We start from the raw sequence: 57,128 nt of genomic DNA on the forward strand, positions 1-57,128 counted from the left end.
ATCCCCCCGGCCTCGCCCTTCAGCGTCTTGATGCGCTGCGGCAGGCTCGCGTCGAGCAGCGCGGCGTCCGAGCTGGAGGCGTTGATGCCGTCGAGCAGCGCGGAGGCGGCCCGGTCGGTGGCCTTGCGGACATCGGCGGGCACGGACCGGTGCCCCATGACGGCGGTCCGCTCGGCCTGCAGTGCGGTGACGAACTCGCTGACGGGGGTGAGCAGTTCGACGTTGACGTCCTTGGCCCGCTCGGTGTCACCGATGCTGGACGCGGTCGTCACTGCGGCGAATCCCCACAGGGCCATGAGGGACACGATGGGCAGCATGAGCAGGGAGACGATCTTGGCCCGGACGGATCTTGGCCGGAGCCTGCCGGTGGCGGTACGGAGAGTGCGCATGAGGGGACCTCAGTCTGGTGGTTCGGGTGCGTATGGCGCCCCTCAAGGGGCGCGGGGCTGTGCCGATTTGCGGCTCCGCCGCGTGGGCGCGACCAGCCACAACGAACCCGCACACGCCAAACCTCATGGCGGGGCAGGCCCGTTGGCGCTCAAGCAGTCGCCAGCTCGACCTCGCGAAGAATCTCCGCAGCAACAGCCGACTCATGCCGCTTCCCGGTCGGCGACAACGCGACATACGCAGCGGCGAGGAACAGGAACGACCCCAGCACCACCGCCAACGGAAAGATGAATTCGGTCGGCGTAGCGCCGGCCAGCCCTGCGCTGCTGGGCCTCAGTTGAATGCTCACCGCGTACATCGCCGTGTAGTGCATGCTGCTCACCGCGAGCCCCATGACCAGCGCGGCCAGAGCGGCAAGCACCCCGCCCCGCACCACCAGCGTCAGCGTGAGCGCCGCCGTCGCGGCGACGACCGCGATCGCGACGGACGCGATGACGAGTGCGGGGTCGTAGTCGACCTCGCCGTGCAGATTGAGCGCGGCCATGCCGGTGTAGTGCATGGCGGCGACACCGACGCCGGTGCCGAGTCCGCCGAACGCGACCGAGGTGACGCGGGACTTGCCGTATCCGGCGGTGAAGACGCCGGCGGCGACCACGCCGATGGACATCAGCAGGCTGAGGACGGTGAGCGGGATGTCGTAGCGGATCGGGGTGCCCTCGACGCTGAAGCCCAGCATGGCGACGAAGTGCATCGTCCAGATGCCCGAGCCGATGGCGACGGAGGCGAGCGTCAGCCAGTTCCGTTTCGAGGCGCCTTCCGCTTCGAGCGCCCTGACGGTGCAGCGCAGCCCGAGCGCCGAGCCGACGCACGCCATGACATAGGAAAGGACGGGGGTGACCCAGCCGGCACTGAAGTGATCCATGTGGCCCATGGGGGATTTCCTCTCGCCCGTGGCGCGGACGGGGGGTGCCGCGCACACGAAGTACCACCGGTAGGGGGGACCGGAGTTGGCCGAATCATGTCAGCCGTTTTCAACGGTCAGAGGGTGCGAAAAGGGGCCATGGAGCGCATTATTGAACATTAAACCATTGTGGCGTACCTAACACCTGGCCTGCATGTTTATGCAGTCAACCACGAGATGGTGAAGGGCCTGAGGAGGTTAGGGGGATCCTCGGGAGGCTTTGACCGGAGGTCAGTTTCCGGCCACCACGGTGGCGCCCGGCGCGGGTCCCGACGCCACCCACACAGAACGGCACGTACCGGACGTGCGCAGCGCCTCGGCCACCTTCGCCGCGGACCCCGGATCGCGCGCGAGGAACGCCGTCGTCGGCCCCGACCCCGACACCAGCGCGGCGAGCGCACCGGCGGTGCGGCCCGCGGCGAGGGTGTCGGCGAGCTCCGGGAAGAGGGAAAGGGCCGCGGGCTGAAGGTCGTTGGAGACGGCCGCGGCGAGCGCGTCCGGGTCACCCCCGGCGAGCGCGTCGAGCAGCGGCTCGGAGGCGATGGGCTCGGGCACGTCCGCGTGCTCCGTGAGCCGGTCGAACTCGCGGAAGACCGCCGGGGTGGACAGCCCGCGCTCGGCCATCGCAAACACCCAGTGGAAGGTCCCGCCGACGTCGAGCGCGGTGAGCTTCTCGCCCCGCCCGGTCCCGAGCGCCGCCCCGCCGACCAGGCTGAACGGCACGTCACTGCCCAACTCGGCGCAGATGTCGAGGAGTTCCTCACGGGAGGCGTGGGTGCCCCACAGTGCGTCGCAGGCCAGCAGCGCACCGGCGCCGTCCGCGCTGCCGCCCGCCATGCCGCCCGCGACGGGGATGTCCTTGGCGATGTGGACATGAACCGCGGGCTCGATGCCCCGGCGCTCGGCGAGGAGCAGCGCGGCGCGCGCCGCGAGGTTCGTGCGGTCGAGTGGGACGAGGGCGGCGTCAGGGCCCTCGCAGGTGACGCTCAGCTCGTCGGCGGGCGTGACCGTCACCTCGTCGTACAGCCCGACGGCGAGGAAGACGTTGGCCAGGTCGTGGAACCCGTCGGGACGGGCGGCCCCGACGGCGAGCTGGACGTTGACCTTGGCGGGAACGCGGACGGTGACGCTCACTTCTGACCGGGCTCCTTGTTCGCAGTGGTCTCGGCGTGCTCGGCGATCCGCGCGAACTCCTCGACCGTGAGGGCCTCCCCGCGCGCCTGCGGCGACACCCCGGCGGCCACGAGCGCCGCCTCCGCCGCCGCGGGCGACCCTGCCCAGCCGGCGAGCGCGGCCCGCAGCGTCTTGCGCCGCTGGGCGAACGCCGCGTCGACCACGGCGAACACCTCGCGCCGCGAGGCGGTGGTCTTGAGCGGCTCGGTGCGGCGGACCAGCGAGACGAGGCCGCTGTCGACGTTCGGCGCGGGCCAGAAGACGTTGCGTCCGATGGCGCCGGCCCGCTTGACCTCGGCGTACCAGTTGGCCTTCACGGACGGGACGCCGTACACCTTCGAGCCGGGTGCGGCGGCGAGGCGGTCGGCGACCTCCGACTGGACCATCACCAGGGTGCGTTCGATGCTCGGGAAGGTCTCGAGCATGTGCAGGAGGACGGGGACGGCGACGTTGTAGGGAAGGTTCGCGACGAGCGCGGTCGGGGCGGGGCCCGGCAGGTCGGTCACTTGCATCGCGTCCGAGTGGACGAGTGCGAAACGGTCGGCACGCTCGGGCAAGCGGGCCGCGATGGTGGCGGGCAGCGCCCCGGCCAGTACGTCGTCGATCTCGACGGCGGTGACGCGGTCGGCGACCTCCAGCAGCGCGAGGGTGAGGGAGCCGAGCCCCGGGCCGACCTCGACGACCACGTCGTCCGGGCGAACCCCGGCGGTGCGGACGATACGGCGGACCGTGTTGGCGTCGATCACGAAGTTCTGACCGCGCTGCTTGGTGGGGCGGACGCCGAGGGCTGCCGCCAGTTCGCGGACGTCGGCGGGGCCCAGGAGGGCGTCGGGGGCTGGGCTGCTGCTCACGGCGACAAGGGTACGGGGGTGTGGAGCCGGGGGGCGCCAGGTGCCCTGCGCTGCAGGTGGCCGGGAAAGTGGGTTTGCCTGCCCGCGCGTGCGGGGTGCCGCTCTCTTTGGGTCGGGAGCCGCCCCTGGCGGCACGACTGCCCGCAGCTCCGCGGCTTTAGGGGCGCGGGGCTGTATCGATATGCGGCTCCGCCGCGTGGGCGCGATCAGCCCCCACCGGTCCGCAGCCGAAAAACGGCCCTCACCCGTGCAGCCGCGCCCCGCAATGGGGCCAGGGGCTCGCCCCTCGCCGTACATACAACTTCTTCGCGCGGGCCGTCTGCTCCGCCGGGGACGCGTCCTGCGGGCGGCCGCTGCCGCCGAGGCTCTGCCAGGTGCGTTCCTCCAGCTGGTAGAGGCCGCCGTAGCTTCCCGAGGGGTCGACGGCGTGCGGGCGGCCGCCCGACTCGCAGGCCGCGAGGCCCTTCCAGTTGAGGTCGTCGGCGCCGCGCACGGACGTCGGGAGCGGCTTCGTGCCCACCTTCACGATCTGCGGCTGCGGCTCGCGCACCACCTCGGTGCCGGCCAGGCGGGGCTTCTGCCTGACCCCGTTGACGATGCGCAGGGCGTACGTGATCCGCCGCAGCCCCGGCTGTCCCACCCGGTCGACGACCTCCGTCCCCTTGAACAGCCCGGGGTCCTCCTCCCGCTGCACCTTGAACGGGATCTCCTCCTCACGGACCTCCTTGGTGCCGGTGACCCGCAGCACGGTGATGGTCTGCCCGTCGCGCGGGAAGCTGTCCGCCGGGACGGAGGTGGTGTCCTCGCCGTGCAGGGAGATCCCGGCCTCCCCGACGACCTCCTGCACGGTCGCCGCGTTCGTACGGACCGTGCGTGCGTGACCGTCGGCCATGACCGTCACGGAGCGCTCGGTCCGCACGTCGAGCGAGAGCCCGGCGCGTCCGATGTGCCGGGAGCGCGCAGCGGACAGATACGCGCCCTGCGCCCGCACCCCCATCTCCTCCAGTGCCTCCTGCACCGTGTGCGCCGTCGTCCACACCTCGCGCCGGTGCCCGTCGATGGTGAGCCGTACGGGGCGCCCGTACTGCACCACGATCTCGTCACCGCTGCTGATCGCCGTGCCGGGGGCGGGCGCGATCACGTCGTGCGCCCCCACGTCGACGCTCTCCTGTGCGAGCAGTTCGGTCACGTCGTCGGCGAAGGTGTGCAGGGTGCGCGGCTTGCCGTCGACGTTCAGCTCGATGGCCTTGTCCTTGGCGACGAAGGCGGTGGTGCCGCCGGCCAGGAAGGCGACGACCAGCGCCTGCGGCAGCAGCCGGCGCATCGAGCCGTCCGGGAGCTCGATGGGTCGCGCCCTGCGTCGGCGTGCGGCCCGGCGCCTGCGTCCCGTTCCGGCGCGCGCGGCGGGCGCGGGCACTTCCTCGCCCGCCGCGCTCCCCACCTGCCGCGGAAGCGGCGGCTCGGGTACCTGGGCCGCCTCATAGGCGGGCCGGTACGTGTCCTCGTACGCCCCGGGCACCCCGTAGGCCAGGGTCTGCGCGCTGTGCACGTCGTAGGCGTACGCCGGCGGATACGCCGGGTCGTACGCCTCATACGTGCCGTACTGCGAGTACTGCGAGTACTGCGAGTTGCTCACGCCGACACGCTCCAGGGGCCGTAGGGGTCCAGAGGGGTCCGGATCGGGCACCAGAACCTAGCGGAGCCCGTATCACTCTCCAAAGCGGCGTGATCACAGAAAGTCACGATCGACGCGAAGGTGATCCCGCGTCGGCGTTATCGGAGGGTTATGAACGACTACGCTCAGTAGTCGAAGGCGCGGGCCGTGTTCGCCGCGAGGGCCGTCGCCAGCGTGTCCTCGTCGATGCCGCGCACGGCGGCCATGGCGCGCACCGTGACCGGAATGAGATACGGGGCGTTGGGCCGTCCGCGGTACGGCGCCGGTGTCAGGAAGGGCGCGTCGGTCTCCACCAGGACCAGCTCCAGGGGTGCCACGGCGAGCGCGTCCCGCAGATGCTGGGCGTTCTTGAAGGTGACGTTGCCGGCGAAGGACATGAAGTACCCGGCGCGGGCGCACACCTGAGCCATGTCCGCGTCCCCGGAGTAGCAGTGGAACACCGTACGTTCGGGGGCGCCCTCCTCCTTGAGGATGCGCAGCACGTCGGCGTGGGCGTCGCGGTCGTGGATGACGAGGGCCCTGCCGTGCCGCTTGGCGATCTCGATGTGGGCGCGGAAGGAGGCCTCCTGCGCCTCCTTGCCCTCGGGGCCGGTGCGGAAGTAGTCGAGGCCCGTCTCGCCGACGCCCTTGACCTGGGGGAGCGCGGCCAGTCGGTCGATCTCGGCGAGCGCCTCGTCGAGCGCCGCGGTGCCCCCTGCCTCCCGCGTGCCCTGCCTCGACCAGCCATCCGGGTCGCCGTGGACGATGCGCGGCGCCTCGTTGGGGTGCAGGGCGACGGTCGCGTGGACGGCCTCGTACCGCCCCGCCGCCTTCGCGGCCCACTGCGAGCCGGCCACGTCGCAGCCGACCTGCACGACCGTCGTCACGCCCACCGAAGCGGCCTTCGCGAGGCCCTCCTCGACCGTGCCGGACTGCATGTCGAGGTGGGTGTGGGAGTCGGCGACGGCCACCCGGAGGGGTTCCGGGAGCGGCGGCGCCTGCTTCTCGGCGGTCTTCTCGCTGGAGCTGGAGGAGGGCATGCTCCGATCCTACGAAAGGGGCATGCCCGCCCCGCCGCCGGAGCTGTCAGCTTGCCTTGCGGTGGAAGGGGTGCAGGAGATCGGAGAGATGCCAGTGGTGGTCCCGATCGCCGGCCTCGGCACCTTCGGCACCTTCCGCTGCGGCCTCCTGGGCCTCGGTCTGCGGTGTCCGCCGCTGCTGCTTGTGCACCGCGTCGCGCACCGACGAGACCTGCCCGGGCCGCATGATCCGTACGACGTGACTGTCGCAGTTCTGGCAGGTGGGCTTGGACAGCGGAGACGGCACGACCTGCCCCTCGGCCACGTACATCACGAACTCGTGGCCCTCGGCGTCGTTGTGGTGCTCTATCTCGTACGACTGCTCCCAGCCGTGCCCGCAGCGCATGCAGGCGAAGGAGTACGACTCGTGGACGACTGCGGTGGCCGCGCCGCGGAGGCCGGACTGTCCTGCGATCTCGCTCATGCCAGCTCCTCTTGATCTGCTGGACCAAGGGACGGGTGCGTCCCTTCAACCAGTGGACGCTTCCGGCGGAGCGAATGCATCAGCCCTGTCGACTGTTGGAGCCGATTTGGATTTTCCTTGCCATGCGACCCCGGTCAGGGGGTCTGGGCTTTGCATTTCACGACCTTGCTTTGCCTGTTTGTGGGGCGCTTGCTCAGGCGAGATGCGCCCTGCTCACAGGGGGTGTGGCCCACTTCACGAAAATCTCACGAACCACTTGCCGAATTGGCATTCTTCGCGGCCACAACCGCGTCGAACACCTCCCTTTTGGGCAGCCCGGCCTCCGCCGCAACCGCCGCAATGGCTTCTTTTCGCCGCTCCCCCGCCTCCTCCCGCACACGCACCCTGCGCACCAGCTCGGCGGCGTCGAGTTCCTCAGGCCCCTTCTCCGGGGCGCCCTCGACGACCACGGTGATCTCACCGCGCACACCCTCGGCGGCCCAGGCGGCCAGCTCGGCGAGCCCGCCCCGCCTGACCTCCTCGTACGTCTTGGTCAGCTCCCGGCAGACCGCGGCGCGCCGCTCGGCCCCGAAGACCTCGGCCATGGCGGCGAGGGTGTCGTCGAGGCGGTGCGGGGCCTCGAAGTAGACGAGGGTCCGGCGCTCCTCGGCGACCTCCTTCAGACGCGTCAGCCGCTCGCCCGCCTTGCGCGGCAGGAACCCCTCGAAGCAGAACCGGTCCACGGGCAGCCCGGACAGCGCCAGCGCGGTGAGCACGGCGGAGGGGCCGGGCACGGCGGTGACCCGGATGTCCTTCTCGACGGCGGCGGCGACCAGCCGGTATCCGGGGTCGGACACGGACGGCATCCCGGCGTCCGTGACGAGCAGCACACGCGCACCGCCGACGAGTTCCTCGACGAGTTCGGGTGTACGGGCGGTCTCGTTGCCCTCGAAGTACGACACGATCCGCCCCTTGGGTGTGACGCCCAGCGCCTGTGTCAGCCGCCTGAGCCGCCGCGTGTCCTCGGCGGCGACGACATCGGCCCCCGCCAGCTCCTCGGCCAGCCGGGGCGGCGCGTCCGCGATGTCGCCGATGGGGGTGCCTGCGAGTACGAGGGTTCCGGTCACGCTCCCCATCCTCCCAGGGGCACACCGATGGGGACGCATCCGAGCCCTTACCGCCCATGCACGGGACTCACACAGAACGGTTCCCTACGATGGCGCGGTGACCAGTACCGCGTCCTCCCCGGACACCCGGCAAGGCCAGAGCCCGCAGGACCAGCGGCCGTCGTGGCAGCAGCGGCTGCGCCGTTTCGGCTACACGGCCGGGCCGAGAAGCGACGTCCGCGAGCGTCTGGTGCCGCCGTATGTGCAGGCCGGCCCGCGGGTGTGGCAGGTCTTCGGGGTGCCGCCGGCGCTCGCCGAGCGGATCACTCGCTGGTCGGCCTGGGGCGGCCCGCTGCTGGTCACGCTGATGGCGGGCGTGATGCGGTTCTGGCACCTGGGCAGCCCGAAGGCGGTGATATTCGACGAGACGTACTACGCCAAGGACGCCTGGGCGCTCGTCCACCGCGGCTTCGAGGTCAACTGGGACAAGAACGCCAACGACCAGATCCTGGCGCTGAACGGGCACGTCACGATCCCGACGGACGCGGCGTACGTCGTGCACCCGCCGGTCGGCAAGTACGTCATCGGGCTCGGGGAGCTGATCTTCGGGTTCAACCCGTTCGGCTGGCGCTTCATGACGGCACTGCTGGGCACGCTGTCGGTCCTGATGCTGTGCCGCATCGGCCGCCGTATCTTCCGCTCGACCTTCCTCGGCTGCCTCGCTGGCGGGCTGATGGCGGTCGACGGGCTGGCCTTCGTGATGGCCCGCACCTCGCTGCTCGACGGCGTGCTGATGTTCTTCGTGCTGGCCGCGTTCGGCTGCCTGGTCATCGACCGTGACAAGGCGCGCGAGAAACTCGCGGCCGCGCTCCAGCCCGACGCCGACGGCCGTGTCCGCCCGGACGCGCACATCGCCGAGACCACCCGTCTCGGCTGGCGTCCGTGGCGCTGGCTGGCGGGCCTGATGCTGGGCCTGGCCATCGGCACCAAGTGGAACGGCCTGTACATCATGGTCGCGTTCTTCCTGATGGCGGTCCTGTGGGACATCGGCTCCCGCAAGGTGGCGGGCGCCGGGAACCCGTACAAGGCCGTGCTGCCGGACGCGGCCGTCACGTTCGTGGCCACGGTCCCGGTCGCGCTCGTGACCTACCTGGTCTCCTGGACCGGCTGGATCCTCTCCCCCACCGACGGCAAGGGCGGCTACTTCCGCAACTGGGCCGCCACCGACGGCAAGGGCGGCAACTGGACCTGGCTGTTCCCCGACTGGTGGCGCAGCCTGTGGCACTACGAGCACGAGGTCTACGAGTTCCACAAGAACCTGCACTCGCCGCACACCTACATGTCCAACCCCTGGAGCTGGCTCGTCGACGGCCGCCCGGTCTCGTACTTCTACGAGTCCCCCTCGCCCGGCAAGGACGGCTGCCCCGTCGACGCGGGCCAGAAGTGCGCCCGCGAGGTCCTGGCGATCGGCACCCCGCTGCTGTGGTGGGTGGCCTGCTTCGCGGTCCTGTACATCCTGTGGCGCTGGCTGCTGCGCCGCGACTGGCGGGCGGGCGCCATCGCCTGCGGCATCGCGGCCGGTTATCTGCCCTGGTTCCTGTACCAGGAGCGGACGATCTTCTTCTTCTACGCCGTCGTCTTCGTGCCGTTCCTCTGTCTGGCGGTGGCGATGCTGCTGGGCGCGATCGTCGGGCCACCGGGGTCGAGCGACACCCGCCGGGTCGCGGGAGCGACGGGAGCGGGCGTCCTGGTCCTGTTGATCGCGTGGAACTTCATCTACTTCTGGCCGCTGTACACCGGGACGGCGATCCCGATCGACGACTGGCGTTCACGTATGTGGCTTGATACCTGGGTATAGCGGACCTTCTGAGTCCCTTCTGCCTCTCCGATCGGACAACATACGGAAACACCCCTCACAGCTCCCCCTCACGCCACATACAGTGCGAGCACCAACGGGGAACGGGGAGGGGACCCTTCATGGCCAAGGGGGTAAAGGTCGCCGTCATCAGCAGCGTCTTCGCTGTGATGGTGGGCGGCGCCGGATACGGCGCGTACAACATCGTGTCCGCGCTGAACGGCGACGGGGGGTCGGGAGCAGCATCCGTGAAGACCGGTCCGCCGAGCAGCGACGAGATCAAGGAGACTTCGGCGAAGTTCTTCGCGGCCTGGGAGAAGGGCCGGGCGGCCCAGGCGGCGACGTACACGAACAACGACGCGGCGGCCGAACCACTGCTGACCTCCTTCGGCGACGCCGCGCACATCACCGGCGTGAAGATCACGCCCGGTACGGCGAACGGCGCGACGGTCCCTTACACGGTCAGGGCCACGGTGTCCTACGAGGGCAAGTCCAAGTCCCTGACCTACAAGAGCGAGCTGACCGTCGTGCGCGGGAAGACCACCGGGCGCGCGCTGGTCGACTGGCAGCCGTCCGTCGTCCATCCGCAGCTGCAGAAGGGCGACACCCTCTTCACCGGCGAGGCGGCGAACCCGCCGATCGAGGCCGTGGACCGGAACGGTGCCGTACTGACGAAGGAGAAGTACCCCTCGCTCGGCCCGGTCCTGGACACCCTGCGCGAGCGGTACGGCGACAAGGCGGGCGGCACCCCCGGCATCGAGCTGGCGATCAAGCACCAGTCCCCGGACGCGGGCGACACCTCGCTGCTCACCCTCGCCAAGGGCAGGGCCGGCAAGCTGCAGACCACGATCAGCGCGAGCGCGCAGGCGGCGGCCGAGACCGCGGTGAAGAGGTTCGCGCAGTCGTCGGTGGTGGCCGTCAAGCCCAGCACCGGTGAGGTGCTGGCGGTGGCCAACCACCGCAGGGACCAGTTCAACGCGGCCTTCCAGGGCGAGGTGGCGCCCGGCTCCACCATGAAGATCATCACCGCCGCGATGCTCATCGACAACGGCGTGACCTCGATGAACGGCCCGGCCCCCTGCACGCCGGACGCCGTATGGCAGGGGCAGACCTTCAAGAACCTCAAGAACATGAAGCCCAACGAGAACGCCACCCTCGCCAACAGCTTCCTGCGCTCCTGCAACACGGCCTTCATCAAGCTCATCGACGAGAAGCCGCTCTCGGACTCCTCGCTGACGACCGAGGCCCAGGACCGGTTCGGGCTCGGCCAGGACAATTGGAAGACCGGCATCGTCTCCTTCGACGGCAAGGTCCCCGCGGTCAGCGGCCCGGACCGGGCGGCGAACGCCATCGGCCAGGGCCAGGTCCAGATGAGCCCGCTGAACATGGCGTCGGTCACCGCGACCGCCATCACCGGCGCGTTCCGGCAGCCGTATCTTGTCTCCCCGAAGCTCGACGACCGTCAACTGGCCACCGCGAAGGGCCTGCCCGCGAGCACCGCCGCGCAGCTGAAGCAGATGATGCATCTCACCGCGACCCAGGGCACCGCGATGGAGGCGATGGCCGGGCTGCACGGCGACATCGGCGCGAAGACCGGCTCCGCGGAGGTCGACGGACAGGCCGTGTCCAACAGCTGGTTCACGGGCTTCAGCGGTGACATCGCGGCGGCGGCCATGACCGAGGAGGGCGGCCACGGCGGCACGGCGGCCGGGCCGATTGTCGCAGCTGTGCTACGGACCGGCTCCTGAAGTCACCCGTTGAGGACGGGACTCTAGGCTGTTGCCGTCGTTGGTTGGGATGGATGTGGGCAACGGGGACCCTGGGGATCTCTCGGAGGAACGGGAACAGTGGGCAACAGAAGGCGCGTCGCCGAGCGACGGAAGACCAAACCCGCCGTGGTCGGCGGGATGATCGCCGTGGTGGTCGTCGGCGCCGGAGTCGGCGTCTACGCGCTGACCGGCGGCTCCGCGGCCGACGACCGGTCGACAGCGACGTCCTCGTCCACCGACGACAAGCCCAAGGTCAAGACCGGCCCGCTGTCCGCGACCGAGGTGCAGACCGCGGCCGAGCGGTTCCTCACGGGCTGGCAGCAGGGCAAGGTGACGCAGGCCGCCGCCGCCACGAACGACCCGGCGGCGGCCACCACCCTGCTGACCGGCTTCACCAAGGACGCCCACATCACGGGCGCCACCCTCACCGAGGGCACCCGCACCGGCGACAAGGTCCCCTTCACCGTCAAGGGCACGGTCTCCTACAAGGGCACGAAGATGCCGCTCTCGTACCGGAGTGCGCTGACGGTCGTACGCAAGAAGGAGGACGGCAAGCCGTACGTCGACTGGCACTCCTCCGTCGTCCACCCCGACCTGAAGGACGGCGACACCCTGGTCACCGGCGAGGCCGGGACGCCGCCGGTCAAGGCGTACGATCGGCACGGCGGCGAGCTGACGACCGCCAAGTACCCCTCGCTCGGCCCGGTCCTGGACGGTCTGCGGGAGAAGTACGGCAAGACCGCCGGCGGCAAGGCGGGCGTGGAGCTGGACGTCGTACGGGGCAAGGCGTCACAGAAGGCCAAGCTGTCCGACAAGACGCTGCTGACGCTGACCAAGGGCACGCCGGGCAAGGTGAACACGACCCTGAGCCCGGTCTTCCAGGCCGCGGCCGAGAAGCAGGTTGCCGCGAAGGACAGGTCCTCGGTCGTCGTCATGCGCCCGTCGACCGGCGAGATCCTCGCCGTCGCGAACCACAGCCCCAGCTTCAACGTGGCGTTCCAGGGATCCCTGGCCCCCGGCTCCACGATGAAGATCGTGACCTCGACGATGCTGTTCGAGAAGGACCTCGTCCACCCCGACCAGTCGCACCCCTGCCCCAAGACGTACAAGCTCGCGGGCTGGACGTTCCACAACGACGACAACTCCGAGATCAAGCAGGGCTCGTTCAAGCTGGCCTTCGGGGCCTCCTGCAACAACGCCTTCATCAACTTCGCGCCGAAGCTGTCCAACAGCGACCTGACGCAGGAGGCGCAACAGGTCTACGGCCTCGGTCTGAACAACTGGGCCATCGGCGTCCCGACCTTCGACGGCTCGGTCCCCGTGATGAGCGGCGCACAGATGGGCGCCTCGCTGATCGGGCAGGGCGGGGTGCGGATGAACCCGCTGAACATGGCGTCGGTGTCGTCGACGGTGGCGACCGGCTCCTTCCACCAGCCGTACCTGGTCGCCCCGTCGGTGGACCACCGCACACTGGCGAAGGCCTCGCGCACCATGTCGTCGAAGACGCAGGCCGAGCTGAAGGAGGTCATGTCCTACACGGCCTCCTACGGCACGGCGGCCAAGGCGATGGCGGGCATGTCGGGCTGCGGCGCCAAGACGGGCTCGGCCGAGGTCGACGGTCAGAAGAAGCCGAACGGCTGGTTCACCGCGTACTGCGGCGACCTGGCCGCGTCGGGTGTCGTCCAGGCGGGCGGCCACGGCGGCGACACAGCAGGGCCCATCGTGGCGGCACTGCTGAAGATGGGCGGCTGATCAGCGGCTTGAAGGGGCGTCCCGAAGGGGCGCCCTGAAGGGGCGCGGGGCTGTGTCGATTTGCGGCTCCGCCGCGCGGGCGCGATCAGCCGCAATGGCGCGGCGGACGAACACTCAGCGACCAACAGGCGCCGCAGCCATATACGTGCGACGCAAGAACCGCAGCAGGGTCTTCGACTCGAACTGCACGACCGAAACACCCTGCGCCGAGTGGAACTCGACAACGGCCTGAACCCGGCCGCAAGGCCACACCCGCACCTCTCCGCTGCCGGCAGGTGCGCGCAGCCCCTGTTCCAGCAGGGAACGCGAGAAGCTCCATTCGTCCACCCCGGGCAGCCCGACCCGCACCTCACGCGGGTCGACCTCTGGGTCGTAGCGCAGGACCACCGGGACGGTCTCGTCCTCCGGTACCGCCGCATCCGTGACTATGTGGGCTCGTGCGTACTGCTCGACTACAGACATCGTGACGGCCCTCTCACGCTGCGTGTCCTGTGTGGAACCTGTGCGTCCACCCCCTCCCAATGTCCCACATTTTCCCGAGCGCGCCCCTTGGCGTCGGACAACTCACATGCACGGGGAACTCATGCGCAGGGAACTGTGCACCACGGAGGAGCCCCTCGCTCTTGCAAGTCGTTCGCAACAAGGCATTATCATCGAAAGGTGCATGTGCCTGACGGATTCATCAACGCCCCCGTCTCCGCCGCGACCGGAGTCCTCGCCGCGGGCGCCATCGCGGTGAGCCTGCGCGGCGCCCGCCGCGAGCTGGACGAGCGGACGGCGCCACTGGCGGGACTGGTGGCGGCGTTCATCTTCGCGGTGCAGATGCTGAACTTCCCCGTCGCAGCGGGGACCAGCGGGCATCTGCTCGGCGGTGCGCTCGCCGCGATCCTCGTCGGCCCCTTCACCGGTGTCCTGTGCGTGTCCGTCGTCCTGCTGATGCAGGGCATCCTCTTCGCGGACGGCGGCCTGACCGCGCTCGGCGTGAACATCACGGACATGGCGATCGTCACGACGGTCGTCGGATACGCCGTCTTCCGCGGCCTGGTGAAGGTGCTCCCGCGGGGGCGGCGCTCGGTGACCGTCGCCTCCTTCGTCGCCGCGCTCCTCTCGGTGCCGGGCGCGGCGGTCGCCTTCACGCTGATCTACGCCGTCGGCGGCACCACGGACGTCTCCATCGGCAAGGTCGCCACCGCGATGATCGGCGTACACGTACTGATCGGGATCGGCGAGGCGGCGATCACGGGGCTGACGGTGGGCGCGGTGATCGCCGTACGCCCGGATCTCGTGTACGGCGCGCGCGGCCTGGAGCAGAAGCTCAAGCTGCGGGTGAACGGCGAACTCGTGGACGCCCCGGCGCGCCCGGCGCCCGTCGCAGCGCGCACGTCCCGCCGCGCGCTGTGGATCACCGGCCTGGTCACCTCCCTCGTCCTGGCGGGCTTCGTCAGCTTCTACGCCTCCTCGAACCCCGACGGCCTGGAGAAGGTCGCCCACGACAAGGGCATCGACAGCAGGGCCCGGAAGCACGCCTCCGACGGCTCCCCGCTCGCCGGTTACGGCGTCAAGGACGTGGCGGACGCCCGCCTCTCCGGCGGCCTCGCGGGCGTGATCGGCGTCGGCGTGACCGTCGTCGCGGGCAGCACGGTGTTCTGGGTGGTGCGCAGGCGCCGTACGAACGACGCCTCTCCTGTCGGCACGGGCGTCTGACATGGGCGCCGGGCACGCACACAGGCTCTACCGGCACGGGCACTCCCCCGTGCACGCCCTGCCGCCGCACACCAAGCTCGCCGCCGCCTTCGCGTTCGTGGTGGTCGTGGTGTCGACGCCGCGGGAGGCGGTGTGGGCGTTCGGCGTCTACGCCGTGCTGCTCGCAGTCGTCGCGCAGCTCGCGCGCGTGCCCGCCGCCTTCCTGCTCAAGCGGCTGCTGATCGAGGTGCCGTTCGTCGCGTTCGCGGTGCTGATGCCGTTCGTGGCGGAGGGCGAGCGGGTGGACGTCCTGGGCCTCTCGCTGAGCGTGAACGGCCTGTGGGGCGCCTGGAACGTGCTCGCGAAGGGCACGCTGGGTGTCGCCGCGTCCGTCCTGCTGGCCTCCACGACCGAACTGCGCGAACTCCTCCTCGGCCTGCAGCGGTTGAAGCTCCCGCCATTGCTGGTGCAGATCGCGTCCTTCATGATCCGCTACGGCGACGTCATCACGGACGAGATGCGGCGGATGCGGATCGCCCGGGAGTCCCGGGGCTTCGAGGCGCGGGGCGTGCGGCACTGGGGCGTGCTCGCGAAGTCGGCCGGCGCCCTGTTCATCCGCTCCTACGAGCGCGGGGAGCGCGTCCACCTGGCCATGGTCAGCCGCGGTTACGCCGGTTCGATGCCGGTGATCGACGAAGTGACCGCGTCCAGAGCCCAGTGGTCGTACGCCCTCACGCTCCCCCTCGCCGCCCTCGCCGTCTGCCTGCTGGGATGGACCCTGTGAGTACTCCTTCTCTTGAGGTCTCCGGCCTCGCCTTCGCCTACCCCGACGGCCACCAGGCCCTGTTCGGCGTCGACTTCTCCATCGGGCGCGGCGAGCGGGTCGCGCTGCTCGGTCCCAACGGTGCCGGCAAGACGACCCTCGTGCTGCACCTCAACGGCATCCTGACCGGCGGCGCCGGCACCGTCACGGTCGCCGGGCTGCCCGTCGGCAAGCAGCACATGGCGGAGATCCGCCGAAGGGTCGGCATCGTCTTCCAGGACCCCGACGACCAGCTGTTCATGCCGACGGTCCGCGAGGACGTGGCCTTCGGGCCTGCGGCGGCCGGAATGAAGGGGCCGGAGCTGGAGGAGCGCGTCGACCGGGCGCTCACACAGGTCGGCATGGCGGAGTTCAAGGACCGCCCCCCGCACCACCTCTCCTTCGGGCAGCGGCGCCGGGTGGCCGTGGCGACCGTCCTCGCCATGGAGCCGGAGATCCTCGTCCTGGACGAGCCGTCCTCCAACCTCGACCCGGCCTCCCGGCGCGAACTGGCCGACATCCTGCGTTCGTTGGACGTCACCGTCCTCATGGTCACGCACGACCTGCCGTACGCCCTGGAGCTGTGCCCGCGCTCCCTGATCCTCAGCGAGGGGGTGATCGCGGCGGACGGGAAGACGGCCGAGCTGCTCTCGGACGAGGACCTGATGCGCGCCCACCGGCTGGAGCTGCCCTTCGGTTTCGACCCGCGGTCCGTGAGAATGGGTGCGTGACGCACGAGGACGATACGGCGGCCGAGCCCTCCGCTGAAGGTGCCGCGACGGGCCGTGGTTTGTCTGCAGCGCCATCGGGGCTGGTCGCGCCCCGCGGCGGAGCCGCAGATGGATACAGCCCCGCGCCCCTTCGGGGCGCTGCCGATCCGGCGCGGACTTCGCCCGGCCCTCCTGGGACAGGCTCTGAGCCTTCCCTGCTGCTCGACGACCAGCTGTGTTTCGCGCTCTACGCGGCCCAGCGCGCGGTGACGTCCTCCTACCGCCCGCTCCTCGACGAACTCGGCCTCACCTACCCGCAGTACCTGGTCCTGCTCGTCCTGTGGGAGCGCGGCCAGGTCCCGGTCAAGGAGCTGGCGACGGCGCTGCGGCTCGACTACGGCACGGTCTCGCCCCTGCTGAAGCGGCTGGAGGCGGCGGGCCTGGTGCGCCGGGAGCGCGCGGCGCACGACGAGCGCTCGGTGCTGGTCGCATGCACGGGGCGCGGGGAGGAACTGCGGGAGCGCGCGGCGTGCGTACCGGGCGCGCTGCTCGCGGCCACGGGCCTCGACGCCCCGGAGGTGGCGCGGCTGCGCGAGGACTTGTGGCGCCTGGCGGCGAAGGCCGAAGCGGCCGCACAACGCTGATCTCGGGTTACCCCCGGTTGCTACCCCCTGGTAACGGCTGCTGACCTACCAGCCAGTACCTTGTGCACGATGTACTTGCGCGCACTCGTTCTGGGGGGCCAACCATGAGTGACGATGTCGATGATGTCTCCGTCGACACCCGACCGACGAAAATCATGTACGTCGCCGAAGCGACCGCACACGGCGGCCGGGACGGCTACGTCACCAGCCAGGACGGGCAGATCGAGGTCAAGGTCGCGATGCCGCCGGAGCTGGGCGGCGACGGCAACGGCACCAACCCCGAGCAGCTGTTCGCGGCCGGATACAGCTCCTGCTTCCACAACGCGCTGGTGCTGGTGGGCCGCCGTGCCGGCCTCGACCTCACCGGTTCCACGGTCGCCGCGAAGGTCGGCATCGGCCCCAACAAGCAGCGCGGTTACGGCCTCGCGGTCGCCCTCAGCGTCTCGCTCCCGGTACTGGACCAGGACGTCGCGGCGAAGCTCGTGGACGCGGCACACGAGGTCTGCCCTTACTCGAACGCGACCCGCGGGAACATCGACGTGTCGATTCTGCTTGGGTGAGTAGGAAGTACACACAGGCAGGAGGAGCACGGGCGTGGACGTGAACGGTGCGGTGGCCGAGGGCTTCGAGCCGGTCAGGGAAGCGTTCGTACGGAACTTCGAGGTGCTCGGGGACCGGGGCGCGGCCGTCACCGTCTACCGGGACGGGCACAAGGTCGTCGACCTGTGGGGCGGCACGAAGGACGTCGACGGCACAGCCCCCTGGGAGCACGGCACCGCCCAGATCGTGCGCTCGGCGACCAAGGGGGTCGCCGCCGCCGTACTCCTGCTGCTGCAGCAGCGCGGGGAGCTGGACCTGGACGCGCCGGTCGGCGAGTACTGGCCGGAGTTCAAGGCGGCGGGCAAGGAACGGACGCGGGTGTGGCACCTGCTCGCCCACCGCGCCGGAGTGCCCGTCCTCGACCGCCCGCTCACGCCCGCCCAGGCCGCGGACCCGGACCTCGGCGCCGAGGCGGTCGCGGCGCAGGCACCGGCCTGGGAGCCGGGCACCGACCACGGGTATCACGCGCAGACGTACAGCTGGCTGACCGGCGAGCTGGTGCGGCGGATCACGGGACGCACCGTCGGCGAGTGGATCGCGGACGAGATGGCCGGGCCGGTCGGGGCGGACCTGTGGCTCGGGCTGCCGTCGGGTGAGCAGGCGCGCGTGGGCCGGGTGGCCCAGGTCGACCCCCCGGCGGACCCGCACGGACTGCGGACGCGCCCCAAGCGCGCGGTCTCCGAGGCCTACGCCGACCCCGGCTCCCTCACCCGCCGCGCCTTCGCCGCGATCACCCCGCTGCCCGACGAGAACGACCCCGCCTACCGCGCCGCGGCCCTGCCCGCCTCCAACGGCATCGCGACGGCGGAGGGCCTGGCGCGCTTCTACGCGTCCCTGATAGGCGAAGTGGACGGCGGAACAAGGCTGTTCACACCGGAGACCGTGGAGCTGGCCCGCACCGAACGCAGCGCGGGGCCGGACCGCGTGCTGGTCGTGCACACCCGGTTCGGCCTCGGCTACATGCTCCACGGCGCGGCGTCCCCGCTCCTGTCCCCCACCTCCTTCGGCCACCCGGGCCGCGGCGGCGCCCTGGGCTTCGCCGACCCCGACTCGGGCATCGCCTTCGGCTATGTGACGAACGGCTTCCGCAAGTCCGTGACGGCGGACCCCCGGGCACAGGCCTTGGTAAGGGCGGTACAGAGCGCCGTATCGGCATGACGCGACGGTCCGGCAGCTCCCCGACAGGGGCGCGGGGCTGTGCCGGATTGCGGCTCCGCCGCGTGGGCGCGACAAGCCACGACGGCGCAGCAGACAACCGACGTCAGACGTTGATGGAGTGCGACGTCCGCCCGGACGCCGAGTCGATCTCCCCATGCGCCTTCGTCAGCAGCTGCATGGCGAGTTCGTTCAGCGCCCGCGCGCCGGCGATCTCCTCCCCCACCCGTGGCTGATTCGAGTCGGTGTGGTGTCGGCTCGCGTGGCCGTGGGCCTTTACCTCGCTCCCGTCGGACAGGCGCACCAGCGCGACCGCCCGCGTGTGTGTGTCGTCCTCCTGGAACTCCAGCTCGACGTGCCATCCCACTGCGGTGTGCATCATGACGATCACCTCCGGAAGACCTGCTTCCAGGGTGCTCCTACGGGCCCGCGGATGCACGCAGACCCCAGGCCGACACTGATGTCGGCCCGGGGTCTGTCGGCGCGAGGGGCTGCGTCAGCCGTCGTTCTCCGCCGACGGGAGGTAGGCGCCGGGTACGTCGTTCGGCGCGTAGACCTTCTTGTCGCCGGGGTACGGCTTGGTCCAGTTGTGGGTCTGGTACCAGGTGTAGCGGTTCATCTGCTCGTTGTTGGCGTAGTCGGGCACGGCGTGCGGGCCGGTCAGCCGCTGGTGCGAGGCCCAGGTCTTCCACTCGGCCGCGAGGTCCTGCTTGGCCTCGGGGACCGCGGCGGAGGTCGGAGCGGCCGCCGCGGTGCGGTCCTGCGGGGCCGGGGTGTCCGAGCCGCAGGTGGGCTGGGGGCTCACGCCGAGGGTCAGCGAGGTCCGGTTGGGCTCGGCCGTGAACGGCGTGTTGTCCGGCTTCAGGGAGAACGCCCCGTACATCGGGGTGGCCGCGCTGTCGAGCTGGTTCATCGGGTGGACGCCGAGGATCTGCTCGATGGTGCGGACCATCGTGATCTGTGAGTAGTAGTGGCTGTCGACGGTGTCGTGCTTGGCCCAGGGGCTGATGATCTGGACCGGGGCGCGGTGGCCGTCGACGTGGTCGAGGCCGTTCTGGGAGTCGTCCTCGACGACGAAGATCGCGGAGTCCTTCCAGTACTTGCTGTGGGAGATCTCGTCGACCATCCGGCCGACCGCGAGGTCGTTGTCCGCGACCTCGGCCGCCGCGTTGGCCGGGCCGCCGGTGTGGTCGTTGGAGAACCAGAACATGTTCAGGTTCGCCGGGCCGTTCTTCTCGAAGTCCTGCTTCCAGATCTGTTCCTTGTAGATGTCCGGGACGTCGAGGTCGAACATCGGGAAGCCCTGCACGGACACCTTGTTGAGCGAGGGGATCGCCGAACCCGTCTGGATCGGGTACTGGGTCTGCGCCCCGGTGGCTTCCATGTTCTTGCTGTCGCAGTACAGGTTCTGCCAGTTCGCACCGGCCGGCTTGGTCTCCAGCGACTGGAACTCGCCGAAGTCCTTGACCGACCTGCCGGCCGCCTGCGCACCGCTCCAGATGAAGCCGGTCTTCTGGTGGCCGAGGGCGTCGTTCTCGGTGTCGTAGCTGCGCTGGTACTCGCCGGCGGAGGACTCGGTGTACTCCGGGTTGTCCGACTGCATCAGCCAGTTGTGGCCCTCGGCGGAGTTCGTGCCGACGTCGTAGAAGTTGTCGTAGAGCCCGAACTGCTCGGCCAGGGCGTGCTGGTTCGGCGTGACGTTCTCGCCGAACGTGGTGAGCGCGGAGTTGCCGTCTCCCTGCGGCAGGTCACCGAAGACCTGGTCGTAGGTCCGGTTCTCCTTGACGAGCAGGAAGACGTGCTTGATCGTCGAGGGGTCGCCGAGCCGCAGCGGGACCGGCAGGGCCTTCCCGGAGGTCTTGCCGCCGGCCGTCAGGACCGAGCCGGGCGTCCAGCCGTTCTGCTTGAAGACCTTGGCGGTCTGAGCCTTGATGGCCTTGTCGTCCGGCAGCGTGAACTGGGTCAGGCTCGACGTCGTGTCGTGCGTGCCGTGACCGGAGGCGGCGGTGGGGCGGCGGGCGTCGATGCCGCGGGTGTTGGAGACGACGACGTTCTTGCCGACGGTGGCGATCCCGGAAGGGAAGTAGTCGGTCGGGAGCAGGCCGACGTAACGAGCCGGTTCCTGCGGGGACTTGTACCGGTAGACGGCGACCGCGTTGGCGCGGCCGAGCGTCACCAGCAGACGGCCGTCGTCGGCGAGCGTCACCGCGTTCGGCTCGTAGCCGACCTTCGCCTCCGGCCAGGGCTGGGTGGCGATGGTCTGGACGACCTTGTCCTTGGCCGTGCTGATGACCGAGACACTGTTGTCGGCGGTGTTGGTGACGAACACCGCGCCCTTGTTCGCGTACACCGCGGTCGGGTGCAGGCCGACGTCGATGCTGCCGACCGCGGCGGACGGGTCCGCCGTGTCGATGACGCTGACGGTGCCGGTGGTGGCGGCGCCGGTGTCCGGGTTGGCGGGCACCTGGGTGCCGTAGGAGTTGATCGTGGTGTCGCAGTCCTTGGCCGGACGGCCGCCCTCGTTGCTGACGTAGAGCTTGCCGCCGACCAGGGCGATGCCCCGGGGGGCGTTGCCGACGGCCCAGCTCTGCTTGACGGTTCCGGTCGCCGCGTCGATGGCGACGACCCGGTTCTGGCCGTTGACCGCGGAGTACACGGTCGAGCCGTCGGCCGAGAACACCGCAGCAGCCACGAGCGCGTGCTTGGTGCCGTCGGCCGGGATCGGGACGCTCACCGGGCTGGAGAGGGTGCCGTCGGCGCCCACGGTGAACTTCGTGTAGCCGTCGGTCTGGCCAAGCCACAGCTGCGTGCCGTCGGGCGAGTACGTCGGGCCTTCCTGGCCGACGGATCCGCTCTTGATGCGCAGGTCGTCCGCCACGTTGGTGCCGACCTTCTGGATCACGTGACCGCTCGCGAGGTCCATGACGACCAGCGAGGCGTCACCGTCGGCGACCGAGGCCGCGAGCCGGCTGCCGTCCGGGCTGACCGTCGACGACATGATCTTGCCGTCGTTGATGACGCTGCGGCTGCCGTACGGCTTGATGTACTGGTCGCTGGAGATGACCTGGCCGTTCGAGGTCTCGTCGGCGACCTGCTGGGTGCCGAACTGCCACGTGGACGCGACCGCGGTGCCCGTGACGCCGAGGGCGACCGCGATGCCCGCCGTGACCAGCAGGGCGCGGCGGCCGACGCGTCTGCCGAAGAGGTTGATCTGATTCTTCTCGTTGATCCGGCGCTGGCGTGTTACCTGCACGGAGGTGTTCCCTTCAGTGAACCCTTCAGCGGAACCTTCAGTGGGGGGTGAGGAGTTCGACGTTGCCGTCGAACTGCCACAGCGGATTCGGGGCGTCGCCGGTCGAAGTCCGCAGCAGGAAGTAGCCGTTGACTTCCTTCGGACCGTCGCCGTCGGCCACGAACCGCCCGTCCGAGGTGATGTCGAGCTGATAGATCGCCGTCCCCGCGACCGGGACCCCGGGCAGATGCCAGGTCACGACGCACCGCCAGTCGTTGCCCGCGCCCTCCTGGGCCGCCTGGCCGTCGCTCTTGGTGCACGCCGCCGAGGCCCGCAGCTGCGCCTCGGTGACGGCGGGACGGTGAAGCTGCTCGGTCTGCATGCGGTAGAGGTGGGCGAACGCCGTGGCCACCGACCGCTGGACCTTGTCCTGCTTGATGCCGGAGCCCATGGAGGGGGTCGCCACGGCGACCACGCCGACGGTGAGGGCGGTCAGTCCGACCAGCGGCAGCGCGCCGATGGTGAGCGCCCGGCGCCCGGAACCGTCGTAGGCGAGGTTGGTGAAGTCGCGCCGCAGGAAGAGGAGATACGCCAGCGCGGTCGCGAGGACGGCCCACGCCAGGCTGACCGCGACACCGATCAGGAGCGGGCCGAGCTGGGTGGGGCTGGTGAACAGGCCGTTCCAGGCGATGAAGGCGTAGCCGGGCAGGGCGAGGCGCACGGCGACGGGCAGCGGCAGCATCTGGGCGACCGACATCGCGAGCGCGACGACCGGGGGAAGCAGCAGCCCCGTCGGAGACCGCCCCAGCGCGACCGACCCGAGCAGTCCGATCGCGGCGAGGGCCAGGGTCGGCGCGAGGGCCGCGACCCAGGCGAGCAGGACCCGGACGGCGGCGTCGGAGGGTGCCAGCAGGTGGCCGTCGAGCCCGACCAGAGGCTGGTTGCCGACCGACACCAGCCCGCCGACCGCGCTGGACACGGCCAGCCCGGCCACCAGCAGCAGGATGACGGTGAGGCTGGCGAGCGACTTCGCCACGAAGATCCGTCGCGGCGACCGCACGGCGACCAGCAGATGCCGCCAGGTGCCGAGCCGGTCCTCGGCGGCGAACACGTCACCGGCGACCACCGAAGAAAGCAACGGCAGCGCATAGGTGCCCGCGAACCCGAGCATGACCAGCGGTCCGGCCCAGCCCGTGGCGTGCATCCAACGCCCGAAGAGGGTGTCGGAGGGCAGGGTGCTCTGCCGGCTCACACCCGCCACGAAGAGGGCGGGAGCAATCCAACAGGCAAGCACCAGCAGCCGGATCCGCCACTGCGAGACCAGCTTGACCAGTTCGAAGCGGTAGCCGCGCGAGACGGGGACCCGGCGGGCCCTGACAACCTTGTCGGCGGCGACGGTCGCGGTCATCGGCCGGCCTCCTGCTCCTGCTCGGTGAGGGCGAGGAACGCGGCCTCCAGCGGCGATACGACGGGCGCGAGTTCGCGCACCGCGACGCCCGACCGCACGAGGCTCGCCACCAGTCCGTCGAGGGCGGGCACCAGGGCGCGCACGACGAGGAGTTCGTCGTCCTGCCGTATCCCGGCGTCGTCGACGACCCGGATGCCGTCCGCGCCGTCGGCCAGCCGTCGCGCGGCCTGCGGGTCGGAGGTCCGCACCCGGTAGTCGAGTTCACGGTTCTCGGCGGCCAGCTTGCCCAGCGGGCCGGAGAACACGACCCGTCCGGTGGCGAGGATGGTGACCTCGGAGCACAGCGCCTCGAGGTCGTCCATACGGTGGCTCGACAGCACCACGCTGGTTCCGTCCGCGGCGAGCCGGGTGAGGACACGGTGCACGTGCCGTTTCCCTGCCGGGTCGAGGCCGTTGGAGGGTTCGTCGAGCACGAGCAGCCGGGGCTTGGTGAGCAGGGCGGCTGCGAGCCCGAGCCGCTGCCGCATGCCGAGCGAGAAGCCGCGGGCCTTGTCGTCGGCGACGGCGGTGAGCCCGACCTGGTCGAGCACGTCGTCGATCCCCGCGGCGCCCGCGTCGAGCCCGCGGAGCCGGGCCAGCGCGGCGAGGTTCTGCCGGGCGGTGAGCGAGGGGTAGAGGCCCGGCCCGTCCACGAAACCGGAGACACCTTCAGGAGCGTCGAACGCCCGCCCCACCGGCGTACCGAGGATCTCGAGGCGCCCGCTGTCGGCGACGGCCAGACCCAGCAGCAGACCGAGCAGCGTCGTCTTGCCGGCGCCGTTCGGACCGACCAGGCCATGGATCTGCCCCTGCGTCACATCCAGGTCGACACCGTCGAGTGCGACGACGTCGCCGAAGCACTTGGTGATCCCGCGAGCCGCAACTGCGTGGAGTGTCCCCATGAGCCCCCCTTCTCCCGATGTCCGCTGGGACCATAGGGACAACACACAACCCAGGCACAAACGCAGAGTTGAACTCCCGCGGAACGGATCGTCAAGGCGTAGGCAAGTTGCGCTCCGCGGGTAGGGCCGGTTTCAGGCCGTTGGTCGTCTGCAGGCTCGCTGTGGCTGATCGCGCAGTTCCCCGCGCCCCTATCGGGGCGCTGCTCAGCCGCGCGCCGAGGATGCGCCCTGAAGGGGCGCGGGGAACTGCGCGACAAGCCACAACGGACCCCGCAGACGACCGACGGCCCATCGCCGCGCAGCCACGGCGCTCAGCCGGCCCGCAGCATCAAGCCGATCCCCGCCACCAACAACACCGCCGCCGCGATCCGCGGCGCCCCGAACCGCTCCTTGAAGAACACCGCCCCGATGGCCGCCCCGACGATGATCGACGACTCGCGCAGGGCCGCGATGGGCGCCAGTTCGGCCTTGGTCTGGGCCCACAGGACCAGGCCGTACGCGGCGACGGACATGGCGCCGCCCAGGAGACCCACGCCCGCGAACGGCCCGAGAACGGCGAGGAACTCGCCCCGCCAGCGGGTCAGCGCGTACAGCGGGATCGCGAAACCCTCCACGGCCATCAGCCAGGCGATGTACCCGAGGGAAGAGCCCGACGCCCGCACCCCCAGCCCGTCCACGACCGTGTACGCAGCGATGGTCAGCCCGGTGGCGAGGGCCGCGCCGATCGCCGCCCAGTTGGGCCGGCTGCCGCGCAGCCCCCACAGCGCGACACCGGTCAGGCCCGCGCAGGACAGGGCGATACCGGCGGCCGCCCACCCGTTGGGCACCTCGTGCGCGAACATCGCGGCGAGCACCGTGACCACAAGGGGCGCGGTGCCGCGGGCGATCGGATACGCCTGCCCGAAGTCGCCGAGCCGGAAGGACCGCATGAGCAGTACGTAGTACGCGAGGTGGATGAAGGCGGAGGCGGCGAGGTACGGCCACGCGCCGGACGCCGGGAAGGGGACGAACGGCACCATCGCCAGCCCGATCAGCATCCCGCCGCCCGCGATCAGCGTGAACCCGACCAGCTTGTCCGTGATGCGGTGGGCGATCGCGTTCCAGCCGGCGTGGGTGACCGCGGCGCACAGGACGGCCGTGGCGACCAGCGGCGTCACGAGCTGCGCTCGCGCACGTCCACCAGGGTGGCTCCGGCGCGGGTGACGAGCTCCTTGGGCTCCATGGGGAACACGGCGTGCGGATTCCCGGCGGCCGCCCACACGACGTCGTGCTCCAGCAGCGAGCGGTCGGCCAGCACCCGGGTCCTCGTACGGTGCCCGAAGGGCGGCACACCCCCGATCGCGTACCCGGTCGTCTCCCGTACGACGTCCGCCTTGGCCCGCGTCACCTTCTCGGCGCCGAGTTCCTCCCGCACCCGCTCGACGTCCACCCGCGACGCCCCGTCCATCAGCACCAGCACCGGGACCCCGTCCGCCGCGAAGATCAGCGACTTGCAGATCTCGCTCAGCTCGCACCCGATCGCGGCGGCGGCCTCGGCGGCGGTGCGGGTGGCGTCCGGGAAGCGGCGGATACGGGTGTGCAGGTCGCCGAGTCCCAGTTCGCTCAGGGCGGCGGTGAAACGGGGGTTGGCTCCGGAGCTTTCGGTGGCATCGGCGGTCGTCATGCACGGCACGCTAGCGCTGTGTGCATACGGCACGCGACCGCGTAGTCCGAGTGCCCCCGGCGCGCCCTGCCGCTGCGCCGTCCCACGCCGTAATCATGGGGACCCTCCCGCCGCACGGCCGGGAGCAAGCGCGAGGAAGCACCATGTCCCGCTACTTGTTCGACAACGCAGACGCCCAGTCCCCCGGCCGTTTCTCCGCCCTGGAGACCTGCTACGACCCGGTCTCCCGCCGCGAGCTGGAGCTGACCGGCCTGGCACCGGGCTGGAGATGTCTCGAAGTGGGCGGAGGCGGCGGCTCGCTGGGCGACTGGCTCGGCGAGCGGGTCGGCCCGGACGGCGAGGTTACCATCACCGACATCGACCCGCGCTGGGCGCGGCAGGGGCCTCAACGCCCGCCGCATGTACGCCTGTTGCGGCACGACATCGTGGCCGACCCGCTGCCCACCGCGCACTACGACCTGATCCACGCCCGCCTGGTCCTGCTGCATCTGCCGGAACGGCTGCCCGTGCTCGATCGCCTGGTGACGGCCCTGCGCCCCGGCGGCTCGCTGCTGCTGGAGGAGTTCGACTGCGGCTGGACGCCGGTCCTTGCGGCCACCACCGAGGCGGCGGCCCTCTTCGAGCGCGTCGTGACGGCCCTGCACACACAGCTGGAGAAGGCGGGAGCCGACCCGTTGTGGGGCCGCCGGGTGCTGGGCGCCATGGCCCGCGCAGGGCTCACGGACCTCACGGCGACGACACACGCCGAGTCCTGGCCGGGCGGCAGTCCCGGCATCGACCTGCACCGCGTCAACATCGAACAGACCGCGGACCGGTTGCGTGCGGACGGCATCGCGGACCCCGAACTCACCGCATTCCGGGCTCTGTTGCAGGACCCGGCCTTCGTCGTCAACTCCTACCCGCTGATCAGCGCCCGCGGCCGCCGCCCGGGGACGGACCCGGAGTCGGCACGATGACGACCACCCACCTGCGCTACCGCGAGGTCCGCCTCCCCCGCGCCGCCGAGAACCCCCTCGCCCTGATCGTGCGGCTCGTCCGCAGCGGCCTGTTCAATCCGTACGTCGTGTACGAGCGCGACGGCGCCTTCTCCCTGGCGGGCGGGTCACTGGCCTCCGTCCGGCTGGGCCCCGGCGCCCGTGATCTGTCGGAGGTCGAGCAGCGGTTCGCGACGATGCCGGTGACGGGCTGGCGGGCATACGGCTGGGCCGCGTTCGAACTGGGCGCCGCGCTGGCGGGAGCGGACCCGGGCCCCGACGCCGGTCCGGACCTCCTCCATCTGATCGTCCCGGCCGACGAGATCAGGACGTACGGCGACGATGTGCTGGTGCGCTGCGTGGATCCGGCCCGTCTGGACCGCATCGTCGCGCTCATCGACGCACCCCCCGCAGAAACGATCCCTGAGCCCCGCGCCCCCATCGACCTCCCCCTTGCCGACACCGGCAACTACCGCGCCGCGGTCGCGGCCGCCCTCGTCGAACTGAACGGCCCCGGCCCGCTGGAGAAGGTCATCCTGTCCCGCCGGGTGCCGGTCCCCGGCCCGGTCGACCTGATCACCTCGTACGCCCTCGGCCGCCGCGTCAACACCCCGGCGCGCTCCTTCCTCCTCGACCTCGGCGGCATCCGGGCGGCCGGCTTCAGCCCGGAGACGGTGGTCGAGGTGACGGCGGACGGACATGTACGGACCCACCCCCTGGCCGGCACCCGCGCGCGTACGGGTTCCCCGACCGAGGACGCCCGCCTCCGAGCCGAGCTGCTGAGCGACCCGAAGGAGATCCACGAACACGCGGTGTCCGTACGCCTGTCGGTGGAGGAGATGACCTCCGTCTGCGACGACACCTACGTCAGCGAGTACATGACGGTGGAGGAGCGGGGCACGGTCCAGCACCTGGCGTCCCGGGTCGTCGGCCACCTGCGCCCGGACCTGGGCCCCTGGCACGCCTTCGCCGCACTGTTCCCCGCGGTGACGGCGACGGGGATCCCCAAGGCTCCCGCCTACCCCTTGATCCGCGCCCTCGAAGGCCGCCCTCGGGGCCTCTACGCCGGTTCCGTCCTGACTTGCGACGCCTCCGGCACCCTCGATGCGGCGCTGGTGCTCCGCAGCGTGTACGAGCGCGACGGCGAGTGCTGGCTCCAGGCGGGCGCGGGCGTGGTGCGGCAGTCCCGCCCAGAGCGGGAGCACGAGGAGACGTGCGAGAAGCTCCGCGGGGTCAGTGTGTGGAGAGGTGCGTGAGGAACGTCGTCCACGTGGTGGGCGCCACCGTGAGGTGGGGGTTCTCGGGGGTCTTGGAGTCGCGGATGTGGATGGTGGCGGGGGTCGTGGCCACTTCGACGCAGTCGCCGGGTTCGCTGCTACTGCTGTAGCTGCTCTTGAACCAGTGGAGTTCGGTGGCGCTCATAGTCTCCCCAGCGCTTGCTCGATGAAGGCCTGCGACTCCCTCGGCGTGAGAGCCTGCGCCCGGATCATGCCATAGCGGAGTTCAAGGATACGAAGATCCATTGGACTTGAGACCGGGCGACCGTTGAACGCTCCGTCGGAACGCCCGACCGCCGTGCCGTCGTTGAACTTCAACACTTCGATCAGGCCCGACGCTCCGGCGTTGTCCTCCTGATCGGTCGGCACGACCTGGACGGTGACGTTCCACAACTGCGATACCTCCAAGAGGTGTTCGAGCTGTCGGCGCAACACCATCTTCCCACCGTACGGGCGTTCCAGCGTCACCTGTTCCTGGACGAAACCGAGCGTCGGGGCAGGCTCCCGGTCGAAGACGGACTTACGGGCCATGCGTGCGGCGGCCTCTCGTTCCACTACGTCCGGCGAGAGCGGGGGCTGCCTCATCCCGAACAGCGCCCGTGCGTACTCCGGCGTCTGCAACAGGCCATGGATGTTGTGGTTGCTGTACAGCAACATCTCCACCGCCCGCTCCTCCAGCTGCGCCAGCTCCCGCACCTTCTTCGGATACCGAGCCTTCCGCATGTCCTCCATGAACGCCCGCAGATGCCCCTGCGCCTTGAGCACCTGGTCCGCCCGGTCCAGGAACTCCGGCCGGGGAATCCGCTGCCCCCGCTCCATCTTCCGGATCATGTCCTCGCCGTAACCCATCACCTCGCCGAAGTCGGCAGCCCGCATCCCCACCGCCTCCCTGCAGACCTTGATCAACCGCCCGACCGCCTGGACCAACGGCTCGATCTCATCGCCCGGCTCGACGTCCCAACCCGCCTCGTCCGCAACCTCGTTCATGCCCCACCTCCAACGCGCTTCCGTACCCGTACAACCCCCGAGACAGCCAAGACAGCACGAGACAAAGCCGAGACAGTCACGCTACGCACAGGCACCATCACTCCCCCAGCAGAACAGAACCCGCCACGCTGAGTGACATGAATCACCTGCTCGCGGAGGAGCAACTCCGCGCATGGGGGCTCCCGTTGGAGAACGCCACGCAGATCGTCGCCGAGCCGGCGGCCAACGCGGCAACGCATGGCCGCGTCCCCGGAAGGGACTTCCGCCTGAGCCTCTACGTCGTCGCCGACACCCTCCGTATCGAGGTGACCGACACCCGCCCCGACCGCCTCCCCCCACCCCACCCCGGCAGGGCCCGGCGCCGAGTCGGGCCGGGGCCTGCTGCTGGTGGACGCCCTGGCGGACCGGTGGGGCATCGCTCCGGGGCCGTATCCGCGGAAGACGGTGTGGGCGGAGCTGAATGTATGAAGCATGGGCTACCTTTGTATGAAGCACATCTCATGGAGGTATCCATGTCCGCCACTCAGATCGACATCGACGACGAAGCGCTCGCCGAGGCGATGAAGCTGTCCGGCGCCAAGACGAAGAAGGAAATGGTCAACCTGGCGTTGCGCGAGTACGCCGAGCGCCGACGACGTACCGAGGCCCGACTGCGCTACCTGGAGATGGCCCAGAACTGGGACGAAGAGGGGTTCTGGCGCCGACACGCGGCCGAGAAGGGTTCCCCTGACCGGGACAGCACGGAGAAGGGCGTCGCCTGACCGTGATCCGCTACCTCGCCGACTCCACCGCCGTCTGGCGGCTGGAACGCGACCGGAAACTCAGCGACCTCTGGGCGCCGGAGGTGGACGACGGAGCGATCGGCTCCTGCGCAGCACAACGCACCGAGTTCCTGCAATCCGCGAGGGATCTTGACGAGTACGACGGCATGACGGACATGTTCGGCCACCTGTATCCGGATGTCCTGGTCCCGAAAGGCGCCTGGCGCTGGATCGAGTCGGCCCAGCACCGGCTTGCCCAGCGAGGTCAGCACAAGAGCCTGTCCGCCGTCGACTGGCTCGTCTGCGCCACTGCTGCCCACCACGGCCTGGTCGTGCTCCACGACGACAATGACTTCCGAGCCGCCGCCCGCGTCCTCGCCGACGTGAGCGAGCGGAGCGTCTTCGCCCCGCCCACCTGAACCGGTGCCTCAGTCGCCGAACGCCACGTCCTTCGTCTCCGCCACCCCGGCCGTCCGCCCCGGTGCCGAGTGGTACTGCCAGTACAGGTTCGTGTGGGCGATGACCTGGCCCGGAGGCGGGGCGCCCCACCTGCTGTTGTCGTTGGTGGTGTGCGCGTCGGCGACGAGCGTGACGTCGTAGCCCCGTACGAACGCGCCGTGGATCGTGGAGCGTATGCAGGCGTCGGTCTCCGCGCCCGTCACGACGAGACGGCCGACCCCGGCGGCGGCGAGGACCCGCTCCAGGTCCGTGCCCTCGAAGGAGTCTCCGTAGTTCTTGTGCACCAACGGTTCCGCGCCGCGGCGCGGAAGCTCGGGGACGTACTCCCAGTCCTCGCTGCCCTTCACCAGGCCGTCGTCGGAGTGCTGCACCCAGACAACCGGCACGTCCTCCGCGCGGGCCTTGTCGACGAGTGCGGCGATGTTGGCGACGACGGCGTCCCGCTCGTGCGCGGACGCCACGACGCCCCGCTGGACGTCGATCACCAGCAGGGCGGTGTGGGGTCGTTCCTGAAGAGTGGTCATGCCTGCCACGTTAGGCGGCGCCACTGACAACCGCCCTGCGCTTGCGGCGCTCGGCGACCAGACCGCCGGCCGCGCCCAGCGACACCAGGCCCATGGCGGCGGCGCCGATGATGCCCTTGACGCCGTCCATGGTGAGGTACATCGCCGCCGCCGTACCGCCGTTGAAGAGGAACAGGAACCACAGGGTGCCGGGGCGGCTCAGGAACGCCTTGATCTTCGGCTTCTTGGCGATGCGCGAGCCCGCGAGCAGCGCGATGACGCCTCCGACGGCCGCGGCGACGTTCTTCTGGGTGCTGTCGTCGAGAACGGCCCCCGCACCGGCGCTCGCGGCGAGACCCACGACGAAGCAGCCCCACAGCAGGACGTTGGCGAAGAACTTCTTGACGGTGGCGAAGGGAGAGCGCATGGCGTGGTCCTTGAGGGAGTACGGGAGGAGGTGGCGGGGAAGTCCCGCGATCTGCCCTCAACGATCCCGTCCGGCGCCTTCCGCAACGAGGGAGCGGCCTCCCGAACGCATGGTGTAGCGCACTACACCATGCAGCTCGGAAGGCCGCCCGCCACTGGTCGGAGCCTCAGGCGCGTACCAGCTCCCGTTCCTCGTCCGGATCGCTGTCGCTGTCCTTCGCGTCGCCGTCGCCGAGGGTCTTCAGGCCCTCGCCCTCGACGTCCACGTTCGGCACCGCCCGGTCCAGCCACTTCGGCAGCCACCAGGCCTTCTTGCCGAGCAGGCCGAGGACCGCCGGGACGATCGCCATCCGCACGACGAACGCGTCGAAGAAGACGGCGATCGCGAGGCCGAACCCGATCATCTTGATCATGGACTCGCTGGAGGTGATGAAGCCTCCGAAAACCGCGATCATGATGGCCGCGGCGGCCGCCACGACCCGTGCGCTGTACCGGAAGCCGGTCACCACGGCCTGGCCCGGCGTCTCGCCGTGGACGTACGCCTCGCGCATCCGGGTCACGAGGAACACCTCGTAGTCCATCGCGAGACCGAACACCACGCCCACCATGAAGATCGGCATCATCGACATGATCGGGCCGGTCTGCTCGACGCCCAGCAGGCCGCCGAGCCAGCCCCACTGGAAGACCGCGACCACGGCACCGAGCGCGGCGAGCACGCTGAGCAGGAAGCCGAGTGCCGCCTTCAGCGGGACCAGGATGGAGCGGAAGACCGCGATCAGGAGCAGGAAGGCGAGGCCCACCACCAGGCCCAGATACGGGATCAGGGCGTCGTTGAGCTTCTGCGAGAAGTCGATGTTCATCGCGGTGGTACCGGTGACCAGCACCTTCGCACCCGTGTCGGCCTTGATGCCGGCACCCTGGTCACGGATGGCGTGCACCAGGTCCTCGGTCTGCACCGAGGACGGCTTCGAGCCCGGGATCACGGTGATCGTCGCGGTGTCGCCGGCCTTGTTGAACACCGCCGGGGTCACGGTGGCGACGTCCTTGAGACCCTTGATCCCGTCCGTCACCTTGTCGGCCGCCGCCCTGGGGGCGTCGCTGTCCTTGGCGTCGACCACGATCATCAGAGGGCCGTTGAAGCCGGGGCCGAAGCCCTCCGAGAGGAGGTCGTAGGCGCGGCGCTGCGTCGTGGACGTCGGCTGCGAACCGTCGTCGGGCAGCCCCAGCTCCAGCTGGGTGGCCGGGACGGCGATCGTGCCCAGGCCGACCACACCGAGCAGCAGCACGGCGGCCGGACGGCGGATGACGAAGCTCGCCCAACGGGCGCCCAGACCGGGCTTCTCGGGGGTGCCGGCCGCGCTCTTGCGGCGCTTCTCGCCCGTCGCCTTGACCTTCCTGCCCGCGTAGCCCAGCAGCGCCGGGATCATGGTCAGCGCGATGAGGACGGCCACGACGACCGTGCCCGCCGCCGCAAGGCCCATCTTCGTCAGCATCGGGACGTTGACGACCGAGAGGCCCGCCAGGGCGATCACGACCGTCAGGCCCGCGAAGACCACCGCCGAACCGGCGGTCCCGGCCGCGCGTCCGACGGCCTCCTCGCGGTCGCGGCCCTCGGCCAGTTCGCTGCGGTAGCGGGAGACGATGAACAGCGCGTAGTCGATACCGACCGCGAGACCGATCATCAGGGCCAGAGTGGACGTGGTGTCGCCCAGGTCGAGCGCCTTGGCCAGAACGGTGATGGTGGAGACGCCGATTCCGACGCCGATGATCGCCGTCAGCAGCGGCAGTCCGGCCGCCACCAGTGAGCCCAGGGTGATGACGAGGACGACCGCGGCGATTGCGAGGCCCACGACCTCACCGGCCGCTCCCGGCTCGGCCCCGGCCTGCAGCGCGTCACCGCCGATCTCGACGGTCAGCCCGGCGTGCCGCGCGTCCTGCGCGGCCTCCTTCAGGGCGTCCCGGGAGGCGTCCTTGAGCTCCATGCCGGCGACCTTGTACTTCACGGACGCATAGGCGACCGTGCCGTTCTTGCTGACGGCGTGCGCCTGGTAGGGATCGGCGACGGAGACCACTTCGGAGCCGTCGGCCAGCTCCTTCACCGTCTTCTCGACGGTCGCCTTGTTGTCGGCGTCGGTCATCTTCTCGCCCGCGGGCGCCTTGAAGACGACGCGTCCGGTCGCGCCGTCGGCACTCATCCCGGGGAAGCGCTGTTCCAGCAGGTCGAAGGCCTTCTGCGCTTCGGTGCCGGGTATCGAGAAGGAGGTGGAGCCCGCGGCGGGGGCGCTGGCCGCGCCGACCCCCGCGAGGGTCAGCAGCGCCACCCAGAACAGGGCGACGAAGTGCCGTCGCCTGAAGGCGAACCGGCCGAGTTTGTAGAGGAACGTGGCCACGGAGACGTACTCCCGGTCAGGTCGTGGGGTCTTTCAGGGCAGGGGTGATCACCCGGCGGGGAGGCAGGGGTGATCGTCCCGACGACTTGAGCGGTGACGTCAGGTGGAAAAGGGAACTGCGGGGAAGGGTGAGGACCTACTGGACGCCGAGAGCGGGGAGGACCACGGCGTCGATGTACGAAATGAGGAAGGACTGCGTCGGCGGCAGCTCGTCGAGCATCGTGCGGGCGGCGAACCCGCCGAGCATCATGTGCATCATGTAGTCGATAGCCGGGTTGTCCGCACGGACCTCACCCCGGTCGATCGCCCGCTGCACCACTCGACGGAACTCCGCCATCTCGGGCTCGATAAGATGTTCCTTGAACGCCTTCAGCAGGTCGGGGTTGCTGTGGACCGCCATGGCCAGGCCCCGCATCAACGCGGAGTTCTGCTCCATCTCGCAGTCGTCCGACCGCATCGTGAGGGCATGCAGATCGCCCCGGATGGACCCGGTGTCGATCTCGCCGAGGGCCAGGCCGCCCGGCTTGTTGTGCCGCACCGCCTTCGCGACCAGCTCGGCCTTGCCGCCCCACTGGCGATAGAGCGTTGCCTTGCTGGACTTGGTGCGGGCCGCCACGGCGTCCATGGTGACGGCGTCGTAGCCCACTTCCCGCAGCAGGTCGAGCACGGCCTCGTACAACTCGGCCTCACGCTCGGGCGTGATCCGACTGCGACGCGCCGTTGCGACCTCAGTCATGCCACTCACCTTCCCGCTCGGGATGCGCCGTCCTGGCGCCTGCTTCGTACCTTCATGAAGATACCCTGTATGCCTGCGAAACGAAACCGTTTCGTACGTGCGCTGGCTCACGTATGTGAAGGATCCGTAAGTTCCCACGAGTTGCCCGGCCCCATCCGGCGGAAAAGCATGGGGAGGTGAGCTATCTGCGCCTGCCCCATCTCAGCGGTGACCTGTTGTGCTTCGTGGCCGAGGACGACCTCTGGCTCTCCCCCCTGGACGGCCCGGACCGCGCCTGGCGCCTCACGGTCGACCGTACGAAGGTCGGCCACCCCCGCTTCTCGCCGGACGGCCGCACCATCGCGTACACGAGCTGGCGCAGTCTGGTCCCCGAGATCCACACCGTCCCGGTGGACGGCGGCCCGGGGCGGCAGCTCACCTACTGGGGTTCCGCGGACACCCAGGTCTGCGGCTGGACACCCGCCCAAGGGGACAGCGGGGGCACCATCCTCGCCGTCGCCTCCCACGGCGAGCCCTTCTCGTACTTCACCTGGGCCTACAAGGTCTCCCCCGACGGCGACCCCGGCCGCAAACTCCCCTGGGGCCCGGTCTCCGACATCCAGGTCGCCGACATCGAAGGAGAGCGCAGGACCCTCCTCCTGACCGGCACCCCGCCCCACGAACCCGCCGCCTGGAAGCGCTACCGCGGCGGCGCCATGGGCCGCCTCTGGCTGCACGGCGAGCGCCTGCTGGCCGACCTGGAGGGCCATCTGCACTCCCCGATGTTCGTCGGCGGCCGGATCGCCTTCCTCTCCGACCACGAAGGCATCGGCAACCTCTACTCCTGCGCCCACGACGGCTCCGACCTGCGCCGCCACACCGACCACGACGCCTTCTACGCCCGCCACGCCTCGAGCGACGGCACCCGGGTGGTGTACCAGTGCGCCGGCGACCTGTGGATCGTCGACGACCTGGCCGCCGACTCCGGGCCGCGTCCCTTGGACGTACGGCTGAGCGGGCCGCGCGCGGGCCGGCGCACCTACCAGGTCCCGGCCGCCCAGCACGTCGACGGCATCTCGGTCGACGAGACGGGCCGCGCGAGCGCCGTCGTCGTACGCGGCAGCCTGTACTGGCTCACCCACCGGGACGGCCCGGCGCGCACGATCACCGACACCCCTGGCGTACGGATCCGCCTCCCGGAGATGCTCGGCTCCACCGGCCAGGTCGCCTATGTGACGGACGCGGAGGGCGAGGACGCGGTCGAGATCGCCTACCTGCCGCGCGCGACCGGCGACCGCGAACCGCGCCGACTGGCCTCCGGCGAGGTGGGACGCGTCCTGGAACTCGTCGCCGACCCGCAGGGCGAGCGCCTCGCCATCGCCTCGCACAACGGCCGCCTGCTGCTCCTCGACGCGACGGAGGACTCTGGGGGCACCTCCCGGACGGAGTCTGGGGGAGGCGAGGTGACCGAGCTGATCCACTCGGTCAACGGCCCGGTGCGCGACCTCGCCTTCTCCCCGGACGGCGCGTGGCTGACCTGGTCCCACCCGGGAATCGGCCGCTCCCTGCGGCAGATCAAGATGGCGCGTATCTCCCGGAAGGGACAGGGGGACCACCTGATCGTCGACGTGACCAACGGCCGCTTCGAGGACGAGAACCCGGTGTTCACGAGGGACGGCCGCTATCTCGCCTTCCTGTCCTGGCGCGGCTTCGACCCGGTGTACGACGTCCACACCGGGGACCTGTCCTTCCCCCTCGGCTGCCGCCCGTACCTGGTCCCCCTGTCCTCCGCGACCCCCTCCCCCTTCGCCCTCACCCCGGAGGGCCGGCCGGCCGCCGGCGGCCTCGACCCGGTGGAGGACGAGGAGGAGGGCGGCGACGGCGCGGTCACCGTCGAGATCGAAGGGCTGGAGAACCGGGTCACCCCCTTCCCGGTCACCGCCTCCAAGTACTCGGCGCTGTACCCGGTCGCGGGCGGCGGCCTGGTCTGGCTGCGCTGGCCGATCTCGGGGGCACTCGGCGAGACGTTCGCCAACCCGGACGACACCACCGGCCGCCCGACCCTCGAACACTTCAACATCAGCAAGGCGAAGAAGTCCGAACTCCTGGAGCACCTGGACTGGTTCGCACTCAGCGGCGACGGCACCCGCCTGGTCGTGGTCGACGAGAGCGACCTGCGGGCCGTCCCCTCCTCCGAGTCCGGCGACGGCGACACGACGGTCTGGATCGACCTGCGCCGCATCCTGCACGAGGTCGACCCGGCCGCCGAGTGGCGCCAGTCGTACGAGGAGGCAGGCCGTCTCATCCGCGCGTACTTCTGGGATCCGGGGATGTGCGGCATCGACTGGGACGCGGTGCTCGACCAGTACCGCCCGCTGGTCGAACGGGTCGCCTCCCCCGACGAGTTCGCGGACCTCCTGCGCGAAGTCCTCGGCGAGCTGGGCACCTCCCACGCCTACGTCACCGCCGCCCGCCGCAACGAGGGCCCGCCGCACTACCAGCGCCTGCAGGGCCTGCTCGGCGCCAACCTCGTCCGCAGGCAGGAGGGTTGGGTGGTCAAGCGGATCCTCCCGGGCGAGTCGTCGGACTCCAAGGCCCGCTCACCGCTGGCGGGCACCGGCATCAGGGACGGCGCTGTACTGACCCACGTCGACGGCCGCCCCGTGGACCCGCTGACCGGGCCGTACCCGCTGCTGGCGGGTGCGGGCGGCACCACGGTCGAGCTCACCTTCACCGCGGCCGAGGGCGAGGCGGGCCGCTCACGCCGCGTGGCCGTGGTTCCCCTGATCGACGAACGCCCCCTCCGCTACCAGGACTGGGTGGCCAAACGCCGTGCTGTCGTACGGGAGTTGAGCGGCGGCCGCTGCGGCTATCTGCACATCCCGGACATGGGCGGCTCGGGCTGGGCCCAGTTCAACAGGGACCTGCGGATGGAGGTGTCGAGGCCCGCCCTGATCGTCGACGTACGCGGCAACGCGGGCGGCCACATCAGCGAACTCGTCGTCGAGAAACTGTCCCGCACGATCCTGGGCTGGGACCTCACCCGCGACGCCCAGCCGGTCTCGTACGCGTCCAACGCGCCCAGGGGTCCGGTGGTCGCCCTGGCCGACGAGGCGACCTCCTCCGACGGCGACATGATCACGGCCGCCATCAAGCTCCTCAGGCTCGGCCCCGTCATCGGCCAGCGCACCTGGGGCGGAGTGGTCGGCATGACCGGCCGCCACCGCCTCGGCGACGGCACGGTCATCACCGTCCCGATGAACGCGGCCTGGTTCGACGCCTACGGCTGGACCGTGGAGAACAAGGGGGTGACTCCGGACCTGGAGATCCTCCGGACTCCGCTGGACTGGGCGGAGGGACGGCATGCGCAGCTGGACGATGCGGTCCAACTGGCGGTGCAGTTGCTGGAGTCCAACCCCCCGGCCACACCGCCGGATTACTCGAACGTCCCTGACCGCTCACGTCCGAAGCTGCCGCCCAGGGCGAAGTGAGAAAGGGTGCCCCTCGTCAGGGGCACCCTTTCCAGTCATCGCAGGACGTCGACGTCAGACGTCGTAGTCCTGGTCGAAGCGGTCCTGCTCTTCCCGCTGCAACCGCTCCGTCTCCTCGTCACGCATGCGCTCGCCCGGCTTGCCGCGCCGCTGACCCTGCTCCTGGCCCGGCCGGCCGCGCTCCTGTCCACGCTGCTGACCCTGCTCGCGGGCCTGCTGGGCCTTCTGCTTGGCCTGCTCCTGCCACTGTTCCGACTGGTCCTGGAACTTGTCCTTCATACCCATGTGGGTTCACTCCCGTAGTGGGTGGGGGGAAGGCCCTTGACCGGGCCTCGACCAGATTCACACGGCCCACCACGGAGCGCATTTCGATCAACTACGGTGCGTAGCGCGGGCTTCCTCGTCCGCCGCCCCACCTGCACCGACGAGCCCCGACCGCATGCCCTCCAACCGTGACCCGAACCGCCGCATCTCCCGCTGCCCCACCGTCCCGATGAGCCCCGGCAGATACCCCCGCACGCCCTGCATCCCGCGCAGCCACCACTGCCCGTACACATGACTGGAGCGCCGCTCGATCCCGGCGACGATCCGGTCGACGGCGGGCCCCAGCGGATACGTCTTGTTGGACGGCCACGGCAGCCGCTGCCGCAGCTCCCGCATCACCTCGTCCTGGTCGGCGCCCCGCACCATGTCGGTGTCGGTCCACGACAGATACCCGACCCCGACCCGTACGCCCTTGTACCCGACCTCGGCCCGCAGACTGTGCGCATACGCCTCCACACCGGACTTGGAGGCGCAGTACGCCGTCATCATCGGCGCCGGAGTGATCGCCGCGAGGGACGCGATCTGCAGCAGATAGCCGCGGCTCTGCATCAGAACCGGCAGGAACGCACGGGCAGTCACCGCGGACCCGATGAGATTCACCTCGATCACCCGCCGCCAGGCCTCGGGGTCCGAGTCGACGAAGGGACCGCCGGTGGCCACACCGGCGTTCGCCACGACGATGTCGACCTTCCCGAACCGCTCCTTGACCTCCTCCGCGACCCGCGCCATCGCCTGGTGGTCCGTCACATCGGCGTACCAGTGGTCGCTGTCGCTGTGCAGCCGCTCGGAGACCTGCTTGAGGGCGTCCTGCTCCAGCCCGACCAGCGCCACCTCGGCGCCCCGCGCGGACAGCTTGCGGGCGAGCAGCTCACCGACACCGCGCGCGGCGCCCGTGACGACGGCGACCTGTCCTTCGAGGCTGACCTTGCTCATGCGCCCTCCTTGATCGTTGCGTACGTCGTCACAAGCTCCCGGATACGGCCGCTGACCAGCTCCGGCGCCTCCACCGGGGTCATGTGGCCGAGCCCCGGCAGCTCGGTGCTGCCCACACAGTTCGGCAGCGCGGCCACCAGCGCCCGCGCCTGCACGGGTGGGGTGAGCCGGTCCGCCGTCCCGACGAGGACAGCCGTCGGCACCCTCAACTCCCGTACGCCGTGGTCGAGATCGAGCAGAGCGAGCACCTGTGACCAGGCGTGGCGCACCTTGCGCGGACATGCGTGCACGATCCGCGCGCACGCCTCCACCATGTGCGGCGCCGAACCCGGCCCCATCGTCCCGTACTTGAGGATCCGCCGCGCGAGAGGCGTGACCGGTCCGAGGGGCGCCCGCGCCCCCAGGATGTGCTTCGTCAGCCAGGTCCGCAGCCGCCCGGGCCCGAGGGGTACGACGGTCGACTCGGCGACCAGCCGCGAGGAGCCCGTGCTGCACAGCAGTACGGCCGCCGCATGCTCCCGGAAGCTCTTTCTCGTGGCCGCCGCCATCACCGTCATGCCGCCCATGGAGTGCCCGGCGATCACGGCCTTCTCGCCCGGCGCGAGGGTCGCCTCCAGTACGGCTTCCAGGTCGTCGGCGAGGGCGTCCGGACTGCACGCCGGGCTCACCGGACTGCGTCCGTGGCCGCGCTGGTCGTAGGCGATGACACGGTGGTCGGCGGCGAGGTCCCGTATCTGCGCGGCCCAGAAGGCGGTGGAGCAGGTCCAGCCGTGGGCGAGGACGACGGCGGGCGCGCTCTCCGGCCCGTGCACCTCCACGTGCAGCCGGGCGCCGTCGGCGGAGACGGCGACGAGTTCGCGGGCGGGGGTGGGCGGTGCGTACGGCCCGGACTTGACGTGCATGAGCCGGCTCACGCGTCCACCTCCGCCTTCTGCTCGGCGGGCGCCCGGAGCAGCTCGTACTCGGCGAGATCCACCTGCCGCGTGGCCCGCCGGAACTCGGTCGTCGTGCCCGGCCAGATGGTGGTGTTACGACCGCTCGGGTCGAGGTACCAGCTGGTGCAGCCGCCGGTGTTCCACACCGTCCGCTTCATGCGCTCCTGCACCCGGCGGTTCCAGGCGGCGACGGCGCTCGGCCGGGCCTCCAGGGCGGCTCGGCCGCCGAGGACGTCCAACTGCCGTACGAAATCGGCCATGTAGTTGAGCTGCGACTCGATCATCAGGATCATCGACGAGTTCCCGAGGCCGGTGTTGGGCCCGATGATGGTCATCCAGTTGGGGAACCCGGCAGCGCAGGCGCCCCGCAGCGACTCCATGCCGCCCTTCCAGGCCTCGGCGAGGGTCTTGCCCTCCGCCCCGACCACCCGCTCGGCGATCGGCATGTCGGTGACATGGAACCCGGTGCCGAAGATGATCGCGTCGACCTCGGCCTCGCTCCCGTCGGCAGCGACGACGGTCGAGCCGCGGATCTCGCTCAGCCCACTGGCCACGACGTCGACATTGGGCCGGGCGAGCGCCGGATAGTAGGTGCTGCTCAGCAGGATCCGCTTGCAGCCGATGCGGTAGTCGGGGGTGAGCTTGGCGCGCAGGGCCGGGTCCTTGATCGCCCGTGCCATGTTCCGCTTGGCCAACTGCTCCACGAAACCGAGCTCGTTGGGACGCTTGGTGAAGGCCTGGACCTGCAGCTCCCGGATCCCCCACAGCAGGCCGCGGCGGGCCTGCGCGGTGAAGGGCAGGGTGCGGTGCAGGGCCCGCTCGGCGCCGCTGATGGCGCGGTCGACGCGCGGCATGACCCACGGCGGGGTGCGCTGGAAGAGGGTGAGCCTGCCGACCTCGGGCTGGATGGCGGGCACGATCTGGATGGCGGAGGCGCCCGTCCCCACCATGGCGACGCGCTTGCCACGCAGGTCGTAGTCGTGGTCCCAGCGGGCGGAGTGGAAGACCTTGCCGGGGAACGAGTCGAGCCCCGGAACATCGGGCACCTTGGGATCGGACAGCGGCCCGGTCGCGGAGACGACCACATCCGCGGTCAGCGACCCGCTGCTGGTCTCGATCTCCCACCGCAGCTTCTCGCTGTCCCAGGTCATCATCTTCACTTCGGAGTCGAAGCGGATGTGGGGCCGGAGGTGGAAGACGTCCGTGACGTGCTCCAGGTAGGCACGGATGTGCTCCTGCCCGGAGAAGGTGCGCGGCCAGTCGGGATTGGGCGCGAAGGAGAAGGAGTAGAGGTGGGAGGGCACGTCGCAGGCGCACCCCGGGTAACTGTTGTCGCGCCAGGTGCCTCCCACGCTGTCGGCCCGTTCGAGGACGACGAAGTCGGTGACGCCCTCGCGCCGCAGCCGCACGGCGGCCCCGAGCCCGCCGAACCCGGACCCGATCACCGCCACCCGCACATGCTCCCGCTCAGCCATGCCGACGCCCTTCCTCACGCGACCCCGCCAGTGAACACTGGCGCAATGGGAGAGTAGAACACCTCCGTACCGATGGGTAGGGGTGGAGAGGAAGGAAGTTACCGGCGGTACAACATAGGCTGCGTTCGTGACCGAGAAGCGCGAGTACCGCATGGAGGAACTGGCCCGCCTGGCCGGCATCACCGTACGCACCCTGCGCTTCTACCGAGAACGCAAACTCATACCGCCACCCCGCCGCGAGGGCCGTATCGCCTGGTACGACGACCACCATCTGGCCCGCCTGCACACGATCGCGGCGATGCTGGAACGCGGCCACACCCTCACCGGCATCGCGGAACTGGCAGAGGCCCTCGACCACGGCCGGGACGTCGCCGACCTCCTGGGCGTCGAGCCGACCGAGGAGGAACCGGTCCGCCTCACCCCCGAGGAACTCGCCGCCCGCTTCGAGGGCCAGGTCACCCCCGAGAACCTCTCCGCCGCCCTCGACCTCGGCTACCTCGGCACCGACGGCGACGAGATCGTCCACATCAGCCGCCGCCTCCTGGACGTCTCCTCGGCCCTGGTCCGCGAGGGCATCCCCCTGGCCGAGGTCCTCAAGGCGGGCGCCCGGGTCCGCGAACACGTCGACGCCCTGGCAGAGATGTTTGCCGAGCTCGTCCTCCGCCACACCGGCGAGGAGGACCTCCAGCGCTTGCGCCCACTGGCCCGCAGCGTGGTGGAGGCAGAACTCTCACTGGCGCTGGACCGGCGGTTGCGCAAGCAGGGCTAGCGTCCTGAGGCACCCCTTGTCTGGTAGTTCCTGATCTTTCACACCATCGAGGCGCTTTCCGGATAATCCTGGGCGGAACCGCGTTCGTACTCCGAGAGTGAGATCGAGAAGGCCCCGGCGGCTGTGCCACCAGCCCCGGGGTGTGGCCGACACTTTCAAGGAGCGTCGACGTGCCCAAGGGTAGTCCTCAGCCTTCACAACCGACCTCGACTCCGACCGAAAGCCCGCGAGCTCTTGGAGCTGTGCGCCTCAGCAACGTGACCGAAGTGACCACCTCACCCGGCAGGCAGCGCGCCTGCATCCAGCAGTGCACCCAGCAACTGGGCTTCACTCTGATCGCCGAAGCCGAAGATCTGGGGGTATCCGCACGCAAGACGTCCCCTTCGATAGGCCTTCACTATCGCCGTGGCTGCAACGCCCGGACGACTACGACGCCATCGTGTGGTCACATGTGGACCGCGCCGTGCGTTCCGTCGCCCACATGTCCGAGTTGATCGAGTGGGGTCAGCAGCATGCGAAGACACTCGTCTTCGGGATGTCTGAAGAGCGTCAGCCGCTCGTGGTCACGCCGCAGGCAGATGGCGACGCCATTCGCCGTGGACGGCGAGGTGGCGCGGGAGCAACTCCTCGAGGACGGCGTTCGCGTCACAGTAGCCAAGGGGCGGTCGGGCGGCGGACCGAAGCGGCTGGCCGGACCGGATACGTCTCGCTTGACCTTCACAGTCGGCGAACGAGTCAACACGCCTCACATCTCGAAGACCACCGTCACAGGAGCATGATCCGACCACCGCTCCTCATGGCTGGCCGCCCGCTCCACAACAGCCTTGACCGCACGGGCGGCCAGCCCAGGCGTTGCGACGGCGAGGTCGATCCTCCAACCTGAATCCGCATCGAAGGCCCTCCCCCGATACGACCACCACGTGTACGGCCCCTCCACCTCCGGATGCAGAGCTCGTACGACGTCCACATAGCCGCCGTCGGCCTCGTCAAAGACCTGCGTGAGCCACTCCCGCTCCTCCGGCAGGAACCCGGAGTTCTTGGTGTTGCCGCGCCAGTTCTTGAGGTCGGCCTGCTGGTGGGCGATGTTCCAGTCGCCGCAGACGACCACCTCCCGGCCGTCGGCGGCAGCCCGCTCCCGCAGGGCCTTGAGGTACGCCAGGAACTCGCCCATGAAGCGGATCTTCTCGTCCTGGCGCCCGGTGCCGACCTCGCCCGAGGGGAGGTAGAGGGAGGCCACCGTGACACCCGGCAGGTCGACCTCGACATAGCGGCCGCTGGTCTCGAACTCCGCCGCGCCGAAGCCGACCTGGATGCGGTCGGGCTCGCGGCGGGTGTAGAGGGAGACGCCGGCCCGGCCCTTGGCGGCGGCCGGCGCATGGACGACATGCCAGCCGTCGGGCGTACGCACGTGCTCGGGCAGCTGCTGCGGCTCGGCGCGCACCTCCTGCAGGCAGAGCACATCGGCCGAGGTGCCTGCGAGCCACTCCACGAAGCCCTTCTTCGCGGCGGCGCGCAGTCCATTGACATTGACGGAAGTCACAGTGAGCACGCGGGAACGATACCGGCACACTGGATCGAGACCGGAACTCCATCAATGCATAGGTGTACGATCTCCGACATGGTTATACGTCGCGTCTCCTTCGATCACCCGGACGCCGTCAAGCTGAACGACGAGGTCCAGGCGGAGTACCACGTGCGCTACGGCGACGGCGGGGACGCCACGTCCCTGGACCCGACGGACTTCGAGCCGCCGAACGGCGTGTACTTCATCGCCTACGACGAGAACGACTCCCCCGTGGCCACGGGCGGCTGGCGCGCCCAGGACACCAACGACGAGGGCAACCTCGACGGGGACGCCGAGGTCAAGCGGATGTACGTGGTGCAGGCGGCGCGCGGCCGCGGGCTCGCGCGGCGCATCCTGGCCGCCCTGGAGGAGGACGCCCGAGCGGCCGGCCGGGCCAGGATGGTCCTGGAGACGGGCACGAAGCAGCCGGAGGCCATCGCCCTGTACACGTCCAGCGGGTACGCGCCCTGCGAGAAGTTCGGGTACTACCGGCACTACGAGAGCAGCCGGTGCTTCGCGAAGCAGCTCGGCTCCTGACCGTCCGCGACTCTTCCCGGCGTCACCAACTCGGCCCGTGGGACGCACTGGTGGCGCCGGACGGGGAGCAAAGCAAAGATCCCGCCCGATCAACCGATCGGACGGGATCTTTCCAACTCCCCCGAGTCTCCTCGGGTTAGTTGTTGCGGTGGACCTGAGGGGATTTGAACCCCTGGCCCCCTCGATGCGAACGAGGTGCGCTACCGGACTGCGCCACAGGCCCTTGCAACGAGTGAAACTCTAGCACCCCGATCCGCGTGCTTGGAAATCCGTTCCTGGCCCGCCGCCGGGGCAGCGGCACAGGTGGGGCGGGGGGCTACTCGTTGGCGGCCCGCGGCCGCTCGCCGTCCTCGTACTGGTCGAACAGCGGCGTACGCCCACGCTCCCGGGCCCGCCGCGCGGAAGCCGCCCGGCGGGCGTCACTGCGCCCGTCGTCGTCCGCCTTGTCCTCCGCGGGGGCCGCCGGGCCCGGTTCCGCGGCGTCGGCGGCCTGCGTCTCCTGGCCCCGGGCCACGGAGCCCGACCGCGCCGAGCTCCACGTGTCCGGCGCCCCGAGGTCGACGTCCGCGGTGGCCCGCGGAGCGACCGGAGCGGTCACATACGTCGGCAACGGCACCGGCACCGGGTCCCAGCTGTCCCCGTGCCCGGGCCGCCGCTGCCGCTCGCGCTGCTGGTCCACCCACTCGGCGTGGTCGGTCTGTTCGACGAGGGCGCGCCGGTCGGCGGCGAGTGCGGACAGCCCGGGGTCGGTCTCCTGCGCCGGTCCCTCGTCCGATTCGTCGGCATCCGCTTCGGTGGCGGCCGGGCGGCGGCGCGGCTGGCGGGCCCGCTCACGGAGCCGCTCGGCGGCGTCCTCGGCGCGGCGCCGGTCCATCTGGTAGGCGAAGCGGCGTCGCTCCTGGGAGCGCAGATACGCGATGTAGGCGCTGAGCAGCACGGCGGGCACGCCGGGCGCCCAGAGGAACGCGAGCCCTCCGACCGCGGCGACGACTGCGCCGAGCGTGAACGCGATGAAGAGCATCACGGTGGTGCGCCGGCGCCGCGCGAGCGCCTTCATACGCCGGGCGCGCGCCAGGGCCGCTTCCTCCGAGGGGGAGCGCCGGGCCGCGGGCACGCGCTTGCGCGCCGGTGCAGGCGCGGGCGTCGGGGCCGGGGCCGGTGCGGGCGCCGGGGGTTCCGCCTGTTCGCGCGCGGGTTGTGCGCGCCCGGACGCCTGTGCCTGTACCGGTACGTCCGCGCGCGCCTGGGGCCGGGCCGGAGGCACGGCGAAGGCCCGGACGTCCACCGAGTCGGTGACGGCGTCCGGACGACCGGCGCTGGACTCCCCCTCCTCGGTGGAGCGCGCCTGCAGGTCCTTGGCGTACCGGCGCTCCATACCCGCCCGTCCGGACAGCAGCCGGATGGCGGTGCTGAAGCGTTCCGTCGGACGGGCCTCGTTCAGCTCGTCCTGCCTACGGAGCCACATCGGCACCAAGTAGGCGGCCCAGGCCCCGACAATGACTGCGTAGATGAGGCCGCTGCTGCTCACGCCTCACACGGTAGAGGGGTTTGCGTGAGGCCATCTGCCAATTGAGCCGGTGTGTCGCACGATCTGGCTGATATTTCGAACTTTTTTTGTGACCGATGCGATCAGCACCCCACCGAGGGCGTGAATTTAGCGCCTTGAGGCGGTCGCCACTCGATCAATTTCGAACACGTATTCAATTTCCCGGGCTTCCTGGCTTCCCGGCTATGTGGGATTCCCCCGAGTACGTGCCCGCTGCCAGCGGTTGAGCAAACCGTCGGGGACCTCTTCCGCGGTGAGCGCGAAGACGAGGTGGTCGCGCCAGGCTCCGTCGATGTGGAGATAACGCGGTCTGAGGCCCTCCTCACGGAATCCGAGTTTCTCCACCACCCGGCGGCTCGGCCCGTTCTCCGGGCGAATGCAGACCTCGATGCGGTGCAGTCCGACGGTGCGGAAACAGTGGTCCACGACGAGCGCCACGGCGGTCGGCATCACTCCGCGTCCGGCCACCGACTCGTCCACCCAGTAGCCGACGTGGCCCGAGCACATGGAGCCCCAGGTGATTCCGGCAACCGTCAACTGGCCGACCAGACGCCCCTGGTACTCGATGACGAACGGAAGCATCCGGCCGGAGTTCGCTTCGGACCGCAGGTGCCGGACCATCTGGCGGTAGGTCGGCCGGTGCGCGATCGGCCCGCTCGGAGTGGGCGGCGGAATGGTCGCCTCCCAGGGGCGCAGCCAGTCCCGGTTGCGCCGGTTGACCTCGCGCCAGGCCCGCTGGTCGCGCAGCTTTATCGGCCTCAGGACGATGTCGCCGTCCGTCAGCACGACGGGCCAGGATGGGCTGTTCAGCTCGCACCCCCACTGGTGGAGCCGGGTCTGGGGTGGTCGCCGCCGCGGATCTGGTCGACGGCGTGGACCAGGACGGGTTCCAGGACGGCCAGTCCGTCCTTCACCCCGCCGGTGGAGCCCGGCAGATTGACGATCAGTGTGCTTCCCGCCACTCCGGCCAGGCCCCGGGAGAGCGCGGCGGTGGGCACCTTCTCACGTCCGAACGCCCTGATGGCCTCGGCGATGCCCGGCACCTCGTGGTCGATCACCTTGCGGGTGGCCTCGGGGGTGCGGTCGGTCGGTGAGATGCCGGTGCCTCCGGTGGTCACGACCACGTCGTACCCGGCGTCGACTGCGGCCCGCAGGGCGGCCTCCACCGGGTCACCGTCGGGGACGACCTGCGGTCCGTCGACGGCGAAGCCGAAGCCCTTCAGGCCGTCGGCGATCAGCGGGCCGCCCTTGTCCTCGTAGACACCGGCGGCCGCCCTGTTGGAGGCGGTGACGACAAGCGCGCGATAGGTCATGTCCGGCTCCAGTCGCCCGACTTGCCGCCCGTCTTCTCCTCCACCCGTACGTCCGTGATGACCGCTCCCTTGTCGACCGCCTTGACCATGTCGATCACGGTGAGGGCGGCGACGGAGACGGCGGTGAGGGCCTCCATCTCGACGCCCGTGCGGTCCGTGGTCTTGACGGTGGCCAGGATCTCGACGGCGTCGTCCGCGACCGACAGGTCCAGTTTCACACCGGACACCGACAACGGGTGGCACAGCGGGATCAGGTCCGGGGTGCGCTTGGCGCCCATGATGCCCGCGATGCGCGCGGTGGCGAGGGCGTCGCCCTTGGGGACCCCCTCGCCGCGCAGCAGCTCGACCACTCGGGGCGAGACGAGGACGCGTCCGCTGGCGCGGGCGGTGCGCGCGGTCACGTCCTTGCCGGACACGTCGACCATGCGGGCGGCGCCCGCGTCGTCGATGTGGGTCAGTCGATCGTCCGTACTCATTGGCTGTGTGGCGCTCCCGGTCCGGGCCCCTCGCGGTGCGGCGCGTGGGTCTGTTGTGCGCGACACGGTACCGCGGGCCGGGAGCACTCAGCCGAGCAGGACGACCTCGACCTCGGTGCCGGGCTCGACGGACTCCACGTCCTCGGGGACGACGATCAGTGCGTCGGCGTGCGCCAGGGCCGCGACCAGGTGGGATCCGGCGCCGCCGACCGGGGTCACGGAGCCGTCGGCGTACGTCCCCCGCAGGAACTGTCTGCGGCCCTTCGGCGAGGTCAGCGCCTTGCCGGCGGTGAGGGTCGCGCGGGTGCGCGGCCGGTGGACGTCGTCCAGTCCCATGAGGGTGCGGATGGCGGGGCGGACGAAGAGCTCGAAGGAGACGTACGACGACACCGGGTTGCCGGGGAGTGCCAGCAGCGGGGTGTGATCGGGGCCGATGGAGCCGAAGCCCTGGGGTTTACCGGGCTGCATGGCGAGCTTGCGGAAGTCGATGCCGCTGCCCGGCTCGTCCTGGTCGCCGACGTACGACAGGGCCTCCTTGACGACGTCGTACGCCCCGACGCTCACGCCGCCGGTGGTGACCATGAGGTCCGCGCGGACGAGCTGGTCCTCGATGGTGGAGCGGAGGGTCTCCGCGTCGTCGGCGACGGCGCCCACCCGGTAGGCGATGGCGCCGGCGTCGCGGGCGGCGGCGGTGAGGGCGAAGCTGTTCGAGTCGTAGATCTGGCCGCTGCCCAGCTTCTCGTCGGGCTGGACGAGTTCGCTGCCGGTGGACATGACGACCACGCGCGGGCGGGGGCGCACGCGTACCGTGCCGCGGCCGATCGCCGCGAGCAGGGCGATCTGCGGCGGCCCGAGGACCGTGCCGGCCTCGAGGGCGCGGTCGCCGGACTTCACGTCGCTGCCCTTCGCGCGTACGTGCGCGCGTGCCTCGGCCGGGCGGTACACGTGCACGTGTCCCTCGGCGCCCTCGGGGGCCAGGGCCCGGGCGCGCATGCCGGTCGCCGGGCCCTCGCCGAGGCCGCCGTCGGTCCACTCGACGGGGACGACGGTCTCCGCGCCGGGCGGCAGCGGAGCGCCGGTCATGATGCGGGCGGCCTGGCCGGGGCCCACGTGGAGCAGGTCGGCCTGGCCCGCCGCGACGTCCCCGACGACGGCCAGGACGGCGGGGAACTCCTCGCTCGCGCCCGCGACATCCGAGACCCGCACCGCGTACCCGTCCATGGAGCTGTTGTCGAACGGCGGCAGTGAGACAGGCACCGTGACGTCCTCGACCAGGACGCAGCCCTGGGCGTCGAGGAGCTGCAGCTCGATGGGTTCCAGGGGGCGGACGGTCGTGAGGATGTCCTCCAGGTGTTCGTCCACCGACCAGAGGTGGTCCTGGCCGGTGGTGCGGGGCGCGGCGCTGCTCAACGTTGCTACATCTCCTCGGCTACGTAACTGCGAAGCCAGGTCCGGAAGTCCGGGCCCAGGTCTTCACGTTCGCATGCGAGTCTGACAATGGCACGCAGGTAGTCGCCGCGGTCGCCGGTGTCATAGCGGCGGCCCTTGAAGACGACGCCGTGCACCGGGCCGCCGACCTTCTCGTCCGCGGCGAGCTGCTGGAGAGCGTCGGTCAGCTGGATCTCACCGCCGCGGCCGGGCTCGGTCTTGCGCAGTATGTCGAAGATGTGCGGGTCGAGGACGTACCGGCCGATGATCGCGTAGTTGGACGGGGCGTCCGCGGCGGCCGGCTTCTCGACCAGGTCGTGGACCTTGACCACGTCGGCGTCGCCGGTCGGGTCGACGGCCGCACAGCCGTAGAGGTGGATCTGCTCGGGCGCGACCTCCATGAGCGCGATGACGCTGCCGCCGCGCTGCTCCTGGACCTCGACCATGCGCGCGAGGAGCGGGTCGCGCGGGTCGATCAGGTCGTCGCCGAGGAGGACGGCGAAGGGCTCGTGGCCGACGTGCGGGGCGGCGCACAGCACCGCGTGGCCGAGGCCTCTGGGGTCACCCTGCCGCACGTAGTGCATGGTCGCGAGGTCGCTGGACTCCTGGACCTTGGCGAGCCGACCCGCGTCGCCCTTCTTCTGGAGGGCGGACTCGAGCTCGTAGTTGCGGTCGAAGTGGTCCTCGAGGGGGCGCTTGTTGCGGCCCGTGATCATGAGGACGTCGTCGAGGCCCGCCGACACTGCCTCTTCGACCACGTATTGGATCGCGGGCTTGTCGACGACCGGCAGCATCTCCTTGGGAGTGGCTTTGGTGGCCGGCAGGAACCGGGTGCCGAGGCCTGCTGCAGGGATGACAGCCTTGCTGATCCTGGGGTGCGACTGGGTCATGGCGGCAACCTTATCCGGTGCCTTTGCAGGGAATCTGTGGCTCCGGTTAATTGGCTCTCATATGAGCACATATGGAAGGGTACGGGTGCGACCTGTGAGTCACATCGGACGTGCGACCGAGGCTGACAAGCGAATGTTGCGGCGAGGACTCCTCGCGGTGAGAAACAGATTGACGGCGGATGACGTGCGGGAATCCGCGGAAGCGCTGGCCGGCCGCGCCCTCGAGCTGCCCGAGCTGGCGCATGCGCGCACGGTGGCGGCGTACGTCTCCGTCGGGAGCGAGCCGGGGACGCTCGCGCTGCTGGACGCGCTGCGCGAGCGGGGCGTGCGCGTCCTGCTTCCGGCCCTTCTCCCGGACAACGATCTCGACTGGGGCGCCTACGCCGGGGAGGGCTCCCTCGCGCGCATCCAACACGGCGGAAAAATGGCCCTCTTCGAGCCCGCCGGCGAACGTCTCGGACCGGACGCCGTGACCGGGGCCGACGTCGTGCTGCTGCCCGGTCTCGCGGTCGACGCCCGCGGGATGCGGCTGGGGCGCGGCGGAGGGTCGTACGACCGCGTCCTCGCGCGCCTGGAGCGCGCGGACGCCCACCCCGCGCTGGTGGTGCTGCTGTACGACTCGGAGGTCGTCGAGCACGTGCCGGAGGAGGCGCACGACCGGCCGGTGCATGCGGTGGTGACGCCGTCCGGGGTCCGGCGGTTCACATGAGAAGTGCCCTCCGCGCGCGCGTGGAGGGCACTTTCCGTGACTCGTGACCGTGGCCTGTGACCTAGGGCCGGTGGCTCATGGCTTCAGCACCAGGGTGTCGCTCGTGTTCTCGTCGACGGCCTTGTCCGAGAAGTTCCAGTCGAGCAGTTCGCCCTTGACCCACTTGCTCGTCTGGTCGGTGTAGTGGGCGCTGTAGGCGTGCCCCGAGGCGCCGGTGAGGTTGATCCACTTCGACTTGTCGAGGTCGTCGAGGTTGACCACCATGCGCATCGACGGCACCCAGACGACGCCGTAGCCGCCGGCGGCGTTCCAGCCGGTGGCGTTGACCGTCGCCTCGCCGCCGCTGAGCTTCCAGGGGCCGCGGTTGAGGATGTACTTCACGAAAGCCGGCCCGTCGGTGCCGAGGGTCTGGTTCTTCAGGAACAGACGGTGCAGCCGGCCCCAGCTCCAGGTGTCGATGTCCTTGCCGAGCTTGGCCGTCAGCTCCCAACGGGCGTCGATCATGGCTCGCTTGAAGAGGTCGTCGCGGTTGTCGCTCGCCCCGGGCCGGGTGAGCGACTTGGGCGTGGACCACCAGTCGCTCTTCTGGTCGTCCATGAGGTTGCGGACGACCTCGAACCAGCGGTCTCCGCCGTCCGGCTGCGCCTGGTCGGCGGCGCGCTCACCGCACTCGCGCACCTTGTTCGTCTCGTCCGCCGGGCCGGTGCTGTTGACCGGATCGACCCACAGGCACTGGCCCTCGACCCGTAGCTCCTTGGGCAGCTTGTTGCCGAAGGCGAGCTTGAGGATGTTGCGCCAGACCGAGTTGAAGTAGGCGGCCGCCGCCGAGTCGGCGTCCTGGGTGTAGTCCCAGCCCTCCAGCAGGTCCTGCGCCTCCCGGACGGCCTTCGCCCCGCGGACGTCCTTGTCCCTGATGTCGATCTTCAGCAGCTTGGGCACGAGCAGCTTGGCGATCTCACTGCTGTTGTCCAGCTGCATCTGGCGCATGTCGTCGGTGGAGATCTTGCCGCCGCCTCTGATCTTCGACTCGATCAGGTCGGTGATGCGCTGGCTGCGGGTGCCGTAGCCCCAGTCGGTGGTGAGCGTGTAGGGGTACTTGTCCTTGTCGATCACTGCCTGGTTGGCGGTGACGATGTAGCCGCGCTGGGGGTTGTACTCGTACGGCAGCGCGTCCTGCGGGATGTACCCGGTCCACTTGTAGCTGGAGTCCCAGCCCGGAGCCGGGATGGAGCCGTCGTCCTTCTTCGCGCGCGTGGGGATCTTTCCGGGCAGCGTGTAGCCGATGTTGTTCTTGTCGGCGTAGACGAGGTTCTGCGAGGGCACGTCGAACAGCGCGGCCGCGGAGCGGAAGTCGCTCCAGTTCGACGCCCTGTCCATGGCGAAGACGGCGTCCATGGAGGTGCCCGGGTCGAGCGCGGTCCAGCGCAGCGCGATGCCGTAGCCGTCGCCGCGGTCGGGTGCGGCGGTGTTGACGGTGGCCTTCTTGCCGACCGTCACGAGCTCGTCGTCGCGGTCGGAGAGCAGGGGCATCCCGTCGGCGGTCTGGCGCACGACGATCGTCTTGGACTTGCCGCCGGCGACCTTGATGGTCTCCTCGCGGGTCTTGAACGGACGCACCGTGCCGTCGTAGAGGTAGCCGTCGCCGGAGACCTTCTCCAGGTACAGGTCGGTGACGTCGACCCCGGAGTTGGTCATGCCCCAGGCGATGTCCTGGTTGTGGCCGATGACCACTCCGGGCATGCCCGCGAAGGTGTAACCGGTCACGTCGTACTGGCACTTGCTGGAGACGGTGCGGCAGTGCAGGCCCATCTGGTACCAGACGGACGGCAGCGAGGCCGACAGGTGCGGATCGTTGGCCAGCAGCGGCTTGCCGGTGATGGTGTGATCCCCGGCGACGACCCAGGAGTTGGAGCCGATGCCCTGGCCGTTCACGCCGACCGCCGTGGGCACGTTGTCCAGGACCTTGTAGAGACCCGACAGTTGGCTCGTCAGGGCCGAGCCGGCCGACGCCGAGGAGGACGTGCCGGTCGCGCCGCTCCCTGACGTACCTGACGTACCTGACGTACTGGACGCACCGGACGTACCGCTCGTCGACGAGCTGCCGTTCTGCTCGAACGTCTTGGCGAGCGCGTTGTACTGGCCCTCCTGGACGATCGCCTTGTTGCGGCTGTACGGGTAGTCCGGGTACAGATCGGCGATCTGCTTGGGGCCGAGACGGCTGGTCATCAGGGCGCGGTCGATCTCGTCCTGCATGTTGCCGCGCAGGTCCCAGGCCATCGCCTTCAGCCAGGAGACCGAGTCGACGGGGGTCCACTGCGCCGGCTTGTAGTCGTTGACGAAGCCCAGGGCCGCGTACTCCAGGGAGATGTCCTTGCCGTCCTTGCCCTGCAGGTAGGCGTTGACTCCCTTGGCGTACGCCTGGAGGTACTTCTTGGTGGAGGCCGACAACTTGGTGTCGTACTCCTTCTTCGCCACCCGGTCCCAGCCCAGGGTCCGCAGGAACTCGTCGTCCTTGACCTGGTCCTTGCCGAACATCTCCGACAGGCGGCCGGAGGTCATGTGGCGGCGCACGTCCATCTCGTAGAACCGGTCCTGCGCCTGGACGTAGCCCTGCGCCATGAACAGGTCCTCGTCGGAGGAGGCGTAGATCTGCGGGATGCCGTTGCCGTCGCGCTTCACGTCGACGGGCCCTGACAGGCCGTCGAGCGTGATCGAGCCCTTCGTCTGCGGGAACGACGCGCGGACGGTACTGATGGACCAGTACGCCCCGTAGGCGATGCCTCCGATGATGGCCAGGACCAGTACCAGCACGACCAATCGGGCTTTGCGCCCCTTCTTCCTGCCGGACTTGCCGGGCTTGTCACCCGTTGTGGCGGTGGTGTTGGGGGGCATCGCTGTCCTTGCTGTCCTAACGCGAGCGGCAGGCGGGGCTGTGACTTTGAATGAGCGCTGGAGCAACCATAGGCGCAGGGCCCTGCGCCCCTTGACGCGGAGTCGGGAACGAGAGCGGGCGGGCGTTCGATCCCGCCTCTCCGAGCGTCAAGAAATCGTCAAGAGTTAGGTAAGGTAACGAAGTACTTGGGTGCGGAGTCTCTCGGCTTCGTGTCCTATGTACGTGAGCTCCCGCGCGGGATGCGTGTGAGCCAGGGAAGGGAACGGCCGCTGACTGTCCACCACCTCAACCAGCTTCTGCTCGTCTGCTCGCTCGTCCTGCTCGTCGCCGTGGCAGCGGTCCGGATCTCCTCGCGCAGCGGGCTCCCCAGCCTGCTCGTATACCTGGGGATCGGGGTCCTCATGGGCCAGGACGGCATCGGCAACATCCACTTCAACAACGCCGAACTGACCCAGGTCATCGGATACGCGGCCCTGGTCGTGATCCTGGCCGAAGGTGGTCTGGGCACGAAGTGGAAGGAGATCAAGCCGGCCCTGCCGGCCGCCTCCGCGCTGGCACTGGGCGGGGTCGCGGTGAGCGTCGGGGTCACGGCATCGGCCGCGCACTTCCTGATCGGGCTGGAGTGGCGGCAGGCGCTCATCGTCGGGGCGGTGGTCTCCTCCACGGACGCGGCGGCGGTCTTCTCGGTGCTGCGGAAGATCCCCCTCCCCGCGCGCGTGACGGGCACGCTGGAGGCCGAGTCCGGCTTCAATGACGCCCCGGTCGTCATCCTGGTGGTCGCCTTCTCCACGGCCGGCCCGGTCGACCACTGGTACGTGCTGCTGGGCGAGATAGCTCTGGAGCTCGCCATCGGCGCGGCCATCGGCCTCGCGGTGGGCTGGCTCGGCACCTGGGGCCTTCGGCACGTGGCGCTGCCCGCCTCGGGCCTCTACCCGATCGCCGTGATGGCGATCGCCGTCACCGCCTACGCGGGCGGCGCACTGGCGCACGGCAGCGGCTTCCTGGGCGTCTACCTCGCCTCGATGATGATGGGCAACGCGAAACTGCCCCACTGGCCCGCCACCCGCGGCTTCGCCGACGGACTCGGCTGGATCGCCCAGATCGGCATGTTCGTCCTGCTCGGCCTGCTGGTCACCCCGCACGAGCTCGGGGACGACGTGGTGCCCGCGCTCGTCATCGGCCTGGCGCTGACCATGGTGGCGCGCCCGCTGAGCGTGATGCTGTGCCTGGTGCCCTTCCGGGTGCCGTGGCAGGAACAGACCCTGATGTCCTGGGCCGGGCTGCGCGGCGCGGTCCCCATCATCCTGGCGACGATCCCTATGGTGCAGGGCGTCGACGCCAGCCGCCGCATCTTCAACATCGTCTTCGTACTGGTCGTCGTCTACACCCTGGTCCAGGGGCCGACGCTGCCCTGGCTCGCCCGCAAGCTGCACCTGGGCGAGGACGCCGAGGCCGCCGACCTCGGCATCGAGTCCGCCCCGCTGGAGCGGCTGCGCGGGCATCTGCTGTCCGTCGCGATCCCCGAGGGGTCGAAGATGCACGGCGTCGAGGTGGCCGAGCTGCGCCTGCCGGCCGGCGCCGCCGTCACCCTCGTCGTACGCGAAGGAAAATCGTTTGTCCCCCTGCCCACGACGGTGCTGCGGCGCGGCGACGAACTGCTCGTCGTCGCCACGGACCCGGTGCGGGACGCGGCGGAGCGGCGGCTGCGCTCGGTCGGGCACGGCGGCAAGCTGGCCGGATGGCTCGGGACGAACGGGGCGGAAGCCGGAGCCGGCCGTTAACGGCGTGTTTCATACGATTCACACCATGGGTAATCGCAGGTGAACGCCCGCATGGTGCTCGTATTCACAGGCACATCAGCCTTTGATCCCTGTACGATGAAGGCGCACCCAGATCGAACCAACTCTGCCTGACGCAGTGCTGGCGCGACCGTATGGCGGCCGGGACGTCCCTGAGCAGTGGACCGCCGGTATCTACCGCAGATCCGCGCAAGAGGACAGCTCTCGGCGCCGCCCGCAAAAGGGGGCCGCGCTACCAGGCGGCAGAAAGGCACGGGCCGTGGCATCCACGGTCACCTCCCGCCCGGGCTACGGACAGCTGCTGCGCACCCGCGGCGTCTGGACGTTCCTGCTCCCCGGCTTCGCGGCACGCCAGCCGTTCGCGATGCTCACCATCTCCATCGTGCTGCTCGTGCAGCACACCACCGGCTCCTACGGCGCAGCGGGCGCCGCGGCTGCCGTCACCGGCGTCTCCATGGCCCTGTTCGCGCCCTACAGCGGCCGTCTCGCCGACCGCTACGGGCAGCGCACCGTGCTGATCCCCGGCGTTCTGCTGCACTCCCTGTCGGGCCTGACCCTCACCGCACTCGCGCTGGCCCACGCGCCCCTGTGGGCTCTGTTCGCGGCGGCCGTGCCGACGGGCGCCTCGGTACCGCAGGTCGGTCCCATGGTCCGCGCCCGCTGGGGCGTGAAGCTCCAGGGCTCGCCCCTGATGACCACCGCGGCCGCCTTCGAGTCCGTCACGGACGAGCTGACCTTCGTCTTCGGCCCGCTCCTTGCCACCGCCCTGTGCACCGCCGTCACCCCGGCCGCCGGCCTGGTGACCGAGGCCTCGCTGACGCTCGTCGGCGGTCTGCTGTTCGCGGCACAGAAGAGCACGCAGCCCGCGGTCACCGCCGCCGGGCACGCGCGCGTGGAGCACGGTTCCGCTCTGCGCGTCCCCGGTGTGCGCGTTCTGATCGTGGCCTTCCTGGGCATCGGCTCCGTCTTCGGCGGCATGCAGGTCTCGCTGGCCGCGTTCACCGAGTCGATCGGCGAGCCCGGACTGAACGGCGTCCTCTACGGCGTCTTCGCGGCGGGCAACATGCTCTCCGGCATCGTCTGCGGCGCCGTCGCCTGGAAGGTGGCCCCGCAGCGGCGCCTCGTCGTCGGGTACGGCGCCCTCGCGCTGGCGGCCTGCGGCCTGTGGGCCGCGCACTCGGTGCTCCTGCTGGCCGGCCTCGGCCTGCTCGTCGGCATGTGCATCGCGCCCGCGCTGATCACCGGCTACACGCTGGTCGAGGGCCTGGTCCCGGCCGGCGCCCGCACCGAGGCCTTCACCTGGCTGACCGGCGCGGTGGCGCTCGGCCAGGCCGCGGCCGTCACGGTCGCCGGACAGCTGGAGGACCGCTTCTGGGGAGGGGCCGGATTCCTGGTGCCGACGGCCGGTACCGTACTGGCGCTGACGACCCTCGTGGCCCTTCGGTCACGGCTCGCGGCACGCCCCCGCAGCCTGACCGTCGCACGTGGCGTCGGTCACCGCGTGCCGGTGACGGTGGACTGATCCTCAGGAATACGTCACTATGGACGCTCGTTAGCACTCATTGAGTGAGAGTGCCAGGAGGAAGACAGTGCCCACCTACCAGTACCAGTGCACCGAGTGCGGCGAGGGCCTCGAGGCGGTGCAGAAGTTCACCGACGACGCCCTCACCGACTGCCCCAACTGCGGTGGCCGCCTGAAGAAGGTGTTCTCCGCGGTCGGCATTGT

53 protein-coding genes, 1 tRNA gene and 1 pseudogene (2 of these 55 only partly in view) are annotated in these 57,128 nt (G+C 70.2%); 21 read left to right on the forward strand and 34 right to left on the reverse strand.

All coding sequences use genetic code 11. The annotated features are described in order from the left end of the window. From IH68_RS0131880 to rsmI, 8 genes are all read right to left on the reverse strand, one after another. On the reverse strand, positions 1-389 hold the 5' portion of the coding sequence (locus tag IH68_RS0131880; RefSeq protein WP_030941904.1) for a nitrate- and nitrite sensing domain-containing protein. It extends 1,603 nt beyond the left edge of the window; the window shows 389 of its 1,992 coding nt (coding positions 1-389); it begins with the start codon at positions 387-389; the stop codon falls past the left edge of the window. Positions 390-538: 149 nt separating this feature from the next. Next, positions 539-1,318, reverse strand: coding sequence for an MHYT domain-containing protein (locus IH68_RS0131885; protein WP_030941905.1), 780 nt, complete (start codon positions 1,316-1,318; stop codon positions 539-541). Between the two features lie 261 nt (positions 1,319-1,579). Further along, a complete protein-coding gene (locus IH68_RS0131890) occupies positions 1,580-2,482 on the reverse strand; it encodes a 4-(cytidine 5'-diphospho)-2-C-methyl-D-erythritol kinase (RefSeq protein WP_030941907.1) in 903 nt (300 codons plus the stop codon). After that, entirely contained in the window at positions 2,479-3,372 is an 894-nt protein-coding gene (rsmA, locus tag IH68_RS0131895; protein WP_030941909.1) for a 16S rRNA (adenine(1518)-N(6)/adenine(1519)-N(6))-dimethyltransferase RsmA, read from the reverse strand. The genes IH68_RS0131890 and rsmA overlap by 4 nt, the downstream gene beginning before the upstream one ends. A 241-nt stretch (positions 3,373-3,613) precedes the next feature. Continuing rightward, positions 3,614-5,008 (reverse strand): resuscitation-promoting factor, encoded by a 1,395-nt coding sequence (locus tag IH68_RS0131900; protein ID WP_030941911.1) that lies wholly within the window; start codon positions 5,006-5,008, stop codon positions 3,614-3,616. Positions 5,009-5,172: 164 nt separating this feature from the next. Continuing rightward, positions 5,173-6,066 carry a TatD family hydrolase gene (locus tag IH68_RS0131905; RefSeq protein WP_030941913.1) on the reverse strand — a complete coding sequence of 298 codons (894 nt, stop codon included), beginning with the start codon at positions 6,064-6,066 and terminating at the stop codon, positions 5,173-5,175. A gap of 46 nt (positions 6,067-6,112) precedes the next feature. Beyond that, complete coding sequence (locus IH68_RS0131910) at positions 6,113-6,529, reverse strand: hypothetical protein (RefSeq protein ID WP_030941915.1); 417 nt, start codon at positions 6,527-6,529, stop codon at positions 6,113-6,115. Between the two features lie 245 nt (positions 6,530-6,774). Then, on the reverse strand, positions 6,775-7,635 hold the full coding sequence (rsmI, locus tag IH68_RS0131915; RefSeq protein ID WP_030941917.1) for a 16S rRNA (cytidine(1402)-2'-O)-methyltransferase: 861 nt from the start codon (positions 7,633-7,635) through the stop codon (positions 6,775-6,777). A 97-nt stretch (positions 7,636-7,732) separates the two neighbouring features. On the opposite strand from rsmI, the gene IH68_RS0131920 reads away from it, so the two are divergent. From IH68_RS0131920 to IH68_RS0131930, 3 genes are all read left to right on the forward strand, one after another. Further along, positions 7,733-9,472, forward strand: a complete 1,740-nt coding sequence (locus tag IH68_RS0131920; protein WP_030941919.1) for a dolichyl-phosphate-mannose--protein mannosyltransferase — start codon at positions 7,733-7,735, stop codon at positions 9,470-9,472. A gap of 119 nt (positions 9,473-9,591) precedes the next feature. Beyond that, positions 9,592-11,217, forward strand: a complete 1,626-nt coding sequence (locus IH68_RS0131925; protein ID WP_030941921.1) for a penicillin-binding transpeptidase domain-containing protein — start codon at positions 9,592-9,594, stop codon at positions 11,215-11,217. 99 nt (positions 11,218-11,316) lie between these two features. Next, on the forward strand, positions 11,317-12,990 hold the full coding sequence (locus IH68_RS0131930) for a penicillin-binding transpeptidase domain-containing protein (RefSeq protein ID WP_030941923.1): 1,674 nt from the start codon (positions 11,317-11,319) through the stop codon (positions 12,988-12,990). 114 nt (positions 12,991-13,104) lie between these two features. Here IH68_RS0131930 and IH68_RS0131935 read toward each other — a convergent pair whose 3' ends face one another. Further along, positions 13,105-13,452: an SsgA family sporulation/cell division regulator gene (locus IH68_RS0131935; protein WP_030941924.1), complete on the reverse strand. Its 348-nt coding sequence runs from the start codon at positions 13,450-13,452 to the stop codon at positions 13,105-13,107. 198 nt (positions 13,453-13,650) lie between these two features. On the opposite strand from IH68_RS0131935, the gene IH68_RS0131940 reads away from it, so the two are divergent. From IH68_RS0131940 to IH68_RS0131965, 6 genes are all read left to right on the forward strand, one after another. Then, on the forward strand, positions 13,651-14,694 hold the full coding sequence (locus IH68_RS0131940) for an energy-coupling factor ABC transporter permease (RefSeq protein ID WP_030941926.1): 1,044 nt from the start codon (positions 13,651-13,653) through the stop codon (positions 14,692-14,694). 1 nt (position 14,695) lies between these two features. Continuing rightward, positions 14,696-15,457 (forward strand): cobalt ECF transporter T component CbiQ, encoded by a 762-nt coding sequence (gene cbiQ / locus IH68_RS0131945; protein ID WP_030941927.1) that lies wholly within the window; start codon positions 14,696-14,698, stop codon positions 15,455-15,457. Further along, positions 15,445-16,206, forward strand: coding sequence for an energy-coupling factor ABC transporter ATP-binding protein (locus IH68_RS0131950; protein WP_030941928.1), 762 nt, complete (start codon positions 15,445-15,447; stop codon positions 16,204-16,206). The genes cbiQ and IH68_RS0131950 overlap by 13 nt, the downstream gene beginning before the upstream one ends. Before the next feature lie 194 nt (positions 16,207-16,400). Next, complete coding sequence (locus IH68_RS0131955; protein ID WP_030941929.1) at positions 16,401-16,829, forward strand: MarR family winged helix-turn-helix transcriptional regulator; 429 nt, start codon at positions 16,401-16,403, stop codon at positions 16,827-16,829. A gap of 104 nt (positions 16,830-16,933) precedes the next feature. Next, the gene (locus IH68_RS0131960; RefSeq protein ID WP_030941930.1) at positions 16,934-17,389 is read left to right on the forward strand and encodes an organic hydroperoxide resistance protein; all 456 of its coding nucleotides are present in this window, start codon (positions 16,934-16,936) and stop codon (positions 17,387-17,389) included. 34 nt (positions 17,390-17,423) lie between these two features. Continuing rightward, on the forward strand, positions 17,424-18,587 hold the full coding sequence (locus IH68_RS0131965) for a serine hydrolase domain-containing protein (protein WP_030941932.1): 1,164 nt from the start codon (positions 17,424-17,426) through the stop codon (positions 18,585-18,587). A 103-nt stretch (positions 18,588-18,690) separates the two neighbouring features. Here the strand turns inward: IH68_RS0131965 and IH68_RS0131970 are convergent, their stop codons facing one another. From IH68_RS0131970 to IH68_RS0131995, 6 genes are all read right to left on the reverse strand, one after another. After that, positions 18,691-18,966 (reverse strand): DUF1876 domain-containing protein, encoded by a 276-nt coding sequence (locus tag IH68_RS0131970; protein ID WP_030941940.1) that lies wholly within the window; start codon positions 18,964-18,966, stop codon positions 18,691-18,693. A gap of 114 nt (positions 18,967-19,080) precedes the next feature. After that, positions 19,081-21,837, reverse strand: a complete 2,757-nt coding sequence (locus tag IH68_RS0131975) for an alkaline phosphatase family protein (RefSeq protein WP_030941942.1) — start codon at positions 21,835-21,837, stop codon at positions 19,081-19,083. Between the two features lie 37 nt (positions 21,838-21,874). After that, positions 21,875-23,224, reverse strand: coding sequence for an ABC transporter permease (locus tag IH68_RS0131980; protein ID WP_030941944.1), 1,350 nt, complete (start codon positions 23,222-23,224; stop codon positions 21,875-21,877). Next, positions 23,221-24,165: an ABC transporter ATP-binding protein gene (locus tag IH68_RS0131985; protein ID WP_030941945.1), complete on the reverse strand. Its 945-nt coding sequence runs from the start codon at positions 24,163-24,165 to the stop codon at positions 23,221-23,223. Before IH68_RS0131985 ends, IH68_RS0131980 begins: the two co-directional genes overlap by 4 nt. 311 nt (positions 24,166-24,476) lie before the next feature. Next, positions 24,477-25,322, reverse strand: a complete 846-nt coding sequence (locus tag IH68_RS0131990) for a membrane protein (RefSeq protein ID WP_030941947.1) — start codon at positions 25,320-25,322, stop codon at positions 24,477-24,479. Then, positions 25,319-25,828, reverse strand: a complete 510-nt coding sequence (locus IH68_RS0131995; protein ID WP_030941949.1) for a YbaK/EbsC family protein — start codon at positions 25,826-25,828, stop codon at positions 25,319-25,321. Before IH68_RS0131995 ends, IH68_RS0131990 begins: the two co-directional genes overlap by 4 nt. 143 nt (positions 25,829-25,971) lie before the next feature. On the opposite strand from IH68_RS0131995, the gene IH68_RS0132000 reads away from it, so the two are divergent. Further along, positions 25,972-26,784, forward strand: coding sequence for a class I SAM-dependent methyltransferase (locus IH68_RS0132000; RefSeq protein ID WP_030941951.1), 813 nt, complete (start codon positions 25,972-25,974; stop codon positions 26,782-26,784). After that, complete coding sequence (locus tag IH68_RS0132005; RefSeq protein ID WP_030941953.1) at positions 26,781-28,058, forward strand: salicylate synthase; 1,278 nt, start codon at positions 26,781-26,783, stop codon at positions 28,056-28,058. Before IH68_RS0132000 ends, IH68_RS0132005 begins: the two co-directional genes overlap by 4 nt. Here the strand turns inward: IH68_RS0132005 and IH68_RS0132010 are convergent. Together IH68_RS0132010 and IH68_RS0132015 are read right to left on the reverse strand one after the other, a co-directional pair. Continuing rightward, a complete protein-coding gene (locus IH68_RS0132010) occupies positions 28,036-28,224 on the reverse strand; it encodes a DUF397 domain-containing protein (protein WP_030941954.1) in 189 nt (62 codons plus the stop codon). The genes IH68_RS0132005 and IH68_RS0132010 overlap by 23 nt on opposite strands. Continuing rightward, on the reverse strand, positions 28,221-29,066 hold the full coding sequence (locus IH68_RS0132015; RefSeq protein WP_030941955.1) for a helix-turn-helix domain-containing protein: 846 nt from the start codon (positions 29,064-29,066) through the stop codon (positions 28,221-28,223). The genes IH68_RS0132010 and IH68_RS0132015 overlap by 4 nt, the downstream gene beginning before the upstream one ends. A 137-nt stretch (positions 29,067-29,203) precedes the next feature. Between IH68_RS0132015 and IH68_RS58405 the strand changes: the two are divergent. From IH68_RS58405 to IH68_RS0132025, 3 genes and pseudogenes are all read left to right on the forward strand, one after another. Next, a pseudogene (locus IH68_RS58405) lies at positions 29,204-29,534 on the forward strand (ATP-binding protein). Positions 29,535-29,578: 44 nt separating this feature from the next. After that, complete coding sequence (locus IH68_RS0132020) at positions 29,579-29,827, forward strand: type II toxin-antitoxin system VapB family antitoxin (RefSeq protein ID WP_037885585.1); 249 nt, start codon at positions 29,579-29,581, stop codon at positions 29,825-29,827. A 2-nt stretch (positions 29,828-29,829) separates the two neighbouring features. Further along, complete coding sequence (locus IH68_RS0132025) at positions 29,830-30,246, forward strand: PIN domain-containing protein (RefSeq protein WP_030941959.1); 417 nt, start codon at positions 29,830-29,832, stop codon at positions 30,244-30,246. A 9-nt stretch (positions 30,247-30,255) separates the two neighbouring features. Here the strand turns inward: IH68_RS0132025 and IH68_RS0132030 are convergent, their stop codons facing one another. The 4 genes from IH68_RS0132030 to IH68_RS0132045 form a co-directional block, all read right to left on the reverse strand. Next, positions 30,256-30,810 (reverse strand): cysteine hydrolase family protein, encoded by a 555-nt coding sequence (locus IH68_RS0132030; RefSeq protein ID WP_030941961.1) that lies wholly within the window; start codon positions 30,808-30,810, stop codon positions 30,256-30,258. A 10-nt stretch (positions 30,811-30,820) separates the two neighbouring features. Then, positions 30,821-31,216: a hypothetical protein gene (locus IH68_RS50365; RefSeq protein ID WP_037885587.1), complete on the reverse strand. Its 396-nt coding sequence runs from the start codon at positions 31,214-31,216 to the stop codon at positions 30,821-30,823. A 166-nt stretch (positions 31,217-31,382) separates the two neighbouring features. Next, the gene (locus tag IH68_RS0132040; protein ID WP_030941965.1) at positions 31,383-33,605 is read right to left on the reverse strand and encodes an MMPL family transporter; all 2,223 of its coding nucleotides are present in this window, start codon (positions 33,603-33,605) and stop codon (positions 31,383-31,385) included. Positions 33,606-33,741: 136 nt separating this feature from the next. Continuing rightward, complete coding sequence (locus tag IH68_RS0132045; RefSeq protein WP_030941967.1) at positions 33,742-34,341, reverse strand: TetR/AcrR family transcriptional regulator; 600 nt, start codon at positions 34,339-34,341, stop codon at positions 33,742-33,744. 176 nt (positions 34,342-34,517) lie between these two features. Between IH68_RS0132045 and IH68_RS0132050 the strand changes: the two genes are divergently transcribed. Next, positions 34,518-37,811, forward strand: coding sequence for a S41 family peptidase (locus tag IH68_RS0132050; RefSeq protein ID WP_030941969.1), 3,294 nt, complete (start codon positions 34,518-34,520; stop codon positions 37,809-37,811). Positions 37,812-37,865: 54 nt separating this feature from the next. Here the strand turns inward: IH68_RS0132050 and IH68_RS0132055 are convergent, their stop codons facing one another. The 4 genes from IH68_RS0132055 to IH68_RS0132070 form a co-directional block, all read right to left on the reverse strand. Then, positions 37,866-38,096 (reverse strand): hypothetical protein, encoded by a 231-nt coding sequence (locus tag IH68_RS0132055; protein WP_030941971.1) that lies wholly within the window; start codon positions 38,094-38,096, stop codon positions 37,866-37,868. 87 nt (positions 38,097-38,183) lie between these two features. Beyond that, positions 38,184-39,068: an SDR family oxidoreductase gene (locus IH68_RS0132060; RefSeq protein ID WP_030941973.1), complete on the reverse strand. Its 885-nt coding sequence runs from the start codon at positions 39,066-39,068 to the stop codon at positions 38,184-38,186. Next, positions 39,065-39,982: an alpha/beta fold hydrolase gene (locus IH68_RS0132065; RefSeq protein ID WP_030941975.1), complete on the reverse strand. Its 918-nt coding sequence runs from the start codon at positions 39,980-39,982 to the stop codon at positions 39,065-39,067. Before IH68_RS0132065 ends, IH68_RS0132060 begins: the two co-directional genes overlap by 4 nt. Next, positions 39,979-41,478, reverse strand: coding sequence for a flavin-containing monooxygenase (locus IH68_RS0132070; protein ID WP_030941977.1), 1,500 nt, complete (start codon positions 41,476-41,478; stop codon positions 39,979-39,981). Before IH68_RS0132070 ends, IH68_RS0132065 begins: the two co-directional genes overlap by 4 nt. Before the next feature lie 127 nt (positions 41,479-41,605). Here IH68_RS0132070 and IH68_RS0132075 point away from each other — a divergent pair, with 127 nt between their 5' ends. Continuing rightward, positions 41,606-42,247 (forward strand): MerR family transcriptional regulator, encoded by a 642-nt coding sequence (locus tag IH68_RS0132075; protein ID WP_030941979.1) that lies wholly within the window; start codon positions 41,606-41,608, stop codon positions 42,245-42,247. 745 nt (positions 42,248-42,992) lie between these two features. Here the strand turns inward: IH68_RS0132075 and IH68_RS0132080 are convergent. Continuing rightward, positions 42,993-43,817 carry an exodeoxyribonuclease III gene (locus IH68_RS0132080; protein ID WP_030941981.1) on the reverse strand — a complete coding sequence of 275 codons (825 nt, stop codon included), beginning with the start codon at positions 43,815-43,817 and terminating at the stop codon, positions 42,993-42,995. 48 nt (positions 43,818-43,865) lie between these two features. Here IH68_RS0132080 and IH68_RS0132085 point away from each other — a divergent pair, with 48 nt between their 5' ends. Beyond that, positions 43,866-44,348 carry a GNAT family N-acetyltransferase gene (locus IH68_RS0132085; RefSeq protein ID WP_030941983.1) on the forward strand — a complete coding sequence of 161 codons (483 nt, stop codon included), beginning with the start codon at positions 43,866-43,868 and terminating at the stop codon, positions 44,346-44,348. Between the two features lie 149 nt (positions 44,349-44,497). Here IH68_RS0132085 and IH68_RS0132090 read toward each other — a convergent pair. The 7 genes from IH68_RS0132090 to galU all read right to left on the reverse strand — a co-directional run bounded on the left by IH68_RS0132090 (position 44,498) and on the right by galU (position 50,001). Further along, positions 44,498-44,571 (reverse strand) — tRNA-Ala (locus IH68_RS0132090). Between the two features lie 93 nt (positions 44,572-44,664). Beyond that, the gene (glpR, locus tag IH68_RS0132095; protein ID WP_030941985.1) at positions 44,665-45,876 is read right to left on the reverse strand and encodes a gephyrin-like molybdotransferase receptor GlpR; all 1,212 of its coding nucleotides are present in this window, start codon (positions 45,874-45,876) and stop codon (positions 44,665-44,667) included. A 201-nt stretch (positions 45,877-46,077) separates the two neighbouring features. Then, positions 46,078-46,680, reverse strand: coding sequence for a GNAT family N-acetyltransferase (locus tag IH68_RS0132100; protein ID WP_030941987.1), 603 nt, complete (start codon positions 46,678-46,680; stop codon positions 46,078-46,080). A gap of 20 nt (positions 46,681-46,700) precedes the next feature. After that, the gene (locus IH68_RS0132105; protein WP_030941989.1) at positions 46,701-47,207 is read right to left on the reverse strand and encodes a MogA/MoaB family molybdenum cofactor biosynthesis protein; all 507 of its coding nucleotides are present in this window, start codon (positions 47,205-47,207) and stop codon (positions 46,701-46,703) included. After that, positions 47,204-47,683, reverse strand: coding sequence for a cyclic pyranopterin monophosphate synthase MoaC (moaC, locus tag IH68_RS0132110; RefSeq protein ID WP_030941990.1), 480 nt, complete (start codon positions 47,681-47,683; stop codon positions 47,204-47,206). Before moaC ends, IH68_RS0132105 begins: the two co-directional genes overlap by 4 nt. Positions 47,684-47,770: 87 nt before the next feature. After that, entirely contained in the window at positions 47,771-49,093 is a 1,323-nt protein-coding gene (gene glp / locus IH68_RS0132115) for a gephyrin-like molybdotransferase Glp (RefSeq protein ID WP_030941992.1), read from the reverse strand. Between the two features lie 5 nt (positions 49,094-49,098). After that, entirely contained in the window at positions 49,099-50,001 is a 903-nt protein-coding gene (galU, locus tag IH68_RS0132120) for a UTP--glucose-1-phosphate uridylyltransferase GalU (protein WP_030941994.1), read from the reverse strand. A gap of 133 nt (positions 50,002-50,134) precedes the next feature. On the opposite strand from galU, the gene IH68_RS0132125 reads away from it, so the two are divergent. Continuing rightward, complete coding sequence (locus IH68_RS0132125) at positions 50,135-50,710, forward strand: 5-formyltetrahydrofolate cyclo-ligase (RefSeq protein ID WP_078912699.1); 576 nt, start codon at positions 50,135-50,137, stop codon at positions 50,708-50,710. A gap of 75 nt (positions 50,711-50,785) precedes the next feature. Here the strand turns inward: IH68_RS0132125 and IH68_RS0132130 are convergent, their stop codons facing one another. Continuing rightward, on the reverse strand, positions 50,786-53,602 hold the full coding sequence (locus tag IH68_RS0132130) for a penicillin acylase family protein (protein WP_030941998.1): 2,817 nt from the start codon (positions 53,600-53,602) through the stop codon (positions 50,786-50,788). A gap of 240 nt (positions 53,603-53,842) precedes the next feature. On the opposite strand from IH68_RS0132130, the gene IH68_RS0132135 reads away from it, so the two are divergent. The 3 genes from IH68_RS0132135 to IH68_RS0132145 form a co-directional block, all read left to right on the forward strand. Beyond that, positions 53,843-55,384: a potassium/proton antiporter gene (locus tag IH68_RS0132135; RefSeq protein ID WP_030942000.1), complete on the forward strand. Its 1,542-nt coding sequence runs from the start codon at positions 53,843-53,845 to the stop codon at positions 55,382-55,384. 277 nt (positions 55,385-55,661) lie between these two features. Then, a complete protein-coding gene (locus IH68_RS0132140) occupies positions 55,662-56,924 on the forward strand; it encodes an MFS transporter (RefSeq protein ID WP_030942002.1) in 1,263 nt (420 codons plus the stop codon). A 67-nt stretch (positions 56,925-56,991) separates the two neighbouring features. Beyond that, on the forward strand, positions 56,992-57,128 hold the beginning of the coding sequence (locus IH68_RS0132145) for an FmdB family zinc ribbon protein (protein WP_030942005.1). 175 nt of this gene lie beyond the right edge of the window; the window shows 137 of its 312 coding nt (coding positions 1-137); its start codon is at positions 56,992-56,994; the stop codon falls past the right edge of the window.

The organism is Streptomyces sp. NRRL S-646, from assembly GCF_000720765.1.
Taxonomy (GTDB): Bacteria; Actinomycetota; Actinomycetes; order Streptomycetales; family Streptomycetaceae; genus Streptomyces.

Bases quoted from the DNA above. Each gene is read 5' to 3' on its own strand.
- IH68_RS0131885 (WP_030941905.1), bottom strand. From the start codon at position 1,318: ATGGGCCACATGGATCACTTCAGTGCCGGCTGGGTCACCCCCGTCCTT.
- IH68_RS0131905 (WP_030941913.1), bottom strand. From the start codon at position 6,066: ATGCCCTCCTCCAGCTCCAGCGAGAAGACCGCCGAGAAGCAGGCGCCG.
- IH68_RS0131910 (WP_030941915.1), bottom strand. From the start codon at position 6,529: ATGAGCGAGATCGCAGGACAGTCCGGCCTCCGCGGCGCGGCCACCGCA.
- IH68_RS0131925 (WP_030941921.1), top strand. From the start codon at position 9,592: ATGGCCAAGGGGGTAAAGGTCGCCGTCATCAGCAGCGTCTTCGCTGTG.
- IH68_RS0131935 (WP_030941924.1), bottom strand. From the start codon at position 13,452: ATGTCTGTAGTCGAGCAGTACGCACGAGCCCACATAGTCACGGATGCG.
- cbiQ (WP_030941927.1), top strand. From the start codon at position 14,696: ATGGGCGCCGGGCACGCACACAGGCTCTACCGGCACGGGCACTCCCCC.
- IH68_RS0131950 (WP_030941928.1), top strand. From the start codon at position 15,445: ATGGACCCTGTGAGTACTCCTTCTCTTGAGGTCTCCGGCCTCGCCTTC.
- IH68_RS0131960 (WP_030941930.1), top strand. From the start codon at position 16,934: ATGAGTGACGATGTCGATGATGTCTCCGTCGACACCCGACCGACGAAA.
- IH68_RS0131970 (WP_030941940.1), bottom strand. From the start codon at position 18,966: ATGATGCACACCGCAGTGGGATGGCACGTCGAGCTGGAGTTCCAGGAG.
- IH68_RS0131980 (WP_030941944.1), bottom strand. From the start codon at position 23,224: ATGACCGCGACCGTCGCCGCCGACAAGGTTGTCAGGGCCCGCCGGGTC.
- IH68_RS0131985 (WP_030941945.1), bottom strand. From the start codon at position 24,165: ATGGGGACACTCCACGCAGTTGCGGCTCGCGGGATCACCAAGTGCTTC.
- IH68_RS0131995 (WP_030941949.1), bottom strand. From the start codon at position 25,828: ATGACGACCGCCGATGCCACCGAAAGCTCCGGAGCCAACCCCCGTTTC.
- IH68_RS0132000 (WP_030941951.1), top strand. From the start codon at position 25,972: ATGTCCCGCTACTTGTTCGACAACGCAGACGCCCAGTCCCCCGGCCGT.
- IH68_RS0132005 (WP_030941953.1), top strand. From the start codon at position 26,781: ATGACGACCACCCACCTGCGCTACCGCGAGGTCCGCCTCCCCCGCGCC.
- IH68_RS0132010 (WP_030941954.1), bottom strand. From the start codon at position 28,224: ATGAGCGCCACCGAACTCCACTGGTTCAAGAGCAGCTACAGCAGTAGC.
- IH68_RS0132015 (WP_030941955.1), bottom strand. From the start codon at position 29,066: ATGAACGAGGTTGCGGACGAGGCGGGTTGGGACGTCGAGCCGGGCGAT.
- IH68_RS0132020 (WP_037885585.1), top strand. From the start codon at position 29,579: ATGTCCGCCACTCAGATCGACATCGACGACGAAGCGCTCGCCGAGGCG.
- IH68_RS0132030 (WP_030941961.1), bottom strand. From the start codon at position 30,810: ATGACCACTCTTCAGGAACGACCCCACACCGCCCTGCTGGTGATCGAC.
- IH68_RS50365 (WP_037885587.1), bottom strand. From the start codon at position 31,216: ATGCGCTCTCCCTTCGCCACCGTCAAGAAGTTCTTCGCCAACGTCCTG.
- IH68_RS0132045 (WP_030941967.1), bottom strand. From the start codon at position 34,341: ATGACTGAGGTCGCAACGGCGCGTCGCAGTCGGATCACGCCCGAGCGT.
- IH68_RS0132055 (WP_030941971.1), bottom strand. From the start codon at position 38,096: ATGGGTATGAAGGACAAGTTCCAGGACCAGTCGGAACAGTGGCAGGAG.
- IH68_RS0132060 (WP_030941973.1), bottom strand. From the start codon at position 39,068: ATGAGCAAGGTCAGCCTCGAAGGACAGGTCGCCGTCGTCACGGGCGCC.
- IH68_RS0132070 (WP_030941977.1), bottom strand. From the start codon at position 41,478: ATGGCTGAGCGGGAGCATGTGCGGGTGGCGGTGATCGGGTCCGGGTTC.
- IH68_RS0132085 (WP_030941983.1), top strand. From the start codon at position 43,866: ATGGTTATACGTCGCGTCTCCTTCGATCACCCGGACGCCGTCAAGCTG.
- IH68_RS0132105 (WP_030941989.1), bottom strand. From the start codon at position 47,207: ATGACCTATCGCGCGCTTGTCGTCACCGCCTCCAACAGGGCGGCCGCC.
- moaC (WP_030941990.1), bottom strand. From the start codon at position 47,683: ATGAGTACGGACGATCGACTGACCCACATCGACGACGCGGGCGCCGCC.
- galU (WP_030941994.1), bottom strand. From the start codon at position 50,001: ATGACCCAGTCGCACCCCAGGATCAGCAAGGCTGTCATCCCTGCAGCA.
- IH68_RS0132125 (WP_078912699.1), top strand. From the start codon at position 50,135: ATGTTGCGGCGAGGACTCCTCGCGGTGAGAAACAGATTGACGGCGGAT.
- IH68_RS0132130 (WP_030941998.1), bottom strand. From the start codon at position 53,602: ATGCCCCCCAACACCACCGCCACAACGGGTGACAAGCCCGGCAAGTCC.
- IH68_RS0132135 (WP_030942000.1), top strand. From the start codon at position 53,843: ATGCGTGTGAGCCAGGGAAGGGAACGGCCGCTGACTGTCCACCACCTC.